This is a genomic window from uncultured Mobiluncus sp. (genome assembly GCF_963511525.1).
Taxonomy (GTDB): domain Bacteria; phylum Actinomycetota; class Actinomycetes; order Actinomycetales; family Actinomycetaceae; genus Mobiluncus.
Window position 1 is genome coordinate 1 of the sequence record NZ_CAUPIY010000005.1, and the last position, 57671, is coordinate 57671.

The following is a 57671-nucleotide window of genomic DNA, read 5'->3' on the forward strand; positions in this document are numbered from 1 at the left end:
AAACTATATGAGGCACCACATCACCTACGCGCTCAAAATACATAAGGTACGCCGTTAATTTGCTGTCACCGCCCGGTTTATATATACTGTTTAGGCACTTCGGGGCATTGGCGCAGTTGGTAGCGCGCTTCCATGGCATGGAAGAGGTCAGGGGTTCGAATCCCCTATGCTCCACAACTTGTTTTTAGTATTATTTCAACGAAAAATCCCCGTTTTTTGGGTGGTTTCTGCGGGGTTCTGACCTGCTGGTGACCTTAATATTGTCCCGGTTTTGGTCTTGTTACCGACGTGGTTAACTGTCGCGGAACGGGTGTCCTCTTTACATGTCAGACGTATTTACGCCGGTTTTAAATCTGTGCCGAGCATGACGGATAATCTTTGTCCTGAACTGGGATGATGTCTCTGCACGCGATGTTTTTTAGGGCTGTATCCTGCCGATGCATTTTAAAAAATGGGTTCTGCACGACGGTCAAAATTTTTTTGTTGTTACTCTGTAAATGTAAGGCAGTTCCGGAACTCACTTACACAAAAAACACTGATATGAACAAAGAAAGTAGGCGTGTTGTGTCTTACTCTGATGTGTATCCGGACATTTGCGTGTTCACGGTTAATGAAACTGCGAGGCGTTTGGGTTTAAGTCGACGTAGCGTTTACCGGCTTATTGCTGATGGGCGGTTGAAAGCTGTACGCCTGGATGGCATCGGGTCGGGTGTGCGGGTCACTCCGGACAGTCTTAGTGCTTATTTGAGCAAAGCTATCCATTGAGCCACTGTTTATCCATATCCCCGCATATTTAAGGTTCCCAGTCTCCCGACCATTCTAGAAGGTGCGGGTTGATGCCTGGTCTTGGGCTTTGGTGGGGGCTGGTATTCCCCGGGCTGGCGGGTTGTTCGGGAATGGAAAGTTGCATTGTTCTGCTCTTTCTGTTAGCGGAACACGCGATGTACTGCCTCTGTTGCGGGAATGCTGCGGGTTTCCGCTGGCGGGGGGGTGTGGTTGCGGCGGCTGGGGGCTGTTTGGCCTGGGGTGTGGTTCTTCGAGTAAAGGAACGGTAGTCGGTGTGGGAAAGCTTTTGGGTGTGGCGGTCTGCCGTGCCCGTAGGGCTAAGGCAGACCGCCTGTTGGGTAAGGCTTTGACGTTCTGGATTAATGTTTCTTTCACAATGAGAGGCCGCATTATATCGGGCATCTTGCATCCCAGCACCCCGTCTAATAACTCTTTCCTTTCCAGGGGTAAATCGAACGATATTTACCACCAATGGAGCAGTCAAGAGGGCTGCTCCCCTAAACAGTAAGGAAAAGAACAATGGCTACGATTCCATTTGAAACAAATACGCCGCTCGTTGTAATGAGCGGCCCACGCCCTGCCTTTGTGTATGAGGGCGGGGTACGCACGGAGAAAAGGCTGCTGGATGCCTTGGGGCGCCCGCAGGCTAGGTTCTCTGGTGTCTCCATGATTGGCGAGGAGCCAACGGAAGTCACGGTGGAGCTTCCCGAAGAGGTCTCTGAACCGGCTGTTGTCGGCGGGACTGTCGTCCTCACTTCGTCTAAGCCTATGAAGGCTGAGCTGTCCGGCGGGGATTACGGCTCAGTCCGAGTGAAAATCATTGGCTGCGACCGGCTGGTTCCGGGCCCGTCTGCTGTGAAGGTATTCGAGCAGATAAAGGCAACTGCCCAATCGACACCTTCGCAGAAATAGTAGGCGTCCGCCTCACCAGTGGGGGCGGCCGTAACTAAATGTTCCGGTCGCCCCCGCCACCTCAAGTAATAACGGGGAGGCATCCCCTCAACATGCACAAGACAATCAATGAAACGAAAGGATTGAACAGAAATGTTTAAATCTTCTTATCTAAATCACATAGCATCCCGGGTTCTGTCTAAGACCTGGGTCACCTGTCTGTGGCTGCCAGTGTTGCTGCTTGCATGGGTTTTTGTGGAGCCTGCGTTCAGCTGGGCTGGCATCAAAGTCGTAGGTGTTGCGGCCGGGGTCTTTTTCCTGGCAGGTCTGGTTATTCCTCAGTTATGGTATGCGGTGCCGGTTCTAGGTGACATCTGGCGTGCCTATCAGAAACGTGCTGTACGCCGGGGCAGGGAGGCTCTTGCCGCGTGCGAGCTGGTGTCTAAGAGCGACGCGGAGTATTGCAAAGCGAGGCTTGCCGCTAACTTGTGGGAGTTCATTTGCCCTTGGGCTGCTGGGGGCGATGACGCAATGGTACTGGTGCTGATACGCAAGCATCTTGCCCGGTTTGGTGCCAGGGATTTCGAGCTGCTGGAGCACGACGACAGGACAGGGCGTTGGGTCATCCGGTTTTTGAAGCAGCCTGATATGGAGGCACCTATCAGGCAGAATTATATGCTCGCGGATTTCCCTAAGTTCAGCTTGGATGACTGTGGCATTGACTATGGTATTGACGATTTCGGGTACAAGCACCGGCTCAGTCTGCGTAACCAGCCGGGGATGCTGGCTGGTGGAATGCCAAGTTCCGGGAAAACCAGCGGTGCCCAGGTGATAGTCGGGTCGCTGCTTGCCTCTCCTAATGCGGAAGTGCACATTATCGACGGCAAAGGCGGGGCGGACTGGTCTTGGGCGAAACACTCAGCGAAAACATTCATCAGCGGCACCGGAAGTCTGAACCAGGTCATCAAGCTGCTCGAAGACCTGGTTCAGGAAATGGAACACCGGCAGGAAACCATGCTGGAATGCTACGGCGTGCCTGCTTTTTGGGACACGATACCCGACCCGACCTGCCCGGTGCTGTGCCTGGTGATTGACGAATGCCAAACGTTGTTCGACACGCGTGGGGCATCGAAAGAGGATAAAGGCAACCTGGAGCGTATTACTGCACTCGTCGCGGATTTAGTGAAGCGGGGACGCTCCTCAGGGGTATTCCTCATGCTCATGACCCAGAAACCCACCGCCGACGCTATCCCTACGGCTATCCGTGACAACATCGGTATCAGGGCTTGTTTCCGTGTGGCGACCCGCGAGGCGGAACAAGCGGTACTCGGGTATCCGGCAGAAAACACTCTGTCCCTGGCATACACCATCCCCTCGGATAACCCCGGCCAGGCAGTAGTGCTGGAAGACGACGGACTCAGGCACAACGTGAAGTTCTACTACGTCCCGCAGTACGTCCTGACCCGTTTCGCTGAACAGGCGGAACAAGCAGCAGAGGAAGTAGTGGCACTGTGACCTCGGAACAGAACGCTGTTTGCGAATCGAACGCCGACCGGGTGCGGGTTCTTGCTGGTGGCGGCACCGGCAAGACCCACACCATGGTCAACTTCGCCAGGCTGAATCCAGATAAATGCCTGATGATTGCTTACACCAACGCCAACGTGGGGGTGTTCCAACAGCGGATTAGCAGCCCCCTCGTGGAAGTATGTACCGCCGATTCTCTTGCTTTAGGAATCCTGCGGGAGCATCCTGATTTACAAATCCCCAGGATTGACCGTCCCCAAGCCGTGGACAGACTGGCGGGTGAATGCCTGGCCGGAGCTTTTATCCCCAACACTCCGGGGAACCGTAAAATCCTTATCTCAGCCATGGATTATATGCTCGCCAGGCTTTACTCTTTGGAAGGTTTTACTTCATCCTCTTCTAGCCTCCCAGCAGCAAATCTGGCAGAGCTAGTGGAAACACTGTTCAGTAAGCTCGCGAAGAACCGCTTAGCCACCTTCAACATTTGGGAATACCTCGCCGTGTATCTCCTGGAAAGCGACCCAGTATTTCTTGCTCGGCAATCCAAGCGTTGGGCGACCATCATCGTAGACGAAGCCCAAGACATCACGCCCCTGCTTGCCCGCCTCATTAAGCTACTGTCCGGAAGCTCCCGGCTGGTCATAGTCGGTGACCCGTGCCAAGAAATCTTCTGCTACTCCGGGGCAGGAATCCCCTGGTTCACCGACCCGGGATGGGAAGAATACCACCTCACCACCAGCTTCCGTTCCGCACCCGAAATCCTAGAAGTGGTGAATCGGACAAGGACTGATGGTCTTACTATAACCCCTGCCAACCCAGGTGTATCCGGCACAGTGGAACGATGGGACTATCAACCAGGCAAGAGAGATTGGGACGACTTTTTCGCTTCTGAAATCTCTTCTACCTTGGAGGCCGGAACGGTCGCTGTGCTTGCCGATACTCACGCAGAACTCGATAATGTAGCAGAAATCCTCGAAGACCACGAGATTCCATACCTGCACAACAATCCCAACGAGTCAGACGCCACCCCGGCATCCCGTAGGTCGAAAGAGGGGACGGTGACGCTTTCCACAATCCATTCCGCCAAAGGCATGGAATGGGATTCGGTGCATGTGGCAGGTATGGGTTCCCTGGTTCACCCAACAGTTTTAGCTGGCCGCCAAGAACGCAACATGCAGCATGTCGCCGTTTCCCGCCCTCGAACACATTTGTCCATGTATTTCCAGGAAGGAGCCACCCGAAATGTATAACAACGAGGCAACCAAGGCGGCGAAACTGTTCAAAGAATCCCGCCAGTTCTGCTCTTGCCCCCACATCTATAAGGGACAGTTCTATAACTGCAACAGCCGCTTCTCTGATATCTGCCCCCATTGTGCCTTGCTGTATCGGAAAGATTGGCTGATAATCTGCAAGTCCGGCTGTGTGCCATGGGACGACATTCCCCAGGAAACCATTAAGAAGTACACGTTCTATTTCCTAACTCTTACTGCCCCCTCGTTCGGTGAAATCCACTTTGTTCCCAACACGGATAGCGGCTCTAAGGTGTGTGCCTGCGGCAAGACCCATACCGAAGAAGACCTGCATTTGAAAGGTGTTCCAGTAGACCCGAGCACCTATGATTACGAAGGACAGGTGGCATGGAATTATGCTGCCGCCCAGCTATGGAGAAATACCTACCGGGCATTGAGAAACAGCTTCGAGACTCTCGATTTTTTCCGGGTATGGGAATGGCAAAGTCGTGGTGCTCTCCACGTACATGTAATCCTGCGTATAGAAGCCAGCGAAGGCGTAATGCCCAGCAAAATAAAAGACATCGCCCACAACCAGCACACCGGGGAATTCGGCTGGGGCGACCAGATAGACTGCCAGCCTCTACCAGACGACAACGAACGCGAAGACCGCACCAAATACCTGATTAAAGCCGTGTCATACAGTGCGAAAACCTGGGGAAGGTTCATCAAATCCAGGAAAGGAGACAACAGCCTAATCAGCAAGCATTACCGCCGTCTGGACAAAGCTGCGAGGAAAATGGAATGCCCCAAATGCGTGAAAGGTGAAACCTGCACGGCTGCCTGCCACAACAACTTTGGCTCTATCGTGCGGATAATCTCGAACTCACGTAAAAGCAAGAACACCCCCGGATGGTCACTGAACGGCACAAACAGGAAATTCTTGAGACAACGCCGCCACGACTATTACGTCTCTAACTACGACTGGCAGGAAACTCAGATTGGTATGGCACGAGCCAAGAAAGCACGCCACAAACTCGCCAACATCAATTCCAGCCCGCAAGACATCGCAGCCAGGTTCGCCAACATCACCGCCCGATACTACAAACCCGGCACAACCCGTCCCGGCACAAGGAACCATCGCTCCAAGCCCTCCCTGGCAGGACTCCCCGCCCCGTTCTAACCGCACCGGGTCGCCCAACATGCAGCCGTATTCCATCCATGCCTCGGCGACCGGTGACAATAGCGGGGTGAACGCCACCCCAATTACGGCCACAGTAAGCGGTTTGCCTCAAGGCGTCACCTATACAGTGACCAGGGATTCCGGCTCCGACCGGCGTGGGGTCACTGTTGCATTCAGCGGCACCGCGAAAAAGCCGGGGGTTTACCCGGTCACCGTGAGCTTCGAGAGGGCTAATACAACCGGCAGGGGAACGGTGAGTAAGTTCAACATCCACGTCTCCGACACCACCGCCCCGGTCATCCAGCCCATTTCAGACAAAACCTTGAAGACGGATTCTAAAATCACTCCCGGCAAGAACCGGGTGAACATTCCGTTCCAAATCACCGACAATTCCGGGGTGTATATCGTCAGTTCAGTAACCGGTCTGCCGAAAGGATTGTCCTGGACGAAATCCGGTATCACCGGGAACATCGACCCGTCCGAAACTGGGAAAACTTTTGACGTGACGGTGAACGCCGAAGACACCATCATTCCGGGGCATCCGACGCATGAAATCAACAAGTCTTCGGAGTCTTTCCGGATTACTGTGGTGGACGGCACGGAGCCGGACATCGGCACCACCGATTTCGCGGGCTTAACAGACCGGCTGGAGCCGCAGCCTGGGCAGGTCAGCCGGGAGGTCAGTTTCGAGCTGGTCACGGGCGACAATTCCGGGATTAATCCGGACGTGTCTTTCTCTCGCCCGCTGCCGGACGGACTGAAATACGACAAGTTCACGAAGATGATTACAGGCAGGCTAGAGCCGCACACGTTCCTGCAAACCCCGTATCGTTTGACCGTCACTGCGAAAGATACGGCGGGCAACGTCCGCAACAAGTTGATGACCGTAACGATTTCGGACGGTACTGAGCCGCAAATCACGTTCACCGACCAGACGGCAAACACGGGGGACAACTTCTCTTACACGTTCCCGAATGTTTCGGACAATTCCGGCAACAAGCCGAAAGTGACGTTAGAAGGGATTCCTCGCGGCCTGGGATGGAACGACGTGTCCTACACCCTGTCCGGGACTATCCTGCCGGAGCTGGCCAGGAACAACGGCGTCAACAAGATGACGGTTGTTTCTAGCGACCTGGCGGGCAACTCGACTAACCCGAAAGTGTTCACCCTGAAAGTCATCGACACGACCCCGCCCGAGATTCCCGAAATCATCAAAGACGAACACGGCAACCCTCTGGTTGTCGACGGGCTGCATGTGTTGAATGACGACACCACCACCACGGAGGACGTGTATACCAGGCAGATTGTCGCCACAGACAATTCCGAGTCCGACTTGAAGTATGACATCAGCGGGCTGCCTTTAGGGATAGGGTACGACGAGGACACCGGGCTGATTTCCGGCATGACGAAGAAGCCAGGAATTTACCCGATAGACGTGAAAGTGACCGACCCGTCAGGCAACACTTCTGTCGGTGCCAGGTACCACCTGACTGTTTTGGACAAGACCCCGCCGTCCATGGTCGGTGACCCGCAGTTAACAGGGGAAACCTCCGTTAAGAACGAGGTGGAGCTGCAATTCAGCGACAACGACGGCTTCCCGCCCTCTCTGGAACTGGGGCAGATGCCGCAAAACAACGCAACCCAAAACATCGCCACTGAGGTAGTTCAGGACCCCGCCACGGGGCTCACCACTCTGAAAGTGACGGTCATAGCCCGCACCCCGGGAGTACGGGAGTTCCCGGTCACAGTCACCGACCGTGCAGGCAACGCCTACACGGACAAGGTTGTGATAAGCATAGTAGACACCACTCCGCCGACTATCTCTGGCGGCCCCTTCAGATGCGAGACCGGCAAGCCTTGCAACAAGAAAATCAATGTCAGCGACAACTCCGGCGGTAAAACCACGGTGAATGTGGATAATCCGGGGCAACTGCCGCCCGGTGTGACTATTGACGCGGACGGCAACATCACCGGCTCCACCGACAAGCCCGGGGAATACCGGGTTGACGTGACGGCTAAGGACGAGTCCGGCAATGAGACGAAAGCCGTCGTGGTGATTATCGTGACGGACTCCACCCCGCCGACCGTCACGATAGACGGCAAAGATACCAGGGACAGTAATGCCGAATACACTTTAGAAGTTGGAACCCCGATAAACCCGATTAGGTTGGAGACCAGCGACAACTCCGGCGAGGCCACACGCCTGGAGTTCGGGCCGCTGCCTGATGGGCTGCAATTCGCCCCCGACCGTAAAGGCGGAACCATTTCGGGCACTCCGACCAAGACCGGGGACTATACGACTCACGCCACCCTGACAGACCCGTCGGGCAACATTACTAGGTTCACTATCCTGTTCCACATCATCGACACCACCGCCCCGAAAGTGACCGGCGGGGAAGGCTCCAAGATAGTCAACGGGCACATCCAGTGGACTGTGGAAGCCGGAACCGATATAGAACTGAAAATTAATGTGAAAGACAACAATCCCGGTGTGAAGCCCCTGGTTTCTTTGGCTTCCGGGAAGCTGCCCGATAATACGGAGCTCAGCCAGGACGGCGTGTTGAAAGGAAAGCCGCGTGACATCGGAGTCTACAACTCTATTTGGCGTGTAGCCGACCCGGCAGGCAATAAGACCGACATACAGGTCAGGGTGAACGTTGTAGACACCACTCCGCCGATGATAGTCATGCCGAAGACGCTCTCCCTGCCCGCCTGCGAAACAATGGTGAACCTTACTTATCCGATACAGATTCTGGACTCGGCACGCAACGGAGCCGTGGAAGTCACTAATACGACGGGTGCCCCCGACGGGCTGAAATACTCTCATGCCGACTTCATCAAAGACCGCCAATTCTTCGGAATCCTAGGCAAGAAAGCGAAACCGGGAACCGTCTACCATCCGGAGTTCACGGCACGCGACAAAGCCGGGAACCTGGCTACTGAGACCGGAACCATCAAAATAGTGGCCTGCACCCCGGAAGAAATCGAGAAAGCCCTGAAGAATGCCCCGCAAGTCCCAGACGGGCTGCGGGACGGCTACCCTAATGCCGACATCTCCGGAGGCAATAACGTCGGCGGCAACATCGGGCCGCGTGCCTCCGCCGGAACGCTCGCGAAAACCGGCGTCGCCCTCGGCTCCCTCGCACTGGTAGGTGCCATGGCCGGGCTCGGCGTGCTAGTCGCACGCAAGTCAAAGAAACAGATGAAGTGACGTTGTTCCCCCGCTCTTGACGGTTCAGGTTGGGGGCGGGGGCGAACGTTCGACCGTTGTCGATAACTTCCTAATAAGTTTTGAGAGGTTATCGACAACGTGACGTGATATTCTTGTATGTGGGAGCACCTGCTCCGCTGTAACGAAACAGGCGCTTATAGACAGGGCTTCTATTAGGAGCCGAAAATATATTCAATAATGTCTTGGGTCATCTCCTTCAGCTGCTCGAATAGCTAAGGAAAGTGACCCAGACTTTTATCAAGTCATCTTGTCTCCGTCTTTTCTTCGACTTTGATATTTCTGCCTATCTCGACGCCACATAGACAATGCGGATGGGGCGGGCGGATTCCGGCGGCTTTTAGGGAGTTTTTATTAACAACTAACCGAAGCCCCATACTACGCCAACAATAAACGCAACGATATTAGTGCCTGTGAGCAAAAATATACGTCGCAAACAGGAGGGTAAACTCCCGTATTACATCGTCGCTAGCCAAATACGAAAACTATTCACCGAGTATCTAGGGCTGGCGTAAACAATGCTTAAGGGTAACCGAATCCGGCTGTATCCAACGGAAGAACAGGCACAAACGTTTTTCCGTTATGCCGGTGCATCTAGATTTGCCTACAACGAGTGTGTTGCCTATTGCAAAGCACAATATCAGTCAGGACGTACCGACCTAGTAAAACAACCGGAACTACGCCAGCATTTGCGGGATTTGCGAGACAACACGCCAAGTTACGAGTGGTTGCGAGAGATTCCCGAAGCCGTTGTGAAACAAGCAACAAAAACTTTTGATAAGGCTAGAGCCAAGGCTTTTAAGAAACAAGCCAGGTTCCCGCGTTTCCACAAGAAGCAGCCCTCAAAAGCAAGTTTCTATCAAAGAACAGAGAGATTTCACACCACCAAAAACGGGGTGAAGATTACCGGAATCAAAGAGCCTGTTTATGTAAAGTTTCGGAAAATCCCAGACCATGTGCTGAATACCCATGTTGTTTGGGACGGTAAATACTGGTATTTGTCTTACACTTACGAAACCGGAACTGAACCAACTAAACCCCGTAAACACGGAGACACTCTTGGTATAGACCTTGGAATCAAGAATTTTGCTGTTGTTTCTGACGGCACAGTATTTTCAAACATCAACTACTCTAAGGAGGTGAAAAAGCTAGAGAAACGCAAACGCCACTTACAACGCCGCTTGTCTAAGAAGTTAGAATCGAACAAGCAAGGGACGAAGTTTGTCCGCACGTCTAACTCAAACAAGCTACAGCGTAAAGTTGCACTAATAGACAGGAAATTAACCAATATACGTTCGACTTACATTAATGAAGTTATCAAGGACATACTTTCCGCAAGACCCAAACGGATTGTGATTGAGGATTTGAATGTAAGAGGAATGCTGCGAAACAAGTATTTGGCTAAGTCTATCGCTAGTCAGAAGTTTGCAGAATTCACGACCAAACTTGCTCAGAAGTGCGAAGAAACAGGTATTGAACTGGTGAGGGCAGACCGTTGGTATCCCTCGTCAAAAACCTGTTCCGGCTGCGGGTTCAAGAAACAAAACTTGTCTCTCGCCGAACGTGTTTATGTCTGTGAGCATTGTGGTTTAACGGTTGACCGTGATTTGAATGCGGCACTTAATCTTGCGAACTACCCGTCCGTTGCGGGGAAGTTATGCCCTGGGAGAATCAAACCAACCTTAGTAGCTTGAGTTTACTCAGACGAAAAGGGATTCGATGAATAGGGAATCAGATGACAGCTCAATAGGTTTTGGGAGGTTATCGACAACGGTCGGGAATAATCCGCAGTGGGCCGGACATACCGACGATGCAGATTTGGTCTAACGGTATCGCGTGCTCAGGAACCAAAATTTCTCCTTACCATGTATTAACAGCAGCACAGTATCTTAAATTCTTAATATAAGCGAACATTGCTTACAAGAATAATCTAAGATTCCAGCCGGTGAACGGCATTCTGGAAATCTATGCGGATGAAATCCACGCCGGGACTTTATTCGTCAGATGAAACGCAACATCGAAAAATTTGACGGAACCACGCTCCCAGAGCCCAAGAATCCTGTGGTCGCCGGGGTGAACGAAACCCCGAACGTTCCGGCAGACGACAGCGGCGGGCGGGGCGGGGATGCGGCTGGCGATAAGGAAAACAGCGAAATCATGAGACGGCAAATCCCCGGTCACTTTTTACGGTGACCGGGGTTGCTTTCCCCGTAAAACCGCAGGAAGGGGCGGTGGTATAGACAGCTCCTTTATTTTTCGTGGAACCAATCGTAGAATTTTTATCAGGAGGTCGGAAAAGCCGACCGGGCAAGGAAAGGAGACGAAAATGAAGCACGGACGCAAGCGAATTGTCGGCTTTTTCGTAGGATTAACTTTAGCAGCAATGGGGGTGCCTACTGTAGCTTTTAGCGTCGGAAACAATCCGCAGTGGGGGCAAGACATATCGATGGTGCAAATAAACTTCAATGGGGTGTCATGTTCCGGTACTAAAATCTCTCCTTACCATGTGTTAACAGCAGCACATTGCTATTATGTAGGTAATCCTAATGTAGGTGTCGTGATTACATCAGATTCCGGAATGCGTATATGGGATTCTAATTCGACCAAGTTGTATCACAATGGCCGGAACATAGCTTCTTGGTCAGTCTTCCCGGACGGAAGAGACCTTGCTTTAATCACCACAAAGACACCTTTGTCTGGGGCCATTGCTAATGTCGTGAATGTAGACACTATTAAAGACCAATTATCATCTATGCAAATTAAGGCGTGCGGGGAACGTTTAATCGACAGCAATGGAAACGCAGTCGATGGCGGAAAAGACAATGCCTCCTGTGCTGTATTTGGTGGAGCAACTACAATTAATTCTAATTCTGTTTACTCCGAGTCTGTATGGACTACGGCTGGTAATCCTGTAGAACATGGAGATTCGGGTGGCGGAATTTTCGCAAATGGCAACTTGTTTGCTGTGCTCGCTCATAATCCTACTGAAACCAGCAGCAAGAGCAATTCAGTAAAATATTCCGTTCTCGGTGCCCTCATTGACTCCGCCGTTTACTCTTGGCTGCAAGCACATGGGGTGCCGTTGAGCAACCAGCAACCCCAGCAGCCCAAGCCCCAGGGCATCCAGGTAGGCAAGTCGCGTATTGGTGGTATCACTCGTGTTTCTACTTCCACAATGCTGCTAGATAACGCCGCGAACAAGTCCGAGGTGGTGTTGGCTACGGGTCGCAACTTCCCGGATGGTCTGGTGGCGGGTGCCCTGGCCGGAGCCTCCAAATCCGGCGTGGTCCTGACTATGGGAACCACTGCTATTGAGCCGGAGACTCTAAGCAAGTTGAAGTCCGTGGGAACCAGCAAGGTCACTATTGTCGGCGGAACCGGTGCCGTCAGCCAAGGTGTGGAGGATTCTCTGAAATCGGCGGGAATCCAGGTTGTGCGTATTGCGGGAACCGACAGGTACGATACGGCTTTCAAGGTGTACGACTACATGAAGAACACCGGGAAACTAAAGACCAGCAGCGTGTTCGTCGCCACTGGCAAAAACTTTCCTGACGCCCTGGCGGCTTCCGCAGTAGCGGCGAAAATCGGTGCGGCGGTTATCCTGGCGGACACCCCGGAGCAGGTGAATCGCGTGGCGGGAACCTATCCGTACGCAGTAGGAGCACAAACCAAGGCTCTTATGTCGGAGACTGTCTCCATGTCAGGATGGTTCGACGGCAAAGACCGGTATGACACCGCGAACAAGCTGGTGAATTGGTCGCGATGGAAGGGCGGCGACACCGTGATGGTGGCTATCGGCACGAACTATCCCGATGCATTGGCTGCTGGCGGTTTGTCCGCTTCCACCGGACAGTTGCTGGTTTTGGCGAATCCCAACTCCAATACATTGAAGGTTCCGGCTGGTACTAAAAATCTGGTGTTCATTGGCGGGGAAGCCGCTAACCCCGACAAGTACGCGGTCATTAACTGATAAGTGAATACGGTGAACCCCGGTTGCTTCCCATAGCGACCGGGGTTTTTGCTTGCCCTGTCGGTTGGGTGCCCCGAAAAACTCGCATCGAACGATATTAGGAGTACAAAGGCTCGGTTGTTTTCCCGGTTTTGGAAGCGAGGAGATAGAAATGGGAACCATCAGAAATAAACTTTTGGCGGTTATTGCTGCGGGGGCGTTGTCGGTGACTGCTCTGGCTTCGATAACGCCGTTCACCGAAAATCCAACAGACCTGCCCCAGGCGAATGCCTCTGGCAGCTTGAAGTCCACTACGGAAGGCGGTGGGAAAGGAGCTCCGCCCTCGTGGTATGGGAAACTGGCTGGTAAATGGAACGAGTGGAAAGCCCAAGGCAGTGCCTATCTGGAATTCAGCGACCAGCCAGATAGCGATATATTCAATAAGGTTGTGCCTGACCCGGGCAATTCAAAACCACCGGAAGACGTTCCTAAGGCTCCGCCCTCCGGCACCGGCAATATGGTTCCCGCCAATCAGCCTGCCGGTGGCACGCCTACCCCGGGTTTGTGCAAATGCACCGAGTGGAGTTACACGACCAACTCTAAGGGCGAGCGAGTGCGTGACAAGTGCCTGGAAGCATACCGCTCCGTTGACGTCCACCGCCGTTTGACCGTGGGGTACTTTGCCCCAGGACAGGTGCAGAACTGGGGGTCTTTGTGCGAGCTGCCTGGCCCGTGGATGCTGGACAACGAGGAGAAAGGCATCCGCAAGGAGCTGAAAGGCAACTCCATTATTGAAGCGTTTTTGGCGTACAAATACGGGCGGATGGACGACCGTGACCTGCATCAATATTTTACTGAGAGGTACCCCAAGGATTTCCCGAACCGCAATTTTAAGCCGGAAGTTGACGTGCAACTGATTTCGGTTGCTGGTGCGGGCATGACTCAAACCCCGGCCGGGCGTGAAGCCTGCGACTACTACGCTCCGGGAGTGAACGAGCCGTTCGAGAACTACATTAAGGAAACCGAGAGCTCTCTCAACAATTGGGATGGCGGGGCCTACGCGGCTGCCGACTTGGGAGGCGGCGATGGTGCGTCCTCGAAGTACATCGCGGTGAAGCGTGGTGGAGACTTGTGGGGTCAGATGGACGCCTGGTGGAAGTCCCACCCCAACTACGTGATGGCATCCCCCGGTTGTATCTACAAGTTTTCCATTAAGGCTTCCGCGACCGACGCGGGTGCGGCTGGTCGCTGCGTGACCGCAGTCCAGGCGTGGAGCGACCAGATTGACGGGCCAAAGACCTCGAACAATCAGACCCGCGACATGCTGTTGAAGAAGACTGAGTTCGGCGACCGGTCTATCGACTTGACGCCGGGGAAGAACCGCATCCACTGGGCTAAGAACAATGACCCTGACCCGGATACTTCTCAGGTGATGACTGATTTCGGGGTGCCTTACGACAAGACCGACGAATACAAGAACTCTGAGTTTTATAAAAACGCCGCGAAAGGTATCGGCACCGGTTTCCAGGGAGAAAGCGAGCCGAAGCTGAATTATAAGACGGGAGTTTTAGGAAACAGTGCTGATTTGGTGTGGGCGTGCGACAACTCCTACTTCCAGTTCGGTAACGAAGGGCAGATGAAGGCTGCTGGGGGCGACTTTAAAGACGGACTGCATAAGCCCGGCGACGACCTCGGAACCACCCCTATCGGCACCGGGAAATACGTGCAGGACAGCGACGGGAAGCCCGTGTTCCACCAGGACACGGAGACCGGCGACATGGAGGGTGCCTTAAAGAACATGGTGGATTCCGGGTTCCTTGAAAAGGCAGACCGGGACATGATTCTGAAAGGGGCGAGGGCACAGCAGTTCGGCTCCGACACCTTGTCTAAACAAGGCGGGCTGCCGCAGGCTGACGAGAACGGCAACGACGGAACCTCGTACGTATGGAGCACTTCTTCGGGCAACGAAAACACCCGTATCGGCAACAAGAACTACAGAAACTGGGTGTGGAAAGCGACCACGAAAGGCATGATTGACGGGGCTGACCTTGACAAGATAGAACCGGAAGACCTAAAGAAAAACCGGGAAATCTTCGAGAAACCCCTCGTGAACCCCTTGAAAGGCTACGCGGAAAACGTGACGAAAGCAGACACGTTCTTTAAAGGTCTGGACGGGATAGACTCGGTTTCTGCCGGGCAGTCTTCTAACTTCGGCAAGGGCGGCAAGTCGGACAACACGATTACTTTCGGGCGTTCTCTCCAATACGGCATTACTACGCATCGTGCCGCCGCGAACGGGGTGCCTAAGAAGGGCGGGGTGGATGTGCAATCCCAGTTCATCCCGTTCCCCCCGGGGGCGTTCGGACGTTGGAAAGGCTACGTGTGGTCTGAGGTCATTAATCCGATAATGACCATCGATTCTGACGGCACCGCCATCGTAAACAATAACCTGAACGGTGAGGAAGCGAAAGAGCAGTACTACCAGACCATGGACCTAATGAACACCTGCAACTTCGACGATTCTAAGTTCTACTACGATTCGGGACGTAAAGGCGTCGGGGCGGAAATACCGGAAAAGGAAATAGTTAACCCGCGTACCGGCTTACCTTACGCCTACAACATGTCCGACTGTCTCGCGGTGCCTGGCGTAGGTATCTCCGGCACAGCCGTCAGATGCGAATCCAACCTTTCTAACCTGAAAAACTCGACCGATGAGAAGTCCGCGTTAATACCGTCCAGGCCGACCATGTTCGGCAACGCCAACGGGTTCGTCTCCGACTGGGGGCAGACCGTCGGGGGCGTGAAGTCCGTGAAGTTAACAGCTACTGATGAGAAAGGCAACTCGAAAACCAGGTTCGTGGACTCCTCCGGACGTATCACCATGAAACGCGACGGCACCCCGGTCACGTTAACGATAGCGAAACCAGTAGTGGTCGCGTCCAACCCGAAACAGTTCTTGCCGAAAGCGACTTATGAGGTGTACAACAAGGACACCGGGAAAACCAGGACGGAAACCAGGGCGGCACAGGGGGTGTATGGAGCGGTTAAGAGTACGCCATCCAACGTTCGTATCATCGAAACCGATGTGTATATGAAGAATGGTGGAACCCCGTTCGCTGACTCCCGTGGAGCACAGGACGCCATCAAGGACAACAAGATTACGGAAAAGGTAGACCCGTATGAGTTTGCTGGAACCGCGATGCTTATTGACGGCGATGGTAAGAGTGTGGACTTCAAGTCCGGCACTTACAATAAACCGAAAGCTGAAGACCAAAAGTTCAAGGTACGTACTAATATGGACTTGATGGACTTCCGTGTGGCTAAGCGTGAAGGCGACAAGTCTGTGCCCGAAAAGGAGGCTTTCGAGCCGCGTCTGCTGCCCGGCACCTATATCGACGTTCCGAGTGCGGGAGCCGGTGGCGGACTGGTAGACCCGACGTCTATCAACCGCGATGCGTCCAAGGCACTGTTTGACAAGATGGGCAAAAACGACCGCAACAAGTGGTGGAAGTACACCCTGCCGGGCAACTCAACCCAGTTTGATGTTGCCGCGTTCTGGAGGAGCCAGGAAGGCAAATACCAGCAGTTGCGTGCGGGCGTGAAGTCCTAAGCGGCAGATTTCTTAGCCTTGTCCCGCCTAACTTTTTTCTTCTTGGCCTCTCGTTTTTTCGTTTCGGCTTCTTGGGTTTCGTGCATGGATTTCGTGAGTTGCAGTAATCGTTCCTCTTCTGCGTGTTGATAGACCATTGCTGCTTTTGAAGTGGATTGCCCCATGAATGCCTGTATCTCTCTAACAGTTGCACCTTGTTGGGCAATCTTCGTGGAAGCGTGGTGACGAAGACCATGTATTTGCAGTTCCGGTCGTCCCGCTGCCTTTGCGGCTCTTTTGTACCATCTGTTAAACGTAGGGTGTGGCAGGAAGTCCCCATTTTTTGTTGCAAAAAGCAGCGAATCCGGGGATTCCAGTTTTTCTACGTGCTCAGCGATTTCTTCTGCCAACGCACCGGTAACTGGCACTTCCCGCACTCCTGCCGCCGATTTCGGTTTTTTAATGATTCGCCCTTTATTAGCGATTTTCACTACTGCCTTGTTCACGTCCAAGTAAACTGCTTCAATCTTTCCAGGCGTTCCATTCTTTGTCTCTGTCCGGCGAATTTCTACGTCTTTCTTGGTGATGGAAGTAAGCTCACCCCAGCGGAGGTTAGCCCAGGCAGCTATCTTTACCGGAAGCACGTATTGGGGTCTGTGCTCCTGTAGGTAGCCTAGAATCTCGTCCAGCTCTGCGTCAGTAGGCATCTGCCGGTCGTTACCGGTTCTGGCCTGGCTACCGCCTTTCACCTGGCAAGGGTTTTTAGTAAGCAACCCCTCATCCACCGCAGTCTGCATAATTGATTTCAATAGAGAATATGCCCTCGCTGTGGTTGTCTTCTTCCCCGAAGCAATACCGCGACTCCACCACAACTGCACCTCCGCCTGGGTAATGTCACTGACCCGCACCTGGTGGAACTCTTTCATACTAGCCCGAATCAAGCTCAAGTATTTATCCTTAGTAGAATCGCTAAGCAACCCCCCATGCGAATTCTCCCGTGTCTCGACCCAGTTGTTCGCGTATGTCTTGAAGTTAACCGAACCCCGGATTTGTTCCTTAATCTGTTGGCTTGGCGGAGTCCAAATCCCGCGAGCTATTAAGGTTCTCTGGTCAGAAAGCCAATCTAATGCTTGCCCCTGGGTGATGAACGTAGACGAGTAGCGTTTGCTGCCGTAGAAATACCGAGCACGATATTTGCCTGTTCTTTGCCCCTGTCGAGGGGGTATCATATCTATACTGCCCCACATGGGTTTGGTCTGATTTCTAGCCAATTTAACCTCCTAAAACTATGACCTGCTAGTGACCTTTTATACGTCCTATAGTGACACAATATGGCAAAATAATCAACGGAAAAACAGTTTTGTTATAACAAGAGAATAGCCTTATATACGTTCGCAAAGTACGATTTTTGCGAGGTCAAAGCATCAATCAGAAATGTGTCAAAATTATGAGCATAGGGGTTCGAATCCCCTATGCTCCACGTGACGAAATCGCGGAAACCTTTGGTTTTCGCGATTTTGGCATTTAGGGACCCTATAGGGGATTCGAACCCGAGAGGGCTGGCACCACCCGAAAACGCGACAGCGTTTTCAGGTGCCAGCGCGAGGAATCGAAGATTCCGAGCGTAACACGATTTTCGCAGAAAATCGTGGAATCCCCTATGCTCCACGTGACGAAATCGCGGAAACCTTTGGTTTTCGCGATTTTGGCATTTAGGGACCCTATAGGGGATTCGAACCCGAGAGGGCTGGCACCACCCGAAAACGCGACAGCGTTTTCAGGTGCCAGCGCGAGGAATCGAAGATTCCGAGCGTAACACGGTTTTCGCAGAAAATCGTGGAATCCCCTATGCTCCACCACAAACCCAAAATCGCAGCTCGCGCCCTTTTGCGTGTCAGAAAATCAAGCAAAAACCACCCACTTCACCCGTCCGCCCAACCTTGACTGTGTTTGCCATAACCTTTTGGTGGAGCTGCCGGGTCGCAATCAGGCTAGATGCGGTCAGCGTAATAGGATTGCGCGCCTTGCCGACTCATGCCGAGCAGTCCACCGATGGCTTGCCAAGTGATGCCCTCGCTGCGGGCTTTGCGTACCGCATCAATCAAGTCACGCTCCGCCGCTTCTTTCCGATCCCGGGCCGTCTGGATGAGCCGTAACACCTCTCCCTCGTGAATGGCGTGAGCATTACGGGTGATATCTGCCGGATCCGCCTCGGTAAATCTAGCCGCATATTGTTCATCAGTGAGTTGTGTTTCAGTTTTCATCTCTTATCACCCTTTCATTGGAAAAACTTTGGTCTCGCACTCATCGCGTGAAACACGACGCCATCACGGTTAGTAAGGACTTCCAGGATGTTCCCCGCCTCGGTCGGCCCCAAGTACAGGGTCACTTCATCATCAAGGTCGAGGATTCGCCATGCGTTACGGATTGCGTGAGCAATTTCCGCGCGGTCATATCCGTGTTTAAACGCACTTTCCTTGAACTCCACATGTCAATTATACTTGACACAATACTACGCGTCAAGAAAACTTGCGGGAATTCTATGCCATGCGGGGCAGACCGTTGAACCGGTATCACGACAACTGTGACTGCGTTCCAGTACCGGTGGTTGGCATATGGGGGAAAGTATCTCGAGTGCTTTGACACCTATCTTCCAAAGGTTTACGGGCGAGCAGGATTTGAAAAAATCGCGGCTGTTCCGTTTGATCCGAACTTTGCCCCTGAGGGATGGAGTTATGAGGACATGGCGGAATACAATGGAGGTAAGCCGGATGCCGTGTTCATAATACCGATAGGGAGTGGAAAAAAGTTTAGGAGGTTTGATGCCTGGGACAGCGCTGAATCCTATGCAACCAATTGAACCCCCAGACTGGTTATTAGACAGTTCTATTGCTAAAAAGCAATGGGAGAAGATGAATTCCGAAGAACGTGATTGGGTGGCAGCAAATGCTGACGAAATTCGGGGCGAATACAGCGAAACGATGCCAACGACAATCTTAGGTCTGCTCTACGCTGGGGCTTGATAGAGGCTATACTCGGGGGGTCAGCCCGCCAGGCTACGCAGTAGGAGATTTTTTCACTACGGGAAACCGGAAGCGGGCCGGGTCGCTGAGGCCGGATTGAAGCCCTCGCTGCGGGTTTTGCGTACCGCATCAATCAAGTCACGCTCCGCCGCTTATTTCCGATCCCGGGCCGTCTGGATGAGCCGTAACACCTCCCCCTCGTGGATGGCGTGAGTATTACGGGTGATATCTGCCGGATCCGACTCGGTCAATCGAGCCGCATAACGGTCATACCCGTGTTTGAAAGCACTTTCCTTGAACTTTACACGTCAAATATATTTGGCAAAAAGTGTGCGTCAAAAAACTTGTATCCGTGATAGCTCACGATTCAGGCCAGATCCCCGCTTCACATTGTTAGAAATTGGGGATTAAATCGGGGTTGGTGGTCTATATAACCAGCAACCCCGATTTAATCCCCAATTTGCAACGCCACCCGGAGTGAGCAGCGTCGCCCGGAAGCGTCCCGGGTTTCACCGAACCTCGTGAAAGAACACAACCTTGGAAATGTCGCTCATTTGCTCAGCGCGAAATACCCTTAAACCAGGCCAGTTATAAGGAAACCTACATTATTACCACGTTTCGCGCCGTGTTACGTGAGGTCCCCCAACACCCTTGGGAATAGTAGAAAACACCACGAGTATCGCCGTGGCGAATTCAGGCGGGGCTAAGCCAGTAGAGTAGAGCATTCCCACGGTAAAGTAGAGGTGAGTACTTTCTGCAGATTGGAGGGCTGCACATGGATGAAGGCGAAGCGGAAATACGTTTGGTTCTCCAGCGCCGGCGCGACCAAATTATAGGAATCTATCCTCCATTAAGGAGCTACTAATGACCGAGATTCTGGATAATCTTTCTGAGAAAACCAAGATTGGGCTGCGAGCGCAGCGTTATCTCGAAAACTTCGAGCGGATGGATGTGGCGACGGGCTATTTCAACCTGCGTGGCTGGCGGGTGTTTGCGAACCTGGTGCAGGACAAAATGCAGAAAAACCAAACTTTCCCGGTGGCCCGTATCTTGATTGGCATGGTGCAGCGTTCCGAGCATGACGAGATTCTTGATGTCCTGCAAAGCGAAGCCGATGGGATGCCAAATCTTGAAGCGGATCGTGAAGTGGCGCAGAAGCGTCGCGAAGTCCTTGTCCGTATCTTGCGGGCCCAGTTGGAAAAGGGCCTACCAACCTCCCAGGACCGCGCCACTTTGAAACAGCTCTACAGCCAGATCCAGCAGGGCGCGGTGGAAATCAAGGTATTTTGCCGCAAACCTCTACATGGCAAGACGTATATCTTTCATCGTGATGATGTGGCGAATCCGATTGCGGGTTTTGTGGGTTCGTCGAACCTAACGTATCCGGGTTTGATGTCGAACTTGGAGTTGAACACGGACGTTACGGATAGCGACGGCGCGGCGAAACTTGCCAAATGGTTCGAAGACCGGTGGATGGACAAGTGGTCGCTGCCGGTCAAGGACGAATTGCTGGAGGTGCTGGACGAATCTTGGGCTGCGCCCGAACCGCGCTCGCCGTATGACGTGTACTTGAAGGTCTGTCACGACCTTTCCAAGGACGTACGGGAAGGCAACCAGTATGCGATTACCCGTAAACTTGAGAGCCAGTTGTTGGATTACCAGGCCACAGCGGTGAAAACCCTGACGCGTCGGGTGATGACCCAGGGTGGCACCCTGTTGGGTGACGTGGTGGGGTTGGGTAAGACACTTACGGCGATTGCGGTGGCTTGTGCGCTGAACGAGGAATATGGCTATCAGCCTTTGGTGGTTTGCCCGAAGAATCTGCAAAAAATGTGGGCCGAGCATTTGAAGGCGTACGACCTGTATGGAACTGTCGTGCCGTATTCCATGAGCCACACCTTGGCGGATTTGCGTCGTTATCACTTTGTCATCGTTGATGAATCGCACACGCTGCGTAACCAAAACACCTCAACATACCGTGACATTAGGGATTATATTACCCGTAACGAATCCAAGGCATTGTTGCTGACAGCAACCCCTTTTAACATCGATTTTCAAGACGTGGCAAATCAGTTGGGTTTGTTCATCGATGAAAATGATGACTTGGGGATTCAACCGGTGGTGGCCCTTTCTCAAAACAAGATTTCGGACCGCAACGAGTTTGGGCTTTCCACGTTGGCTGCTTTCCGTAAGTCGGACGAGCCGGAGGATTGGAAACGCCTGATGGGTGAGCACCTGATTCGCCGGACCCGCACTTTCGTAAAAAACAACTATGCAAAGACCGATGCTAAGGGCGATTATCTGGAGTTCCCGGATGGCTCGAAGTCGTACTTCCCCAAGCGTGTCCCGAAACCCGTGGACCTTGAGTTTGACGAAAACGACCCGGCCCGGCTGATGATTGATGACGAAACCTTGGACGCTATTGCGAGCCTGCAACTGCCACGTTACAACCTTTATGCTTACGTTTCCCCCGAGCAACGCGAGAAAGCAGATGATGACGAAAAACGCATCATGGATAACTGGGAACGCGGTCGAGGCATGGTGGCTGGGTTCGTGCGGACAAGCTTCTATAAGCGCCTGTCTTCGTGCGGACATTCTTTCATTCTCTCGCTCAAACGTCACCTAGAACGCAACGAGCTCTATGTTTACGCCCTGGACAACAACCTACCCTTGCCAATAGGGGCGATTGACCCCTCCACAATGGAAGAAAACACGGACTTCGGCGAGGAAGCCCTGGACACGGCACTGGAGGATGAAGAAACTGAAGCCTTTGATGCCGAGAAGAAGTACTGGGCGATTCGTAACAAGGACAGCGCTGCCCTGCAATGGTTGCCCGCCCCGTTTCTGGATGACCCGCTGCGTGAGGACCTGGAACGCGACAATGCGGTGATTCGTTCCATGCTGGCCCGTTACGGCACATGGACCATGGAAAAAGATTCCAAGCTGCGCGGTTTGGTGCGCCTTACGACCCAGACACATCCCAACGACAAGGTGCTTATCTTTACCGAGTACAAAGACACCGCTAAATACCTTGGTCGCGCACTAAAACACATGGGTGTGGACGGGGTGGAAATCGCTACCGGGGACACCCCGAATCCGACTGCGGTAGCGGAAAGATTTTCACCAAAATCTAACGCGCTACTGATTGCAGCGAGACAATACCTAGAGCAGACCACTGCAGATGCAGCGGAGAGCGGTGACAGTTTGAATGAAATCCGGGTTTTGGTTTCTACAGACGTCCTTTCAGAGGGGCAAAATCTGCAGGATGCGCATATCATCGTGAACTATGACCTGCCTTGGGCTATTATCCGCCTGATTCAACGCGCAGGACGTGTTGACCGTATCGGTCAAGAATCTGACAAAATCCTGGTCTATACGATTTCCCACGGCTCGGTGGAAACCCAGTTGAACTTGCGGGAGCGGGTCAAGCGGCGTTTGAAGCAAAACGCGCTCACGTTTGGTTCGGATGAAATGTTTTTCAGCGAAGAAGACACAGCGGTCATCCGTGACCTTTACAACGGGAAAATGGATGACTTGGACAGTGAGGAAGACACGGACGCGGCATCGGTGGCTTACGAAATCTGGATGCAAGCCACCAAGGACAACCCAGAGTTGGCAGAGCGGATTGCGAACCTGCCGGACTTGATTGATGCGACCCGCCGCGCCAAGGACGAGGAAACTGAAAAGGTAACGGCTCATGTGCAAACCGAATCCGGGCGGGATTCTTTCGCATGGATTGAGGCCGCGAATGGGGCGATTCGGGTGCTGACGGGGCACGAAGCCTTGCGCGTGTTCAAGGTTGAGCCCTCCGAGCCTGGATTGGAGCGTCTGGAACATCACGACGACTTGACGAAAGTGCTGATGCACTCGGATATGTTGCGTAACGCTAACGACCAGCAGGGCCGTCTGCGCGGGGAACGCAAATGGATTTGGCAACGTTTCTCGAACACTTTGGACCTTTCCAAGGACACAGTGTTGAACGACGCCATCGAATCGGTCTATCAAGCACCACTCACCACAATGGCGATAACTCGGTTGCGTTCAGCGAAAAGCCACCGGGTTGGTGATGAGGAAATCCTCACGATTATCCGCGCCCTGCACCTGCGTAGTGAACTGGTTTTGGACACGCGCGAGGACGACCGAGTTCACATTGTTTCTCAGATAGGGGTACGCAAGTGAGCGATAACCTGCAAGCACTGGTTGATGCCCGGGACTTTGACTCCCTGTTTATCGAAGAACTGGGATGGTCACGTCCTAAACGACCCGAGATCCTCGAGGTGGACGGGGTTAAGCTGACCAAGACAGCAACCCACAAGGGCCTCGACGTGTGGGTATGCCAGGAGCTGCCCAGCCGCACCTTACAGCTGCTTATCAACCAAAAAATCTCAAAACAGAGTGCTGAACGCCTGCTCATTTTTGCTGACGATACGGCCCAGGATTGGCGCTGGCCACGCCACACCAGCCTGTCATCGGTCAGCATGAAACTGATGACCTACCGCTACGAACTGGGCAACACCAACCAGTTCCACGGGCTGCTGAAGCGTCTTGAGGCACTGACAATCGTAATCGGTGAGGATCCAAGCTTGCTTGAACTCATTGCCCGTCTGCGCGAGATCTTCGACAACGAAGCCGAGACCGCTTCCGAGGAAGCCGCACGGTTGATGAAAACCCTCTATGACGATTTTGCGGAAACAGTCATGGCGGACAAAGAAATCAGCCACCTTCTGGCTCGGTTGCTGTTCCTTTGGTTCGGCGATGACACCGGTATGTGGAAGAAGAACGCCTTCCAGAACTGGCTTATCAAATACACGACCGCCACCAACCTGAACGAGAAAATCCAGGAACTGTTTGGGGTCGTGAATTCCAAAGAAACCGACAAATACTACTGGAACCTGGCTGGTTACGGCGACGCGGAGTCCGAGTACAACGGCTTTCGTTACATCAACGGCGGTCTATTCGAGGAAACCATCGAAATCCCGCCGCTAAATGACGACACCCGCAAACATATCCTGGATGCGTGCGATTACAACTGGTCCATCATCAGCCCCGCCGTGTTTGGCTCCATGTTTCAAACCGTCAAAGACGCAGCCCAACGCCGCGCCATGGGGGAACATTACACGACCGAGGAAAACATCCTGAAAGCCCTGCGCCCCCTGTTCCTGGACGAACTGCACGAACGTTTCGAAAAGGTCTACGACAACAAGGGTCAGTTGACCAGACTACGCAACGACATCGCCAAGATTCATGTCATGGAAACTTTCATGTCACAACGGATACAAACGCGCGCCAACTACGATTTAGCCGCTTGACTGGTTCACTTCCAGCGAGCGAGGGTCATGGGCCGATCTTCCGGGAAACGAAGAGCTTGCGGTAATGGGGATCCCCGTCTTTACGCGGGTAATAGTGCCAGCCAATTCCTGCCCAAAACTCGTCAGCGCCTTCGGAGAAAGCGATCAAGGGGTAACCTGCGTAGTGGCTGATCAGATGCCTTGCAAACTCAGCCCCATAGTGCTGTCGGCGAAGGTCATGGCGGATTTCAAAGAACCAGATCTCTTTGGTTGGCACCGTCGAGTCAACTCCGATATAGCTATCGGAGAGCGGCCAATCTGTCACCTCAGCGCGCCCGACTTCCACACTATCGGCAAGAAACTGGATGTACTCTTTGCCACCCAGGGTGTCGTCGCCGACTCGTCCAGCCCTGTCGTGCCACCAGCGGTCATCGAATCCCTCGACCACCTGGAACGGCGTCACGTAGTCCTCAACTTGCTGAAGAATTTTCAATTGTAAGCAATCCACCACTCCAAGACTACGCGAGCGCCCACCAGGTTCTGGCAGGCGCTTAGATGTGGATACTGGGTTACTGCTTGATGGCGACTACTTGGGTGCTGCCGTCGCGAAATTGAAAGGTGACGTTGCCGTCGACGTCGACGGTGCCTTTATCGAGCAAAGCTACGCAGAGGTATGGGCTGAAGACCAAGCGTTCAAGATCAAGGTTGGCGGTCTCCTGCATGTAATAGTGGTAGGCGGCCAGTCGGTTGTTTTTGTTCTGGATCTCGGCGACCACGGCAGCGTGATCAGCTAACAGCGCCTGGTGCTGTTCGTGGCTAGCGTTGAACGCCTTCTCGTAGGTTTGCTGGTCTTGAGCGACTCGTGCGTTGTGGGCGATCATCGATTGGAGCTTTTTGGCCACCTCGTTGATCTGAGCGAGAAGCCCGGCGGCCTCAACCTCCAGGTCACTCGTGTCGAGGGCGTCGAGAACGGCTTGGTTGACACCTGTGTCGGTCGATGAGCCGAATCGAAGGCGAATGGCCTTAAGGAACATGTCCTTGAGTCGTTGATCGCTGATGTGCCCGGTGGCGCATTTTTCCTGGCCTGCGTATTTGTGGCCGCACCGCCAGATGACCTTTTCGTACTTACTGCCCGCGTGCCAGGTTTTCGAGCCGAAGAAGTGCCCGCACTGGCTGCACTCCAAGGTCGATGAGAAGGGCCGGGTGCGATGCTGGGTTCGCTGATCTCTAGCCCCTTTAGCTATTTCGGCTTGGACGAAGTCCCACACTGCCGGGCTGATGATCGCCTCATGGCTGGCGGTGACGTAGTACTGGGGTACTTCGCCTTGGTTGATGACTTGACGTTTCGTCAGGTAGTCAGCGATGTACGACTTCTGCAGGAGGGCGTCACCCTTGTATTTCTCGTTGGTGAGAATCGCTCGTATGGATTGGTAATACCAGGTCTTGTTGCCTGCGGCGGTGAAGGTCTCTGGTTCGTCGGTGAGGGTGCGGGCGATCGTGCCGATGGACATGCCACCTAAGTACATGTTGTAGATACGGCGCACGAGTTTGGCTTGTTCGGTGTTGATGACGAGGCTGCCGTCTTCGCCTTTGTCGTAGCCGAGGAACCGAGAGTATGGGACGGTGACCTTGCCGTCGGCGAAGCGTTTGCGGTGTCCCCAGGTGACGTTTTCTGAGATGGAGCGGGCTTCTTCTTGCGCCAGCGAGCTCATGATGGTGATGAGGAGCTCGCCTTTGGCGTCGAAGGTCCAGATGCCTTCTTTCTCGAAGAAGACCTCCACGCCTTTGTCTTTGAGGGCTCGAACGGTGGTGAGCGAGTCGACGGTGTTGCGGGCGAACCGGGACACACTCTTGGTGATGATCAGGTCGATCTTGCCGTCGAGCGCGTCGGTGACCATCTGCTGGAATCCAGCGCGGTGTTTGGTTGAGGTGCCTGTGATGCCTTCGTCGGTATAGACCTTCACGAACTGCCAGCCCGCGTGATCGCTAATGTAGCGGGTGTAGTAGTCGACCTGGGCTTCGTAGGACGTCACCTGATCGTCGTGGTCGGTGGACACGCGGGCATACCCGGCGACCCTGCGCAGGGTTGTCTGTCCAAGTGGAGCACCAGTGTGGAGCGCTCGGGTGGCGGGGATTGCTGTGACGGTGCGGGCCATTTAGCGTTCGCCTCGCTCGGCGCGCAGGCGCTCAGCCTCTGCCTTGGCCACGGCCCGGTACTTCGCCAATGCTTCTGGTGGTGTTGGTGCTTGCCGTGGGTTGTTCAACCCGAGCCTTTTGGCTTCTGCCCAGCGGGCACGCAAGAGTTCACCCCAGGCGGCTTTTCTTGCTGGGGTCCACGAGCTCTTCTTCAGGTTTGGTCGCCACGTGTGCGAGCTGCTGGTGCCATCGGTGTAATGAAACGTGTAATGGTCTTTTCCCTGCACTTCGATGTGGTCGATACGCTCGTTGAACACCTCTTGGTCGAAGGTATCGATACCCAGGACTCGCGCGATGAAGCCTTTGAGTGCCGTGTCAGAGATCTCGCAGGTGCCGCATCCGGTTTTGCGGCCTTTCTTGCGTTCGGTGCAGATCCAGTGCTCGGTGGAGATCGAGTTTTGGGTTTTCGGATTGCGTACGTTGCGCACAAACGAGCAATCGCAGGACACGCATTTGATCTTCGACGTCAACGCCACAGTTTCGATGGACCAATTCGCGCGGGCACCGAGCTCGCGACGTCGAGCGATCTCGGTTTGTACAGCGGTGAAGGTGTCGCGGTCGATGATCGCGGGGATCGCGTTTTCCACCAGGTATTGCGGCAACTGGCCGGTGTTGCGCACTGCTCGTCCAGGCCTACCCTCCGGAGTGGACCATCGCCCTAACAAGAGGTCGCCGGTGTAGTGCGGGTTCTTCAGGATGTGACGGACCCATTCCCCGGGCAATTTGTTATCAGCCAGGTGCGGAACCCTACCGTCAGCGATGAGCTGTGCGGCCATCTTTTCGCACGAGGTCTTCTTCATGTACTGGGCGAAGATCCAACGCACCACGGCTGCTTCTTCTTCGATGATCTGCACGTCGGTGCCGTCAGCGGAGTCGGTGTAACCGTATAGGTGGAAGCCGTTCGCTTTGCCTTCTTCGAAGCCTTTCCAAATGCGCCACTTCACGTTTTGGCTGATTTGCTCTGATTCTGCCTGCGCGAAAGACGCCAGCAGGGTGAGCATGAGTTCTCCGTCAGCGCTGGTTGAGGAGATGTTCTCTTTTTCGAAGCGCACCTCCACCCCGAGGTCTTTGAGTTCGCGAACGGTTTCGAGCAGGTCGACGGTGTTGCGAGCGAAGCGCGAGATCGACTTGGTGAGGATCAGGTCGATCGCTCCTTTCCGGGCAAGGGCCAGCATTTCTTGGAACTGGGGTCGATGCGTGGTGGTTCCAGAGATTCCAGAATCGGCGAACACTCCGGCGAACGTCCAGCCAGGAGTGTCGTGAATGAGTTGCTGGTAGTAGGAAACTTGGGTGGACAAACTCAGCGGTGTGCGCTCGGTTTCCATGCTGATGCGGGCATACGCTGCCACTTTCACAAGCGGAGAAGCACTGATCGGTGGCGGGGTGATTTGCTCCATTCTCTTCAAGGTATTTCTCCTAGTCAGACAGGGTTTCAGGTTGTATCCATACATCACTCAAACCCTCGAGATAGTCAACGAAACTGGCTCTTTGTAGGGCGGCCAAGGGCGCATCTGGGGCGTCGAGACGCTGGCACACGGTGATGGCTTCGCGTGGGGTGAGGATGCCGCGTTCGAGAAGCTGCTTGACCTGCGTGAGTTGGTGATGAGCCGTCAGCTCGGCTGCCATGTTCATCGTTTGCCGCCACGGGTGTTGAAACGGTGCTGGATGTAGCACGGGTGGCAGCAGTACTTGCGTTTCACCTGGCTCGTGCGAGCCACAGTGACCTGTCGGTGGCAGTTCGCGCAGACCAGTTCTTCGGTGACCACCCTGCGGTGGGTGGCCCACCAGGCTCGTCGACACGCGGTGGTGCAGAACTTCGACCCTTGCCGGAGCTCGATTGGCTTGCAGCAGTGCAAGCACCACACTCCAACTGGGTCCGTGACCTGCTCAACAGCAGGGTCGACGGTGATGCCGTGTCGCAGACAATAGGTCTTGACGCTGTTGGCGTTGAGATCCAGGTGCGCGGCGATACGAGAGTAGGCAACTCCTGCAGCGCGCATCATCTGGATGTGATGGCGATCAGTCTGGTTCAGAGCCATGAGCAGGCCCTCCTGGGAACGAGGCGAAAGGTGGTCGCCCATACGCCGGTTGCACCAGACGAAACCGGACAGCAGAAAGCAAAGCCTCCCGGCCGCGTTCGCGCCCGTGGCTGGGTTCGCGCCCCTATTCGGAAAAGGCGGTTATTCTTTGCTCAATTCACAATGTGGAGCGATCGACGTGTGAACCGTGACAGAGCAAGGGCGGGTGAGGATGACTGACGACGACGGTGAACTCCCGGTATTTCTCGACGACCAGTCGTACCGAACCTGTTCAGAATGCACCTCAGTCTGTGTCCCTGACCCGTTTACTGCAGGCGAAGGTCAAGGCATCAAGGTCGCGTTCATCTGCCCGAGCTGTGGAGTGCAGTCCGTCATCGACCCGTTCGAAGACCTGCGGTAAACACCAGCTCCGCAAACGCACAAAAGGCCCCGCCACCACCTCGATGAAGGTGATGACGGGGCCAGAGAGTGCTCTCGCGTGGGTTAGCCGATGCCGAGCTTCTCGTTGACGCGCTTCTGCACGGCCGCGTAGTTGGCTCCGAGTCGGCGCTTGCGTTCCTCACCGTTGCCATAGTCTCCACGGATCACCGCATCAGCCAGAGCGTCGATGTTGACGGAGGGCTTGGCGGGGCTTCGTCCGGCGAGCTTTTCGTTCACGCGCTTCTGTACCGCAGCGTAGTTGCCGCCGAGTCGGCGCTTGCGTTCCTCGCCGTTGCCGTAGTCTCCACGGATGACCGCATCAGCCAGAGCGTCGATGTTGGCGGAGGGCTTGGGTGCGGGCGGTGTGGGCTTTGCCGGTGGTGTCGGGGCGGGCTTGGTGCCGCTCATGCGGTCGTACCAGTACTGGGCGCGTGCCATGTAGGCCGCATGCTGGCTTCCTGCAAGGGAGGCCGGGCATTCGGTGGCAGAGAAATGCTTGTGGCCGAACACGTTCTTGCCCCACACGGGTCGGCCGAGCTTGTAGTAGTGGCAGATGGCCGCGACGAGGTGGGCACCGTTGTCAAGGCAGGCCTCGGAGATACGCCAGGGCTTGGAGGAGATGTCGGCGTGCTCGATACCGATGGAGGTGGTGTTGGCATCCCAGTTGCCTGCATGCCAGGCGGTGTCGCGATCCCACACGAGCTGGCCGATGCGACCGTTGGAGTCGACCTGGTAATGGGCGGATGCTTGGCGGGTCTGCCACACGTCCCAGATGGACTTGATGGTGAGGTTGCCTGCGTTGTGGTGGATGATGACCTTGTTGATCTTCCGTCCGCTTCGTCCGGCGCTGTAGTGCTTGTTCATCAGCCGGTTTTCGTCGGCTTCGAGGGTGGCCCAGTTCTTCATCAGAGGTTCTCCTTTTCTGCTGAGGTGGTGGTTTGGTTGGGGTGGTGTTCGAGGTCGGGTTTGCCGGTCACGTCACGGGTGACCAGGTCCAGGGCGCGGCGGATGTGGGCTGGTACGGGCAGCCCGAGCCGGGTGGCGTTTTCGATCAGGGAGATGCCTTCGTTGGACAGGTAGAACACGACGGTGGCGGTGCGTAGTGCTCCGGGTGTTCCGATGACGTGCACGTCGAGCAGGTGGGCAAGTCCGATCAGGGTAAAGATGAGGATCTTGCGGGAGATGCCCCGGAATCCGATGGCTGAGGAGACGCGGCGTTCGGCGATCGCGGCGAGTACGCCGGTGATGTAGTCGAATACGATGAAGGCGATGAGCGCGTACACCAGGCCGTCGAGGCCTCCGAGGAACGCGCCGATGACGGCCCCGACCCCGGCCAGGCCGGTTTGGATCGTGGCCCAGATAGCTTTGAGCGACATAGAAAGTGGGTTCCTTCCCGTTTGTGGGCACACGACAAAGGCCCGTACCCAGGTGGTCGGGGTACGGACTTTCGGGGTAAGCCAGATGTGGTTTACAGGTTGGGGCTAGTGAGGACGTCCAAGACTGTGTCGGTTAGGTCGAGGCTGCCGGTCGACGGACCGACTTCCTCGACGTGTTCGGGGCTGTTTTCGGTTGGTGGGACAGGCACCGGGTCGGGCTGGGCTGGTTCGATCGGGTGAATCACCACTTCCTCACCATCAACTGCTTCGGCTGAGGTTTTCTCACTCATCGGTGTCATCGACCTCCGCCGTCCTCACTGCGTCATGTTGGGCTGCTTCTACAGCGTCGAACAGAACGTTGTATGCCTCCGCCTGCTCACCGGCTAAGGGCTCGTCGTAGTCGGCTAGCAGCTGTGCGATATCGGTGAGGTGGGTGGCGTAAGTGGGGCCATCCACCTCAGCCACTGAGTCCAACAGCTGCTCGCGCAGTGTCAGGAATTCGGCGAGGTCGGTGCCACCGGCGAGTTGAAAGGTGCCGTCTTCGCTGATGACGGGCTTGCCTTCCTCGTCGAGGATGGCGTGGGTGGTGACGAGGTCATATTCGTCCTGGCCGAACCGCAACTGCGCGTTCTTGACCAACTCGAGCAGTTTGGAGCGCGCCCGCGATTGAGCAGGCTTGAGAGACATCGTTTCGAGAAGATCGTGGATGGGTCCGAGGTGACGGTTAGCGATCAGTACACGCATGCGTGAAGGTTCTTTCTAGACGAGGGTGGTGGACATGGCCGACAAGCCGGTGTTGTTGTAGTTGGTCCAGGTGATGTTCGACCCGGAGCCGGAGATGGAGACGATCCAGCCGTAGTTCAGGCGGCGGATGATTTCGTTGACCCTTGTCATCAGGTCTTTGAGCCGGTCGAAGGCCCGCGACATGTTGTAGAACGTGCCGTTCGTGGTGATAAGCAGGTCGTAGGTGTGGAAGCCGATCCGTGCCAGCCCGCTGGACCCCGACAAAGTGGCGTAGGTGCCTTTCCCGCTGAAGGCTACGTCTTGAAACATGACGTAGCGGGTGTCAGAGGTGTAGACCTTGTTCCCGTTGATCCGCAGGTCAGCGCCCAGGTGGATCCCTGCCCGCCCATAGAACTTGCCCTTCGGATCCAACGTCAGACACGTGAAATAGTCGCCGGTGGAGGTCGTCTGATACGTCCAAGCGACGTAGTCCCCCCGGTAGGCCAACTGGTTGACGATGCCTTGGATATCGGTGGCATCCTTTTTCGCCCGGCGGGCCATTTCACCGATGTAACGCGTCCCGTACCAAAACCGCAGACCGGACGACGTGATCGTCCCCTCCAACGAGGATCCGGAGTACCACGAGATTTGTGTTGGCGTAATCCGGATCGAACTCGTCCAGCCCGCCAGTCCTACTTGGATCGCGTTAGTCGCGAGCTTGTCAGCAGTGATCGACTTGGCGCCAATCCGGGCAGCGTTCAAGGTCCCGGTGGTGATTTTCCCGGCATCCAACGCCGCGATCTTTGCGGAGGTGATTGCGGCCTCAGCAATCATCGCGGTTTTGATGAAGCCGTTAGCGATGGTGAGTTTGTCGCTGGTGATCGATCCGGCCGCGATCCTCCCCGCAGACAGGGTGCCGGTGGTGATCTTCGACGCTGACAATGAGCCGATTTTCGCGTCCGTGATCGCCGCGTTAGCGATCATCGCCGTCTTAATGAACCCATCAGCGATCGTGAGCTTGTCACTGGTGATCGATCCGGCCGCGATCCTCCCCGCAGACAGGGTGCCGGTAGTGATCTTGGCTGCCGACAGGTTGGCGATCTTCGCATCGGTGATCGCCGCGTTAGCGATCATTGCGGTGGTGATCGTGGCGTTATCGATGCTGGTTCGGCCGGTGATGTGTATGCGTTTACCGTCAATCAGGATGGTTTCGGGTGAGATGTTGATCTGGGAGATGATCTCGCCTGAGCGCACGCGCAGGTTCAGGTCGCTGGCCATCATTGAAAGCGACGAGGCGAGGCTGTTATCCGCGTTCGCCAGCTCGGTGAACCGGGCCTCGCTGCTGGTTTGAACCTGCCGTGCCGTCTCGTAGGCCGTATCGGCACGGTGCCGGGCTTGGGAAACTGAACTCTCAAGCCCGGCAACCTTCACGCCAGCCTCACCTGCTACCGCCTCAGCCTGCCGTGCTGTGGCTTCGGCCTGGCTGGCCGCCTCGCGCGCCTGGCCGATCTCGGCTTCGGCTACGGTGAGGCGAGCACCGACAGCGGCAGCGGCAGCTTGGGCATCGTCAGCAGCGGTTTTCGCGGCCTCCACCTCAGCGCGAGCCTCAGCAAGCTCAGCACTGACCTGAGCATGGTTGAGGTCCGTGGCAACGGCAACCCATCCGGGCTCGCCGGTGTCGGTGACCTGGTAGATCCAGATCTCGATGCTCTCGCCATTGTCCCTAAACCACGTATCCCCCAGGCGGGCGGCAGCGGGCTGCGTAGGGCCGTAATGGTTGGTGGATTTCCCGTCCGCTGATGCCAGCGCCACGCCAGCAAGATCAGCAGCCATCTGGGCGGCCGTCTGCGCGGTGGTGATCTGGCGGGTGATCGAGGTGAACTTCCCTGCAACCGACCCCAACTCCACCGAAATATATGTCTGTCGGAGCGGGTCGTACTCGTAGCCGACAACCCGCGCTGACAGGGACACGCCCAGGTCGGCGTGCTGCACCGTCACCGTGTCTCCCAGCAGGACGGTCTCCAGCTCAGCAAGGTCGGCGTACTCGGTCGTCGAGGCGAGGTCAACGAAGGAGACGGTGTAGCTCGCGGCAGGGGTATCGATGTGGTTGGTGGCGTACTCGGCCCGGGCGGCTTGACGCAGAATGGCGTGTGCCTGCGGCAGGGGTACTTCGTCCTCGCGGGGGTTCTCGGCGTCGGCGATCGCTTTGATGTCCGGGTAGCGCATCACCTTGATATGCGGGATCGCGTAGTGATCCACGTGTGGTGAGTCGACGTAGAGCTCGGGCAGGGTGATCCCGTCAAATCCGACCGGCACGATCCGGGTGACCACGCTCGTCAGATCGATGGTCGAGGTGTAGCCGGTGAGGTTCTTGCGATCGCGGATCACGACCCCACGATCTGCGCCGCGTGTGGCGGCGTGGTGGATGTGCCAGTTATCGCGCGTGAGCTCTCCGGCCCACCGGGAGGCGAACGTGTTATCCGAGCCCTGGTTCATGATCGCGGCGGCCAGGTTCATCCGCACCACACGCGCAGACGCCCTAGTCGCCGTATCGGAGCTGGTCGCGGTGAACCGGTGCTTCGTGGTCGCAGACCTAAGGAACTGGTCGAGAGCCGCCTTCGGGGTCTTATTGACCACGAAGGTGTCGGCGATGAAGTTGCCTGCCAGGTCGTAGAACAGGTGGAAGGCAGTGACCTCCAACAGCCCGTCCAGGCTCGTGGTGACCTCGTGGATACGAAACCCTTGCCGGATGGTGGTACCGGGAACAGGGGCTGCGATGATCGCCTCGACTGCGAGCTTCGAGGCCAGCGGCCCGTCGGCTGGGTAGGTGACGGTCAGCTGGTAGGCCCCGCCAAGCTCCTCAATGACACGGGCGTCGATGAGTTCAGGGTCGAGGACGCCCTCGCCGGTGGCGGTGAACGTGGTGGCAGTCGGGGCATGAACGGTGAGCATCGGTGGGGTTCCTTTCACAGACGTGCGCCCGCAGCCAAGAGCAAAACGGCTACGGGCGCACTGGAAGCAAAGAGATGGGCCAGGTTAGGGGTTTCGCCAGTTCCCGGTGATCTCGACTCTGGAGATGCCACTACTGAGACTGACCCGGTTGACCCCTGGGGTGAGGATCGGGAACGTGCCGGTCAGGGCGTCGGTTTGTACCCGGCCTGCGACGTGTGCGACAAGGCGGGCCGAGTCCAGGGTGATCTGCCCTGCCGGTGACTGTACGCGGTAGGTAGTTCCGTTGATCGTCAGCGTCAACGCCCCGGTGCCCTTGATCGTGATGATCGGTGCCGCATCCACCAGACCGGGGTTGGTGATCTGTCCGGAGGCGGTGAGCGTGTGGGTGGTCAGCCCAGAATCGAGGTAGCTAAACGGCTCGCACACCAGGTGCGCCTCGAAAAAGCCCCACGAGGACATGTCCGCGCGCAGTGGGCTAATGGAGGCGTGTTTGACCTTGTGGAACGCCCCGGGCTGGTGGGACAGGTGAATGGTCGCCGCCCGCTCCAGCGCCAGTGCGGCCTTGTGGTAGGCGGCCAGGCCGCCTGTGATCGCCAGCGGCAACGTGATCGACGTGTCATGCCAGCCGCCCAGGCGGGTCAGCGTCCCGGCTCTGCCCGCCACCTCAATATCGTCGGTGACCCGCTCGGCGACCGGCAGGTCGACCGGGCCTGTGAGCCGCAGGCCCAGCGACGTCGAGGACACTGACTTGTCGAGAGTGAAACCGTGCATTAGACACCTCCTCCAGTGGCGAGCACCGTGTGGTGGGAGTTGATACGAGCCAGCTGGCGGTTGATGCCGGGGGCGAGTTTGCCCACCAGCGTGCCGTCGTTGAGCACGACCTTGATGTCCATGGCCTCCAGCAGTGCCCGGGCGGTCTGGTCGACGATGCCCGCCACCTCTCCTGCGCGCCCTGCCTCTTGGCCGACAGCGCTGTGGCTGGTGGTTGCAGGCGGTGGTTGCAGGTGGGTTGGGGCCAGATCGACCGGGTCCAGGCTGGTGGTGATGGGAACGTCGATACCGCTGGTGAGCTCACCCATGGCCGCCAGGGTGTCAGCGGCAACATCTTGAGCTGCGTCGATGGCGCGGTCGCCGGTGTCTTCGATACCTCCGGCCAGGCCTCGGGTGAGCATGTCACCGACCCACGCCATTTCCTTGGACGGCGAGTTGATGCCGAAGAAGCCGGTGATGCCGTCCCAAATGTCAGAACACCAGCTTGTAACCCTGTCCCAGAGCCAGCCTGCCAGCGACTGGATGCCGTTCCACAAGCCGCGCACCAGGTCCGCGCCAGCAGAGGCCATCTGGCCGACCCCTTGACCGACCGCGCCAACGATTCCGGTGATGATCTGCGGGATCGCCGCCACGATGGTCGAGATGATCTGCGGCAGGTTCGTGATCAACGCGGTCAGCAGCTCAACGCCTGCCATGACCAGTTGCGGGATCGCCCCACCGATCGCCGAGACGATCGCTGCGATGATCTGCGGCAGCGCGGCCACGATCGTGCTGATGATCTGCGGCAGCGCCCCAATGAGCGCGGTGAGCAGTTTGACGCCAGCCTCGATGAGCTGCGGCAGGGCCGACAGCAGCGTGGTGATGATGCCGGTGATGATCTGTGGCAGCACCGTCACGATCGCGGTGATGATCTCCGGGAGCGCGTCGACCAGGGAGGTCAACAACGCAATACCGGTCTCGATGATCTGCGGGATCGCCCCGACCAGGAACTCCACGATCGAGGTGATGATCTGCGGCAGTGCCTCAATGAGCACCGGGATCGCTTCCAGCAGACCCTGGGCGAGCCCGAGGATGAGCTGCAACGCCGCCTCTAGGATCATCGGCAGGCTATCGACCAGGCCTTGGACCAGGGCGACGATCATCTCCACGGCCGCCGGGATGAGCTCCGGGAGTGCCTCACCGATCCCGGTGACCAAGGTGGTGATGATCTGCAGGGCTGCTTCCAACAGTGACGGCAGCGCCTCGATGATCGCCTCCACTAGTGCGACGATGAGCATCACCGCTGTCTCGGCAACCGACGGCAACACCTCGATGATGCCTTCGAGCAGCGCGGTCAGGATCGACATGCCGGTCTCGACGACCATTGGCAGCTGCTCGGCGATGAACCCGAGTGCTTCTTGCAGGATCTCGCCGAGCTTGTCGATCAATGCCGGGGCTCCGCCTTGTTCGAAGGCTGCCGTGAGCTCATCGATCCATCCGTTGACCATCGGCATGACCGTGCCAGCCAGCGCGTCGGTCAGACCTTGGGCGAGCAGGCCTTTGAGGTTGTCGATGCCGTCGCGCATGGTCGACAGCTGGCCGGTGAAGGTTTTCGACTGGGCTTCCATCGCCCCGTGGAAACGGCCGCCTTCCTCGGTTGCCGAAGCGAACGCGTCAGCGACCATGTCCGCGCTGATCGCGCCCTTGGCCATCTCCTCTTTCAGCTCGCCGATGGACTTACCCGTCTTGCGGGAGATCTCCTCCAGCGGGTTGAACCCGGCGTTGATCATCTGGTTGAGGTCCTGGCCGGTCAGCTTGCCCGTCGAGGACATCTGGGCGAACGCCAAGGTCAGTGACTCCATCTTCTGCGCGTCACCTTGGGAGATGTCACCGATATGCATCAGGTGCTTCTTCGCATCCTCCAGGCTGATGCCGAAGGCCAGCAGGGTTTGCATGCTGCCTGCGAGATCGCCCATGCCGAACGGGGTCTTCGCGGCCTGGGTTTTCAGGTCGTTGACCAGCTGTTGGGCTTTGGCCTGATCGCCGAGCATCGTGGTGAAGCTGGTGGTGTACTGCTCCATGCGGGCGTTGTACTCCACCCCGTCCTTCAAAGCATCGGCCATACCCCGGCCGATACTCGCGATCGCCTTGCCGATGCCCTTGACACCAGCGACGATCGCCTCGGCGGCCAGGTTCGCTTTGAGCACGTCACCGAAGACGCGGGTCTTATCCCCGGTGTCGTCCATCTCGTCGCCGAGATCATCGACCGCGTCCTCCAAGCGTCCGGCGTCCTTGGCAGCGTCCTTCGCATCATCGCCTGCCCCGTCGGCCTCGTCCCCGAACTCGCCGAGCGCATCGTTGTTGGCCTTGAGCTCTTTTTCCAGCTCGTTGAGCTCGGCACCGGCGTTGTTGAGCTGGATCTGCCAGTTCTTCGTGCGCGAATCGTTCTCCCCGAACGACGCGGCCGAGTTCTCGAGTGCGGCCTTGAGTGTCTCGATCTTGGACTTTTGGTTCTCGATCTCTTTGGTCAGCACCTGGTTGCGGGAGGCCAGTGCCTGGGTGGACTTGTCGTTCTTGTCGAACTGGGAGGCCACCAGTTTCATCTCCGAGCCCAGCACCCGCATTTCACGGTTGATGTCGGTGATGGCCCGCTTGAACTCGCGTTCACCTTCCAGACCGATCTTGAGACCAAACGATGAGTCAGCCATGAGGATTCACCTGCCTGTCAGTGGGGTTAGATGCCGGTCGGGATGATGTCGTCGATGAACCACACCCGTGCTGGTTTCGCTCGTCCTGTCTCGATCCGCCAGCAGTCCACCAGGTCAAGGAGCTCACCAAAGACCATCAGGCCCACCTCGTCTTGTCTCAGGCCGAGGTGGGCTAAACCGATGTAGGTCAGGCGGGTGAACACTGCCCGGTCGGATTCGACTATCCGTCCGCTGCCGGGCTCGCTTTTGGGGCTGGCTCGGTGAGGATGTCGCGGCGGGTGCCTCGCTGCAGTGCCTCAGCGATCGCACCCCGGTAGTCGGCGATATCGGCAGGAACCGTCAGCAGCTCCACCTCGTCCTCCGTCAACTGCGGGCGCGGGTTGTCGCGGTGGGTGAGGTTGTGGATCTGCACTGACTGGTTGGCCAGCAGTGTGATCAGCCAGATCACCTCGGTCAGTGTCTGACCGAGGTCCTCGGAGGTCTCCAACGCGGTGCCGAGGTTGTCCAGCCCGCCGTAGCGCTCAGCAATCAGCCGGGTGGCCTTGGTGGTGAGCACCAGCTCGTACTCGCTCCCACCAATCGTCACGGTCGCACTGCGAGCGGTGTCACGCGATGGTGTGTCAGTCATGGGGGTGCTCCTTTACTTGCCGGGGCTGGTGGCGGCGGGCTCGTAGACGGACTGGTACCAGCCGGTGATGATCTCGGCCTTGACCTTGGGGTCGCCTTCGGTGGCTTCGGCTTTCCACGGGTGACGGCCCTTCGCGTCTGGCTTGTTGCGACGCAGGATGGTGCCCTCGATGCTCGGGGTGGAGAACGTGATCGAGTCGGCCTTGGTGGCAAGCGTGGTGCTTGGTAGGGCGAACTTGACGCGGTAGAGCCAGAAGTACTGGAAGGTGCCGTTGGAGCGTGCGGCACGGAACCCGATCGCTACCGGTGTGCCGCCGTCTTCCGAGGACGAGATGAGTACCCCGTTGGCATCCAGGGTTGCGCCGGTCAGTGCCGCTGCGGCTTCTGCTCCCAGGTCGTCCACGCCGAGGGTGAGCGTGCCGGATTTGAATTCCTTGACGATCTCGCTGGGCCCGTCGTCGGCATAGAGGATTGCCTCGGCGACTTCGACGGACAACTCCGCTGAGATCGCTTTGGCCAGTGGCTTCGGGCTGGCGTAGGTTTCCTCGCCGGTGGTGGGGTTTTCGGTGATCGTGGCGTAGTAGAGCTTGTCAAGACCAATCGTGGCCATGGGGATTGCGTCCTTTCGTTAAAACGGGTGGTGGCAGCTGGTATCGAAGCTGTAGTGGTGGTAGCCGGTGTCGTCCTCGAAGCCGATGTAGCGTCTGGCCGTGACCACCAGCCCCGCGTCGACGAGAGCACGGGTGAGCGTGTCCCGCCAGGTGAGGTAGTTACCTGCTGTGAACAGGGAGAGGCGGACTTCTTCGATTTCGACGTGTGGGGTGTTGTCGGCGAACACTTCCAGCGTGTCGGCGATCGGGGTGGCAACTAGATAGGTGTCCGGTGCGGGCGAGGCGCTAAACAGGCTCACCGCGATGGGCAGATCAAGCTGGTCAGCGATCGTGGTGAGGGTTTCCAGCAGCGGGATGGTCATGGTGTGATCCCGTCGAGTTTGGCTGCCAGCACGGTTTTCATCGCCTCCACCGCACCCCGCCTGGTCTGGGAGCGTGTCGGTGCCAGAAACGGGCGTGCGGGCTGGTTGCTCCTGCCGTGCTCTAACACGTTGGCGATGAGCGCGTTCGACCTGCCGTCGCGGCGGTTTTCAGCGAAACCGACTTTGACGTTGTGGGCACCTTTGCTGTTGACCTTCACGCTGGTAACACCCAGGGCTCCGATGAGCTGGCCGGTTGAGCGGGACGGCATCGTGGTCGCCCGCCCGATCGCGGATGCGAGGTTGGCTCTCATGCGTGGTTCGACCACGTTCGCGCCAGCGCTCAAGACTTCGTCGGCTGCAGTGTCCAGCAGGCGTGAGGTGGCCTCGAGTGCGTCGATGTACTTATTGGGCAGTCGGATCTGGACGCGCGCCATGATGGGCTCCTTCCGGTTGCAGACGGTGGGCAAGGATCTCGATGTAGCCGCCGATGGGCTCGACGGTGTCGATGACGTAGCGGCCATCGCAAGCGGCGATCTGCATGACCTCCGAGACGGTGAGCCCGGGGATGGTGCGGATGCGGAATAAGACGGTGGCCTGCGTGTAGGCGGCACGGTTGACCCACGCTGAGCTGGCGTGCCTCATCTCCCTGTAGGTGCGCACCGAGGCGACCACCTGCTCGGCGCTAGCGGTGAACCCCGCAGCGTCCCTGCGGGCTACGGGGGTGATGAGGTCGATGGTTTCTCGCATACTGCCGATACCAGCCATGGGTTAGACCTTCCATTCGCGCTCGAGGCGCAGCAGCGTGTTCACCGCGCCCCACATGGCTTTGGCGGCATCGGGTTTGTCGGACCAGAACCCTGCCGTGGACCCGTCACGCGACTCGTAGAAGTGACTGGCGAGCATCACGATCGCCTGCCGGGTCGAACCGGGCATCTCGTGGGCCTCGTAGTAGTCCTCGGGTAGGTGCTGGTAGGCGGTGGCATAGGAGGTGGCAGCGGCCACCAGGTGGGCGATGAGCTCGTCGTCGGCGTCGTGGGCGAGGATGAGGTTGGCTTTGACCTGGTCGATGAGCTGGTGGTTCATGGCTGCCACCTCCTATTCGTTGCGTGCGGGGAGTTTTAGGCTCCGGCCTTCTGGGTGAGGATCTTGACGGCCTCGGGCAGGACGAGCTTGCCGTCCAGGCGCTGGGAGGCGAGGAAACCGACCTGGCCGGAGGTGGCGAACAGTTCGTTCAGGCGCTTGAACGAGCGTCCCTGCCGGTCAGCGATCCAGTAGTAGGACAGGTCACCGAACGCCACGGTCTTCGCGCCCGCCTTGATCTCGGGTGCGAACGTGGAGGTGTGCACGGGCTTGCCCAGGATCATGTCCGGGGCACCAGCGGTCAGTGCTGGCTGCCACAGGTACTGGCCCTGGTTGTCCTTGAGCTTGCGCACGGTCTTGACGGTGGCGTCGTTCATCAGCCACACTGCCCGGGCCCGATACGGTGCGCGCAGGCTGTAGTGCAGGTCGATGAGCTCATCGGCGGTGATGTCTGCGGCCTTCGCGGTGGTCACATCCGAGATGCCACCACCGGTGGGATCGAAGATGCCGGTCGGCTTGCCCTTGCCGTCACCGACGAGGAAGGCCTCCTCTTCGGCGGCACCGATGCGGCGGGCGAACTCGGCGGCGAGGTAGGCCTCGACGTCGAAGACCGAATCGCCGAGCAGTTCCTCGCTGATCTTGAGGAACGTGCCGAGCTTGAACGCCGAGAGCGTGATCTGGGAGAAGGTCTCGTCGGATTCGGTGTAGGGCTTGCCCTCATCGAGCCACCCGGCGCTGCCGTGGGTGGATACGACCGGGATCTTGCGGTCCCCGCTGGTGGTCTGGATGACGTTGGCAAGGCCTCGCATGATGTTCTGGTCGGCCAGCGACTGCATGAGGGTGTGCTCGAACTCGTCCGGCACGAGGTAGCCGCCTTCGGAATCGACCCCCTCGGACAGGGCGTTGCGCACCTCCATTGGGGAGGCGTTCAGGCGCATCGCATCCCAGAACGCGCGCTTGTAGGAGGCGGTGGCGCGGCCGGTCTTCGGTTCGGTCTCCTCGCCGGTCTGGCCGGGCATCGAGGTCAGCGGCGCATTCGTGGCCCGGGCAAGATCAGCGTCCAGGCGCTGGGCGCGCTCGGCGCGGGCGATCTCGTTGGTGAGCTTGTCGATATCGGCTTCCATGCGGGCGTAGGTCTGGTCGTCCTCGGCGGACAGGCAGCCGGTGGTGGTGTCGCGTCGCTCGTCGAGGAAGGCCTTGGCCTTCTCCCAGGTCTCGGCGCGGCGGGTACGCAGGTCAGAAATCGTCATCGTGGACATGGGAAAGGTTCTCCTTGCTTGTTAGTGGGTGTGGTTGATCAGTGCGGCGTACAGGTCCACCACTTTTCGCCCCGCAGGCCGCGTGGGCTCTGGGGCTGGTGGCGTGTCGGTCAGGTGTGCGACAAGGCGCTGTTCGGCGGGCTTGCGGGCAAAACACACCCCGCTGGCGGTATCGGCGAGCGGGGCAGGGTTTCGTGTCGTCGGCGGCCACGGTGCCTGCTTGTTCGGCTCCTCGCCGTCGTCTGGGTCGGGTGGGGTGCGGGGGCCGGTGAGGTAGTCGTCGGCAAACCCCATGCTGATGGCGGCTCGTGCGTCCATCCAGGTTTCTTGATCCATCAGCCGTGCGAGCTTGGCTCGGCTCATCCCGGTTTTCAGCTCGTAGGCGTTGATGATGGACTCTTTGACCGCTGCGAGCATGTCGATGGCCCGGCCCAGCTCGTCGGCGTCGCCGACGGCGAGGGTGGCCGGGTTGTGGATCATGAGCATCGAGACCGGGCTCATCGCCACGACCTCACCTGCCATGGCGATCACGCTGGCGGCACTGGCGGCGATCCCGTCAATATGGACGCGGACGTGGCCTGGGTAGTCGATGAGCATGTTGTAGATCTGGGCTGCCGCGACGACGTCTCCGCCGGGGCTGTTGATCCACACCGTGACATCTCCTGAACCTGCCGCCAGCTCGGAGGCGAACAGGGCCGGGGTGATGTCGTCGTCAAACCATGACTCCTCAGCGATCACCCCGTTGATACGCAAAACCCGGCTGGTATCGCTACCTGCCGGGTCAGATGTTTCGGGAGCGGGTGGCTCCCAGTTCCAGAACCGTCTCACCGGCTCCTCCTTTCAACTCTGTGTTCTGTTGGTGGCCCGCCAGGAGGCAAACCGCCTTCTGACGGCTCCAACCCCGCTGGTTCCTCCTGCCCCGTGGTGGCGTAGGCCCCGGCCATGGATAGAGGCAGCATGTTGCCGTTGACCAGGTACACGTCGCCACCATCAGCAGGGTTGATGCGGTCGAGGTTTTCGAGGGCGCGGATGTCGTTGGCGCTCATCCACCCGTTCTGCCTGGCCACGGCGTAGCCGTTCATGCGCGAGACGTAGTCTCCGCGCAGCAGGCCCTCGAGGTTGAACTTCACGAACACGCTCGGCTTCTCGCGTGGGCTAAGCAGCGTCTTGGTCAGGGCTTGTTCCCAGCGGATGACCCACGGGTCGAGCGTGTATTTCACGAACTCCAAGGACTGCTGCTCAATGTTGGAGAAGCTCGATTTTTCGAGGTCGCCGACCATGTGCGGTGGGATGCGGAAGATCCGGGCGATCTCGTTGATCTGGAACTTCCGGGTCTCCAAGAACTGCGCCTGCTCCGGGCTAACGGAGATGGGCGTGTACTTCATGCCCTCTTCGAGCACTGCGACCTTGTTGGCGTTGCGGGCCCCACCAAAGGTTTGCTGCCAGGACTCGCGCACCCGAGACGGGTCTTTGATCGTGCCCGGATGCTCCAACACCCCGCCAGGGGCGGCCCCGTTGGCGAAGAACGACGCCCCGTAGTCTTCGGTGGCCATGGCCATGCCGATCGCGTTTTTCGCCATCGCAATCGGGCTATAGCCCACCAGCCCATCAAACCCGAGCCCGGGGATGTGCAGCACGTCAGCAGGTGAAAGCCGGATGCGTGACCACTCACCGGCGGGTTCGTCGCTGGTGGTTTGGTACTCGTAGTAGAGCCTGCCTGCATCGTCCCTGCCTACGCTCATCCGGTTGGGCATGAGCGGATACAGGCCGATGACCTCGTCGAGGCCGTTGCGGATGACCTGTGCGTAGGCGTTGCCCCACAGTAGCAGATGCGTCATGAGGGTCTCGCGGAAGACGAAGCTGGTCATCTCCGGGTTGGGCTCATCGTGCAGCAGCCGGTAGAGCGTGTGGTCGGTGGCTTTGACCTTCGACCCGTCTTTCTCGGTGCGGTAGACGTGCAGGGGCAGGCCCGCGATTGCTTCTGCCAGGATCCGCACGCACGAATACACCGCAGTCATCTGCATCGCTGAGCGTTCGGTGACCGTGCGTCCGGAGCTGGTGGGACCGAACAGGAAGCTGTAGCTCGAAGACAGCTGGTGGTTCGACACCTGCCGGGCATTGGTGCCGCGTAGCCAGTCGAAAAGTCCCACAGGGGCCTCCTTTTGCGTTGTCGTGAGCGTTAGAGGACGAGCAACCCGCGCGAGTCGTACACCGACGCGCCCGTCTGAGCGCTGCCGCCTCGGATCGCGCGGTCAAGGGCCATGATGGTGGCGACGACCCCGTCGATCTTCTCGGTGGACTTCTGCTTGTCGGGTTTGATGTTTCCTGCCGGGTCGGTGCGTACGTGGATGTTGTCGACCATCCAGGCCAGCACCGGGTGCCCTCCGTGAGCCAAGCGTCCTTCAAGTGCGAGCTTCATCAGCTCCTTGCTCGGTGGGCTCATGTCTTTGAAGCCCTGCCCGAACGGCACGACGGTGAAACCGGCATCGTCGAGGTTTTGGCTCATCTGGACTGCGCCCCACCGGTCGAAGGCGATCTCGCGGATATCGAACCTCTCGCCGAGCTGCTCGATGAGGTGCTCGATGTGGGCGTAGTGGACCACGTTGCCCTCCGTGGTCTCCAGAAAGCCTTGGGCGTGCCACAGGTCGTAGGGCACGTGATCACGCGCCACCCTCAGCGAAAGGTTGTCCTCCGGTATCCAGAACCACGGGGCGATCCGGTACTGCTCGTCATCCCCGTAGGGCGGGAAGACGAGCACGAACGCGGTGATATCCGTCGTGGAGGCCAAGTCCAGCCCGCCGTAGCAGGGCCTGCCCTCCAGCTCGTCTAGGTCTACCGGGTCCGCGCAGGCGTCCCAGATGTGCATGGGCATCCACCGCACGGACTGTTTCACCCACTGGTTAAGCCGCAGCTGGCGAAACGAGTTCTCCTCGGCGGGGTTTTGGCGCGCCGAGTTGCACGCGGCGCGTACCTTATCCACCGGCACCGTGACCCCAAGCGAGGGGTTGGCCTTGTGCCAGACCTTTTCATCCGTCCAGTCATCATCCAGGTCTGCGCCGTAGATCACCGGGTAGAAGGTGGGGTTGTGTTTCTTGCCCGCCAGAATGTCGCGTGCTTTTTGGTGCTGCTCGTAGCAGATGCTGTGGGTGTCGGTGCCTGCGGTGGTGATGAGGAAGTACAGCGGCTGGGTGCGCGCATCACCCGAGCCCTTGGTCATCACGTCGAACAGGGCCCGGTTGGGTTGGGTGTGCAGCTCGTCGAATACGACACCGGAGATGTTGAACCCGTGCTTGGAGTACGCCTCAGCCGAGAGCACCTGGTAGAAGCTGTTGGTCGGCTTGTAGATGATCCGCTTCTGACTGCTGAGGATTTTCACCCGCTTCGATAGGGCTGGTGATTGGCGGATCATGTCGGCGGCGACCTCGAAGACGATGCTGGCTTGCTGCCGGTCGGCCGCGCACCCGTAGACCTCGGCGGCTTGCTCCCCGTCCCCGCAGGTCAGCAGCAGCGCGATCGCGGCGGCCAGCTCGGACTTGCCCTGCTTCTTGGGGATTTCCACATAGGCGGTGGTGAACTGGCGGTAGCCGTCGGGCTTGATGGTGCCGAACAGGTCGCGCACGATCTGTTCTTGCCAACCCAGCAGTGTGAAGGGTTTTCCTGCCCAGCGGCCTTTGGTGTGGCGCAGCGCCTGAATGAACGCCACGGCGAAGTCGGCTTTGCGTTGGTTGTAGGTGGAGCCGTCTGCCATGAACCGGGTTGGTTGATACGTGCTCGTCATCGTGGCGGCAGCTCCTTCCTCGGGGCATAAGAAAAGCCCCAACCGTGTGGGGCGAAACAGTTCGTGCAGGGCCCGGCCCGTCTGCGTGGTCAGGGCGGCGCGAGGGGTTAGCAGTAGGTGGCGCGGAAGTCGGCGACCACCTGGTCGGTGTCGAAGCCGCCGTATCGCCAATCGGACAGGCCGCGCTGCCCGGCCAGGGCGATGATCTGGTCGGCTTTGGTGTAGTGCCAGCCGATGCGGCTGAGCGTGTGGACCGGGATCTTCTCGGCCCCGACCTCCTCGGCGAGCTCGTCGAGGACGCTGAAGGGGATCTCGGCGGCGGCCTGGATCTCACCGTGCGGGGCGGCGTCGGCGGGGATCTCCAGGTGGTTGGTGACCAGCTCTCTGGTGGCGTCCATCGGGTGTCCTCCTTGGCCTTGGTGGGGTGTGGGTTAGATCTGGGTCAGGGCCCAGGCGATGGCGTGCCCGGCGTCTGCGAAAAGGTGGTCGGCCTCGGCGATGAGCTCCAGGGCGCATTCGCTGCGGCCGCGTGCGTTCGGGCCGAAGCCGTCGATCGGAGCTTCGGTGAGGCGGTAGACCTGGGCGCTGTTGCCGTAGCCGTCTTTCTTGGTCCAGGTCGCGAAGGTGGCCAGCGTGTAGTCGCCGTGTGCGAGGATCGCCCCGTAGGAGTCGACGCGCATCTGCAGGGCTTCGGTGGTGAGCTTCTCGGTGGTGTTCATGGCTGTTGTCCTTTCCTGAGGGGCTGTTCTTTTGTCATGTACATACAGCCATAGGTGCGGGCGCTTATCCAGTCGTATTTGCCCAGATCAGGCACTATTTTTTGGGATCTACAGCACTTAAGAAAACCGTGGAGAAACAAGGCTTGTGACGAGAGGAAACCCCGCTCGTGGCAGGGTTTGCGGGTGCCAAAAGGTCAGGCGTTGCGGGTGATGCTGTAGTTCACCAGGTCGCGGGCGTTCAGGGGTGCCAGTTCGCTGACCATGGCAATGGCGCGTCGGTAGCCGTCGGTGACCTTCTCGATCTCTTCCGGGTCGAGGGAGCCGTATGAGGTGGTTTGGATCGTCCACTGGCCGGTCTGCCAATCCCGGTACAAGGGCGGGGTGTACGGCAGGCGGGCTGCGGGGCGGATCTCGATCGCGAGGTCGTCTGTGGTGTCGATGGTGACGATGGTGTAGCCGAGCCGGTTCGCGTCCTTGACCAGGTGCTGGGTGGTGTCCTCTTCGATGCTCATCTGTGGCTGGGGGTTCATGGCTGTGTCCTTCCCTGAGGTGGTGTGCTTTCGGTATGTACATACAGCCATACGTTGTGCCGCATATCCAGTCACTATTTGCCCTGATGAGCCGCTATTTTTCGGGCTTTTCAGTGGGTAGGGTTTCCCAGGAGTCCTCGCCCGGGATGAGCCCCAGGTTCGATCCGGTGTCCCAGTCGACGTGGACGGTGCCGAGGTCGTCGACGAACGCCACGGTGCCAAGCACACCGGGGCGCAGCGTCGTGTACGGGTCGCTGGTGGCGATCAGGCGCACCCGCTGGCCAGGAGTCATGGTCAATCCTCCTTCCTGCTCGTCGGGGTGCGCCAGGCGGCGTCCCCTTCCAGGCCTGCCAGCAAGATGCGGCGTGCCTGCTTGTATTCGGGGCCGATGAAGCCCAGGGAAAGCAGGAAGCAGCGCATCGTGTACTTGTCATTGCCCGGTGCAGGCGGCGTGGAGCGGATCCGGGTTGCCTCCTGGGCGCGCTGGCAGAGCCTGGCCACAAGCGGGATCACCGCCTCGCGTGCCGTCTCCGGCGTAATCGACTCACACCACGGGAACGAGACGGTCTCGTCATCGTTGAACTCGATGGGTGTGGCCGGGATGCCCAGGGCCTTGGCGATCAGTGGCCCTTTGGCCGCTAGGAGCGCTTCGAGGTTGGCGCGAGTGCGCTCACTCCACCCGGTGGTGGGCATCGTGACCGTCAACGCCACCTCGCCCGGGTCGGCGGTTTCAAAGCCCGCCTTGTGTGCGGACTCGAGCACGGCCTGCGCCTCGATACCATCTGGCAGGTAGAGGGTCCAGTCCCGATCCAGCGTGGCGTCTGCGATCTGGTAGGCAAACGAGGGCGTGCCCAGATAGGTGGCCTCGGTGCCAAGGTGATCGGCGAGAAGCTGGGCGAGCTTTTTCCTGCCCGTTTTGTGCGGGGTGAAGGCGAGGATGCTCATGCCACGACCTCCTTCTCGAACCAGGCGGCCACCATGCTGAGGAAACGCGTCGGGTCGTATTCGATCACGCGCACCACCAGCTGGTAGCCGCGAGCTCTGGCAACCCGCAGGGTTTCCTCGGGGTCGTAGACGTTGACTCCGGCTGCGATGAGCTCGCTGATTTCGATGTGTAATTCACTCATGACCAGTCCTTTTCGCTCGGTTCCCCCAGGTCTAGGGGTGCTTGGTCATGTACATACAGCCATACGTTTTTCCGCTTATCCAGTCGTTTTTGCCCTCATCAACGGCTCAGTTTCACGCCCCTGTTTTCCCTGCATATTGCGGGGTTTTATTCGCGGTCGCGGTCGACCTGTTTGACCAGATCCAGGTAGGCGTACTGGGTGCCGTCGCGCTGGCAGGTGATCCCGGCCGCATCCCCGGTCGCCTCGGCGTAGCGGCGCAGGATCACCGAGGCGTACTTCTCGTCCAACTCCATGAGGTAGGCGATGCGGTCGGTCTGCTCGGCGGCCATCAGGGTCGAACCGCTGCCAGCGAAGGTGTCGAGGATGATCGCGTTGGCCTGGGTGGAGTTGCGGATCGGATAGGCCAGCAGGTCCAGCGGCTTGCTCGTCGGGTGGTCGGAGTTCTTTCGCGGCTTGGCGAAGTTCCAGATCGTGGTCTGTTTCCGGTCAGCGAACCACTTGTGCTTGGCTCCCTGCTTCCACCCGTAGAGGACCGGTTCGTGCTGCCACTGGTACGGCGAGCGTCCCAGCACGAGGGAGTCTTTGACCCAGATGCAGCAGCCGGAGAGCTTGAACCCGGCATCGATGAACGCTTTGCGGAAGTTCAGCCCTTCGGTGTCGGCGTGGAACACATAAGCAGACCCACCCTTGTCGAGAACGCCCGCCATGTTGGTGAACGCGGTGAGCAGGAACTCGTAGAAGGAGTCGGCCTTCATCGCGTCGTTTTTGATCGTGAGCCCGTCGGAGGACTCGAAGGCGACGTTGTAGGGCGGGTCGGTAAGCACCAGGTTCGCGCTCTTGCCGTCCATGAGCATCGCGACATCGTCTGCGTCGGTGGCATCCCCGCAGACCAGCCGGTGCCTGCCGATGGTCCAGATGTCCCCGCGCTGGACGAAGGAGGCGGCCTCGAGAGCGGCGGTGAGATCAAACCCGTCGTCGTCTACCTCGTCCTCGTCAAGGCTGCCGATGAGCTGGGCGATTTCGTCATCGTCGAAGCCGGTGAGCTCAGCATCAAAGTCGGCCGCGTCAAGGTCCGCGATGAGCAGGGCCAGCTTGGACTCGTCCCAGTCGCCGCTGATCTTGTTCAGTGCGACGTTCAGGGCCTTCTCGCGGGTCTCGTCCAATTCGACAACCACGCAGTCGATGCTCGTGTGGCCAAGATCCGCCAGTACTTTCAGGCGCTGGTGGCCACCGACGACGTGGCCGGTGGTGTGGTTGTAGATCACCGGCTCGACATAACCGAACTCAGTCAGCGACCGCTTGAGTTTCTCGTAGTCCGCATCCCCGGGCTTCAGGTCCTTACGCGGGTTGTAGTCGGCGGGCTTGAGCTCACTGATGGGTAGCTGCTTGATGAGCACGGCGGATCACCTCTTCTCTGAGCTTGTCGGTAAACGGCAGCGTCCATTCCCACTCGCTCAGACCATGGCCCATGTGCCCATAGGTGGCAAGCTTCGCGTAGATCGGAGAACGCAGGTGCAGGTGTTCGATCATCGCGGCCGGTCGCAGCGGGAAGACCGCCTGGGCGGCGTCGGTGAGCAGCCAATCCGGGTGCTGACCGGTGCCGAAGGTGTCGATGCGGAACGCGACCGGGTCAGCCTTACCGATCGCATAGGAGATAGCGACGTGGCATTCTTCGGCCAGGCGCGCATCCACCACGGTTTTCGCGATGAGCCGCGCCATGTACGCGCCCGTTCGGTCGACCTTGGAGGGGTCCTTACCCGAGAACGCGCCACCGCCGTGCGGGCCGAGCCCACCGTAGGTGTCGACCATGAGCTTGCGTCCGGTCAGCCCGGTGTCAGCGGTGGGCCCACCGGTGACAAACCGACCGGACGGGTTGACCAACACGCGCTCAGCCGTGGCACCGGGCAGGTGCGCCTCGATGGCCGGGGCGACGACCAGCGTGCGCACCTCCCGTTCAAGCGCCTCGGGGTCTTTGTCTGCATTGTGCTGGATTGAGACGATCACGGTGTCGATGCCGACCGGAGTGCCCAGCTCGTCGTAGACCACACTGACTTGGGATTTGCCGTCGGGGCCGATCCCACGGATCGTGCCGTCGGTGCGGGCTGTATCGAGGCGGCGGCAGATCTCGTGGGCGAGCACGAGCGGCAGCGGCAGGCGCTGGGGCGTCTCGCTCGTGGCGTACCCGTAGACGGTGCCCTGGTCACCCGCCCCCAGGCTCGCATACGCCGACTCATCACCTGCAAGCGCCTCGATGGAGGTTGTAACACCTGCGCCGATGTCGGCGGATTGGCGGCGCACCCACACGTAGATGACAAACCGGTTCGAGTTGTACCCGGCCCGGCGCAGCGCCTCCCGCGCGCAGGCGCGCAGCTGCGGCCGGATGGTGGTGGTGATCTCGCCGGTGACGATGATGCGCCTGCCACTCGCCATGACCTCAACGGCCACGCGTGCCGCCGGGTCGCGGGTAAGGATGTCATCGAGGATGTGATCTGCGATCAGGTCGCACAGCTTGTCGGGGTGGCCGATACACACAGATTCAGCACTTCGCACTACAGACACGCGAGGGCTCCTTTCACAAATGCGAACAACAAGAAAGCCCGCCCGGGTGCCGGGCAGGCCAGAAACGAAACAAGCGGGATGAGGGGCCTTAGGAGGAGGCTTTGAGCAGCTGCTCCATGACCTCATCGCCTGGCGTGGTGCCGGAGTAGTCGGTGGTGCAGGTGGCACGCACGATGTCGAAGATCTCGTACCAGTACACGTTGGCCTGCTTGCCGAACGACTGCGACATGGCCACGAACGGGCTGGCGATCGCAGCGCCCGTGGTGGGGTGTTTGCCGAGCAGACCGAACTTGGAGATTGCCTGCTCGCACTGGATGTATCGGGCGAACGCCTGCGCGTACTGCTCAATTAAGCGTTTGGAGACGAACTCGGTGCAGCCGCGTTCATCCAGCCAGTTCCAGGTCTCCCGGTAGACCAGGTCCGCACCGAGCGGTTGGCCGTCGCGCTGCTCGGCCGACAGGTATTCGCTAGGTTCAGGCATCGTCTCGCCTGCGAGCAGCGCACCATCGCCGATGTCGGTGCCGTCCAGGTCGAACACATCGAGCTCGGCCGGTGTGGTGAGCCTGGTGGCAGGTCGACCTGAGGCGAGCTTGTCGTTCAGCGCCTCGGGTTTCGCCCCGGCACGGACTCTGCGTCCGCCTCGGTTGGTGCCGTCTTTGGCCACGACGTAAACCTCCTCTAGGGCGTGTTGCTAAATCCATTGGAGGGTGGCGGAGAGGTAGATTCCGGCCGCGTAGGAGCGGGCGGTCTTGTCGAACCGGGAAGCGAGCCCTCGCCACTGCTTCACTGCGTTGAAGCATCGTTCGATGACGTTGCGCCCTTTGTAGCGTTCCCGCTGCTCGTTGCCGAAGTCGATCGGTCGGCCCGGCCTCTTTTGACGCTTCTCGATCTGGTCAGCGCGCTCGGGGATCGTGGCCTTGATACCGCGCTCGCGCAGCCAGGCACGGTTCTTCTTCGACGGGTACCCCTTGTCCGCGAGCACCCGGTCCGGCCTCATGCGCGCCTGGCCTCGCCCGGGGACGCGGATCTCGTCGAGCACGCAGGTGAACACGCTCGTGTCCGCGACCTGTCCACCGGTCAGCACGAACGCCAGCGGGCGAGCTCACCCATCGCAGACCAGGTGGATCTTCGTCGTCAAACCACCTCGTGACCGGCCGATCGCGTGGTCACACGGCTCCGGCCCGGATCTCTTGTAGTTCGATGGAGCCCCCTGTGCCCCGGGGCAGGGTCGCACCGTGCTGATGCACACGCGCGATCGATGAATCCACCGACACGACCCAGTCGACCTCGCCCGCGAGCGAGGCCCGCCGCTGGACATGGGTGAGCAGGTCCTCCCAGACACCCTCGGTCGCCCATCGGCGGAAGTTCTTGTAGATCGTGTTCCAGTTCCCGAAACGCTCGGGCAGGTCCCTCCATGCTGACCCCGTCCGGAACCGCCACGCGGTCGCCTCAACCACCGTGCGCCGGCCCACCGGCGGGCGGCCCCTCGTGTTCACCGCAGGGAACACGTCCCCGATCAGCTCCCAGACCTCGTCGGTGATGACACCTCTCGACATGACTCCAGCATCACCCACGCACCCCGGAACACCATTTAGCAACACGCCCTAGTGCTTCCTCGCCGTCCTGTGTTCTAATTGGGTATGGCCCGAGCGAAAACGAAAACGGAACTGCTGACAGCAACCACCTCCCAATGGGACGTGCTGCAATCATTGATTGACTCCATGCGGCCAGAGATAGAAAGCGTCGGCTTGTTTTTCGGCGCTGACTTCGACCGTCCTGAACCCCACTGGGGCAGGGACAAGAATCTGCGCGATGTCCTTGCCCATCTCTATGCGTGGCAAAAAATGCTGTTCGACTTCGTTGACGCCAATCAAAACGGGACTGCCCGGCCATTCCTGCCCGCACCTCACACGTGGCGGACCACGCCATCCCTAAACATGGAAATCTGGGAGCACTACCAAGACACGTCACTGGGCGACATACAGGACATGCTGGGCTCGAGCCATTCCCAGATCATCGAGCTCATCGAAAGCTTCACCGATGAGGAGCTGTTCACTAAAAAGTACTTCCCGTGGACAGGAACCACCTCGTTGGGCTCCTACCTGGTCTCAGCAGCACCCAGCCACTACGACTGGGCCATCAAGAAACTGCGCACCCACCAGAAAGCCAACAAGGCAAGCCCGAAAGCCCCAAACCAGACACCGTAAAACGCACCAGCTCAAGACGGCGGGTCAATACCCGGTTTGATTCGTGGATTTTGTGCGCGGTTGGCCCCGCCCGCTGAGGAGCAGCCCAGCTGTGGAGATCCGCTCGCCCCCACCCCCTCGGCAAGCGCGCCACGTCGCCTCGTGCCGGGCGAACGGGGTCGAGGTTGGCACAGGTGAGGGTCGGCAGGGAGGCCGCGACAGGCGGGCACACAGCCCTTTTTAGTAGCTGTAGACCCGAGGGGCTTGCCGCCACCGGTCGCCATCGAGCGCGGACTGGCGCGAGTGGCACGGCTTGCACAGACTGCGCAGGTTCGACTCGTCGTGGGTGCCGCCGTGGTCGAGCGGGATCACGTGGTGGACCTCAGCCACGGGCGTGTACCGGCCACGGGCCAGGCAGTCCTCGCACAACGGGTGGGCTTCGACGTAGGCCGCGCGGATCTTTCGCCACCGGTGGTCGTAGCGTCGGTTGATCTTCGGGTCGCGCTGGTAGGTCCGGTAGCGGGTGTCCTCGGCGCGGGCGTGCTCGGGGCAGAACCGCGTCTCGGTCAGCTCGGGGCAGCCGGGCTGGGAGCACGGGCGCTTGGGTTTGAAAGGCATCCGTCTCACCGCCCCTTGTCGTTCATGGCAACGACCCCCAGACGGACCGTGATGATTCGTCTGGGGGTCGGGACCTACTTTTCAACCACTTACAGCATGCGACAGGCACACCCTGAAAGTCATCCCCTCTTTGCGACACTCATGCGCGCCAATGCTTCAGTCTCTGCCGAACAAGAGACGCGCGAAGCGGGCAAGGGCGCGCTGCTTCTTGGCGAAGGCAGTCTTGCGTTCGACGTAGAAGTGTTCGGCGACTTTGACGGCGGCGTCCTCGGCGGAGAGGTCGTCGAGGAAGAATACCTCGAGGACCAGCCGGTCATCGTCGCTGAGGCTTTCCCAGGCCGGGTTGAACCAATCCATGTAGGCCTGCGCTTTTTGGTTGCGGGCTTTGAGCGCGTCGAGGTTGTCGAGGATCGAGCAGACTCTCGCTTCACCGGCGTGCCGGTTGTTGCCCCGTGGCAGGCCGTCGAATCGGGGTGAGCCGATTGAGGTCAGTGAGGCTTTGAGCTCGTTGGCGTACCCGTCGCCTTGCTGGAGAATGACAGCTTGGGTTGCGTAGTCCTGGAGGACGCCGATGGCGGCTTTGCGGTAGTCGAAGTAGTCCCAGATGGGGTGGTCGTTCATGAGTGTGCCTGCTTTCCCAGAGTGTCGGCGACCGCATTGATCAACGCAGCCTGTGTCATGTCTTTGTTGTCCAGCGCGGCCAGTACCGCCTCATCGAGGGTGTGGTCTGCGGCCAGGTGGGTGATCGTCACCGGCTGGTCTTGTCCCTGGCGGTAGAGCCTTGCGTTGGTCTGTTGGTAGAGCTCCAAGGACCAGGTCAGGGAGAACCAGACCAGGAGGTTGCCGCCTTGCTGGAGGTTGAGCCCGTGTCCGGCTGAAGCCGGGTGGATGAGCGCCAGCGGAATCTCGCGGGCGTTCCACGCTTTGATGTCGGTACTGGTTTTCAGCTCGCGGGCCCCAGGGAAGCGTTCGGTGATGCGCTCACGGTCGTGTTTGAACCAGTAGGCCACGAGCAGCGGCTGGCCGTTGGCCGCCTCCACGAGGTCTTCGAGCGCGTCGAGCTTGCGGTCGTGCACCACCACGGTGTTGCCGTCCTCGTCGTAGATCGCACCGGAGGCCAGCTGTAGCAGCTTGCCTGACAGTGCTGCGGCGTTCGCGGCATCGATGACCTGCCCGTCGAGGTCGAGCACCATCTCATCTCGCAACCGCTCGTAGGCTTTGAGCTCCTTCGGTTCGAGGTCGACGAGCGTCGTGGTGACCGTCAGCTCGGGCAGGCGCAGGTAGTCGGTGGTGCGCATCGACAAGGTGATGTCGCTGATCGCCTCGTAGATCTCGTCCTCGGCACCGGGTGCGGGCTTGTAGGTGAAGATCTGCTGGCCGTTTCGCCGATCGGGTACGAACCAGCGGTTGCGGTAGTGGGTGATGAACCTGCCGAGGCGCTGGCCCTCATCAAGGAGACGGAACTGCGCCCACAGGTCCATCAGCCCGTTGGCTGCTGGCGTGCCGGTCAGTCCCACGATCCGGGTGAGACGTGGCCGCACGGCGGCGAGTGCTTTGAACCGTTGCGCCCGGTGGTTCTTAAACGAGCTCAGCTCGTCGATGACGACCATGTCGAACGGCCAGGCTTTGCCGAGGTGGCGCACCAGCCAGGGCACGTTTTCGCGGTTGATGACGGTCACCATCGCCTCGGCGGCAAGCGCGTCCACCCGCTGGGCTTTCGACCCCACGGCTACGGCAATGGTGAGTCCTGCCAGGTGGTCCCATTTGGTGGCCTCGGCGGGCCAGGTATCGCGGGCGACTCGCAGGGGTGCGACGATGAGGACGCGGCGGGCGTGGAAGGAGTCCAGCAGCAGGTTCCAGATTGCCGTCAAGGTGATCACCGTCTTGCCTAGCCCCATCCCGAGCAGGATCGCGGCCTGCGGGTGGTCTTCGATGAAGGCGGTGGCCAGTTGTTGGTAGTCATGCGGCTCGTAGCGCATCAGCCACCTCCTGGATCGCGTCAATGTTGTCAACGACGACCGCATCAACGCCGTGATCCTTGAGCTGCTGGATGCGACGGCGTTGGATGGGGCGTGGGAGGCATCCGGGTGCTTTGAGTTCGACGAAGATGACGCGTCCGCGATGGATGCAGATGCGGTCTGGAACCCCTGCGGTGCCTGGGCTGGTGAATTTCCAGCACAGGCCACCAATCGCCTCAACGGCTTTTTTCAAGTGTTGTTCGATTGCGTGCTCGTTCATGGTTCATGTCCTTGGTGTTTTGCCGAGGGTGCAACCTGGTGCAGGGTCGTTTTGGACTTTTCTATAGGGCTAGTTTTTATGCCCTATAGGAAACTCACATATGGGTCTGCACCAGGCTGCACCCAGCGCTATTACTGCTGGTCAAACTCGTTTTTCAGTTGGAGGCCAAAAACCCTGATCCCGGATTTCATCTTTTTGCGGACAAAGCCGTGGTGTTCTACGGTGGCGTTGAAATCGACCATGGGACGCGCCCACCCGGAGGTGGACATCGCCCACGCCCGGTAGGTCTGGTACAAGTCCCCGGCCCGTTCCGACAGCCCAGGGTCGAGGTCGCAGTGGGCGTCGAGGAACTGGGCGAACCAGTTGTTCTCTTCCCGATACGCCGCTGATGCCTCCACCACTCGGGCCGGGGCCTTGAGGTGGTAGTTCTCGGCGTGGATGAGGTGCGCGCCCTCCATAACCCAGGCCAGGATCGCCCCGCCTGCCTGCGTATAGAGGTAGTCGGCATAGTTCTTGATGTCGGACGTGCCTTCGATCTTGGCTTCGAAGGGGATGACGATGAGCCTGCGCCAAATACCAGCATCCATCGCCCCCACCCTGGGCAGATGGTTGGTGTAGAGAATCAAGGTGTGCGAGGGGGTGAAGGCAAACGGTGCCTTGTATTTCTTCTCCGCGTAGATCTGGTCGGTGGAGGCGAGCTGTTTGACCACGGAGGTGGACATGCGCACGCCTTCTTCGGACTCGGCGGAGATGATGAGGCGTTTGCCTTTGGCCTCAGCCAGCTCAGGCTTGACGTTGCGCATCCCACCGATCGTGAGCACATCAGCACTCATGTTGCCCGCGTAGGTGCCCAGCACCCGGGCGATCGTGTTCCAGAACGTCGACTTGCCGTTGCGACCATCCCCATAGGCGATAACGAGGGCCTCGACGAAGACCTGCCCGATCGCAGCCAAGCCGACGATGCGCTGCACGTAGGCGATGAGCTCAGCATCGCCTTGGAAGAACACCTCGAGGGCTTCCTGCCACAGGTGCGCCCCGTCGGTGCCCGGGTCGAGGCTGGTCTGCTTGGTCACCAGATCCGCCGGATCATGGTCACGGCGCGATGCGGCTCCGTGGCGCAGATCGTAGGTGCCTGATGGGGTGTTGAGCAGATACGGGTCTGCATCGAGCTGCTCAGGAGTGGTCAGCAGCATGGGGCGGGCTTCTTTCAGGCAGTTGGTGATCCCGCGCGATTCGCGGCGCTTGAGCGCGTAGGCCACATAGGTTTTCGCGTCCTCGAACGCGGCGAACGCCTCCTGTTGGGCGGCGTTGAACATGGCCTGGGCTTTCGCCTTCGACATCGACGCCAACAACATGGCAGCCCCCGTGGCGGCGAGCTGGTCTTTGGCGTCTTCGAGCAGCTCGTGGGCCTCGGCCAGTTGGCGTTCGGTGAGCTCCTGGGCGACGGCTTGGGCTGCGGGTGCGGATTCGTACCAGACACCGTCGTAATAGACGAGCCAGTCGGTGGCCTCCGAGTAGCGCAGCGAATCCGGGTACGCCTTGGCCAGGGCGTGGGCCTGGCCGACGTCGCTGTAATCGGCGGGGCGTACCGAATCCAGGCTCGCCTCAAAATCCGATGGTGGCACATACCCGGGCTGGTTCTCGACCGTCTTGGCGAACCGGGTGGCCGACCGCCAGATCGACTCCACCTCCGCCTCGGGCAGCGGCGGGTTGCAGCGAGCAGCCTTGCGGTCAAACAAGTCGCGTGCCTCATCGGTCGTGCCGAGGCGAATCAGCAGCCTGCCAGCAAACCTCGACAAGGTCGCATTACGCGAACCCTCCTCGATCGCCTTGGTGCCCTCATCCCACTGGGCGAACACGTCCTCCTCCACCGTGTCGGCAAGCCAGGTGTCGATGGTGCGCTCACCCTCGACCACGGTGATATTCGGATTAGTGTGGCCGTAGATGAAACGGCCAGCGTCGATCGCGTTAGGGTCGAAGAACTCGAACCGGGCGGCGAGCTGCTTCTTGAGCGCCGCGTAGGCCTCAGCATCAGTTACGGGGTCTATCGGGAAGTAGACGTGGAAGCGGGGTCTTGCCGACTGGGCTCCTTTCGCCCGCTGGTGGTTGCGGGAGGTGGCGG

Annotated in this window: 54 protein-coding genes, 1 tRNA gene and 2 pseudogenes (1 of these 57 running past the window's edge); 17 read left to right on the top strand and 40 right to left on the bottom strand. The window is 58.5% G+C overall.

What is annotated here, in order from left to right; genetic code table 11:
• Window positions 1-101: 101 nt before the first annotated feature.
• The 12 genes and pseudogenes from RQ935_RS04895 to RQ935_RS04945 all read left to right on the top strand — a co-directional run bounded on the left by RQ935_RS04895 (window position 102) and on the right by RQ935_RS04945 (window position 16401).
• Window positions 102-174: transfer RNA gene (locus RQ935_RS04895), tRNA-Ala, on the top strand.
• Window positions 175-540: 366 nt separating this feature from the next.
• Window positions 541-765, top strand: a complete 225-nt coding sequence (locus RQ935_RS09805; RefSeq protein WP_169773848.1) for a helix-turn-helix domain-containing protein — start codon at window positions 541-543, stop codon at window positions 763-765.
• Window positions 766-1305: 540 nt separating this feature from the next.
• Window positions 1306-1698 carry a hypothetical protein gene (locus tag RQ935_RS04900; protein WP_169773849.1) on the top strand — a complete coding sequence of 131 codons (393 nt, stop codon included), beginning with the start codon at window positions 1306-1308 and terminating at the stop codon, window positions 1696-1698.
• Window positions 1699-1830: 132 nt separating this feature from the next.
• On the top strand, window positions 1831-3192 hold the full coding sequence (locus RQ935_RS04905) for an FtsK/SpoIIIE domain-containing protein (RefSeq protein WP_169773850.1): 1362 nt from the start codon (window positions 1831-1833) through the stop codon (window positions 3190-3192).
• A complete protein-coding gene (locus tag RQ935_RS04910; RefSeq protein ID WP_311497454.1) occupies window positions 3189-4451 on the top strand; it encodes a UvrD-helicase domain-containing protein in 1263 nt (420 codons plus the stop codon). Before RQ935_RS04905 ends, RQ935_RS04910 begins: the two co-directional genes overlap by 4 nt.
• Complete coding sequence (locus tag RQ935_RS04915; RefSeq protein WP_169773852.1) at window positions 4444-5613, top strand: replication initiator; 1170 nt, start codon at window positions 4444-4446, stop codon at window positions 5611-5613. Before RQ935_RS04910 ends, RQ935_RS04915 begins: the two co-directional genes overlap by 8 nt.
• Window positions 5614-5680: 67 nt before the next feature.
• On the top strand, window positions 5681-8824 hold the full coding sequence (locus tag RQ935_RS04920; protein WP_311497455.1) for a putative Ig domain-containing protein: 3144 nt from the start codon (window positions 5681-5683) through the stop codon (window positions 8822-8824).
• Between the two features lie 536 nt (window positions 8825-9360).
• A complete protein-coding gene (locus tag RQ935_RS04925; protein WP_311497456.1) occupies window positions 9361-10536 on the top strand; it encodes a transposase in 1176 nt (391 codons plus the stop codon).
• Between the two features lie 310 nt (window positions 10537-10846).
• Window positions 10847-11035, top strand: coding sequence for a hypothetical protein (locus tag RQ935_RS04930; protein WP_311497457.1), 189 nt, complete (start codon window positions 10847-10849; stop codon window positions 11033-11035).
• A 253-nt stretch (window positions 11036-11288) separates the two neighbouring features.
• Window positions 11289-11810: pseudogene (locus RQ935_RS04935) on the top strand (trypsin-like serine protease); the annotation flags it as partial.
• Window positions 11811-11924: 114 nt separating this feature from the next.
• On the top strand, window positions 11925-12812 hold the full coding sequence (locus RQ935_RS04940; protein ID WP_311497533.1) for a cell wall-binding repeat-containing protein: 888 nt from the start codon (window positions 11925-11927) through the stop codon (window positions 12810-12812).
• Between the two features lie 151 nt (window positions 12813-12963).
• Complete coding sequence (locus RQ935_RS04945; protein ID WP_311497458.1) at window positions 12964-16401, top strand: hypothetical protein; 3438 nt, start codon at window positions 12964-12966, stop codon at window positions 16399-16401.
• On the opposite strand, the gene RQ935_RS04950 is transcribed toward RQ935_RS04945, so the two are convergent.
• The 3 genes from RQ935_RS04950 to RQ935_RS04960 all read right to left on the bottom strand — a co-directional run bounded on the left by RQ935_RS04950 (window position 16398) and on the right by RQ935_RS04960 (window position 18868).
• A complete protein-coding gene (locus tag RQ935_RS04950) occupies window positions 16398-17627 on the bottom strand; it encodes a tyrosine-type recombinase/integrase (protein WP_399532091.1) in 1230 nt (409 codons plus the stop codon). The genes RQ935_RS04945 and RQ935_RS04950 overlap by 4 nt on opposite strands.
• 744 nt (window positions 17628-18371) lie before the next feature.
• Window positions 18372-18644, bottom strand: coding sequence for a hypothetical protein (locus tag RQ935_RS04955; protein WP_311497460.1), 273 nt, complete (start codon window positions 18642-18644; stop codon window positions 18372-18374).
• 14 nt (window positions 18645-18658) lie between these two features.
• Window positions 18659-18868: a hypothetical protein gene (locus tag RQ935_RS04960; protein WP_311497461.1), complete on the bottom strand. Its 210-nt coding sequence runs from the start codon at window positions 18866-18868 to the stop codon at window positions 18659-18661.
• A 96-nt stretch (window positions 18869-18964) separates the two neighbouring features.
• Between RQ935_RS04960 and RQ935_RS04965 the strand changes: the two genes are divergently transcribed.
• The 3 genes from RQ935_RS04965 to RQ935_RS04975 all read left to right on the top strand — a co-directional run bounded on the left by RQ935_RS04965 (window position 18965) and on the right by RQ935_RS04975 (window position 24712).
• On the top strand, window positions 18965-19240 hold the full coding sequence (locus tag RQ935_RS04965; protein ID WP_311497462.1) for a hypothetical protein: 276 nt from the start codon (window positions 18965-18967) through the stop codon (window positions 19238-19240).
• A 1027-nt stretch (window positions 19241-20267) separates the two neighbouring features.
• Window positions 20268-23582, top strand: a complete 3315-nt coding sequence (locus RQ935_RS04970) for a helicase-related protein (protein ID WP_311497463.1) — start codon at window positions 20268-20270, stop codon at window positions 23580-23582.
• On the top strand, window positions 23579-24712 hold the full coding sequence (locus RQ935_RS04975) for a type IIL restriction-modification enzyme MmeI (protein ID WP_311497464.1): 1134 nt from the start codon (window positions 23579-23581) through the stop codon (window positions 24710-24712). Before RQ935_RS04970 ends, RQ935_RS04975 begins: the two co-directional genes overlap by 4 nt.
• Before the next feature lie 25 nt (window positions 24713-24737).
• Here RQ935_RS04975 and RQ935_RS04980 read toward each other — a convergent pair whose 3' ends face one another.
• The 5 genes from RQ935_RS04980 to RQ935_RS05000 form a co-directional block, all read right to left on the bottom strand.
• On the bottom strand, window positions 24738-25199 hold the full coding sequence (locus RQ935_RS04980; protein ID WP_051014163.1) for a hypothetical protein: 462 nt from the start codon (window positions 25197-25199) through the stop codon (window positions 24738-24740).
• 61 nt (window positions 25200-25260) lie between these two features.
• Window positions 25261-26847: a recombinase family protein gene (locus tag RQ935_RS04985; RefSeq protein ID WP_007000828.1), complete on the bottom strand. Its 1587-nt coding sequence runs from the start codon at window positions 26845-26847 to the stop codon at window positions 25261-25263.
• Window positions 26848-28284: a recombinase family protein gene (locus RQ935_RS04990; RefSeq protein ID WP_311497534.1), complete on the bottom strand. Its 1437-nt coding sequence runs from the start codon at window positions 28282-28284 to the stop codon at window positions 26848-26850.
• A 19-nt stretch (window positions 28285-28303) separates the two neighbouring features.
• Complete coding sequence (locus tag RQ935_RS04995) at window positions 28304-28519, bottom strand: hypothetical protein (RefSeq protein WP_005295626.1); 216 nt, start codon at window positions 28517-28519, stop codon at window positions 28304-28306.
• The gene (locus RQ935_RS05000) at window positions 28516-28887 is read right to left on the bottom strand and encodes a hypothetical protein (RefSeq protein WP_311497465.1); all 372 of its coding nucleotides are present in this window, start codon (window positions 28885-28887) and stop codon (window positions 28516-28518) included. Before RQ935_RS05000 ends, RQ935_RS04995 begins: the two co-directional genes overlap by 4 nt.
• A 250-nt stretch (window positions 28888-29137) precedes the next feature.
• Between RQ935_RS05000 and RQ935_RS05005 the strand changes: the two genes are divergently transcribed.
• Window positions 29138-29326 (top strand): hypothetical protein, encoded by a 189-nt coding sequence (locus tag RQ935_RS05005; protein WP_311497466.1) that lies wholly within the window; start codon window positions 29138-29140, stop codon window positions 29324-29326.
• A gap of 83 nt (window positions 29327-29409) precedes the next feature.
• On the opposite strand, the gene RQ935_RS05010 is transcribed toward RQ935_RS05005, so the two are convergent.
• From RQ935_RS05010 to RQ935_RS05140, 27 genes and pseudogenes are all read right to left on the bottom strand, one after another.
• On the bottom strand, window positions 29410-30252 hold the full coding sequence (locus RQ935_RS05010; RefSeq protein WP_311497467.1) for an N-acetylmuramoyl-L-alanine amidase: 843 nt from the start codon (window positions 30250-30252) through the stop codon (window positions 29410-29412).
• A complete protein-coding gene (locus RQ935_RS05015) occupies window positions 30252-30722 on the bottom strand; it encodes a holin family protein (protein ID WP_005295618.1) in 471 nt (156 codons plus the stop codon). The genes RQ935_RS05010 and RQ935_RS05015 overlap by 1 nt, the downstream gene beginning before the upstream one ends.
• A 92-nt stretch (window positions 30723-30814) precedes the next feature.
• Window positions 30815-31012, bottom strand: a complete 198-nt coding sequence (locus RQ935_RS05020; RefSeq protein ID WP_042379003.1) for a hypothetical protein — start codon at window positions 31010-31012, stop codon at window positions 30815-30817.
• Complete coding sequence (locus RQ935_RS05025; RefSeq protein ID WP_013888243.1) at window positions 31005-31466, bottom strand: DUF1617 family protein; 462 nt, start codon at window positions 31464-31466, stop codon at window positions 31005-31007. Before RQ935_RS05025 ends, RQ935_RS05020 begins: the two co-directional genes overlap by 8 nt.
• Window positions 31467-31481: 15 nt before the next feature.
• Window positions 31482-34397 (bottom strand): phage tail spike protein, encoded by a 2916-nt coding sequence (locus RQ935_RS05030; RefSeq protein ID WP_311497468.1) that lies wholly within the window; start codon window positions 34395-34397, stop codon window positions 31482-31484.
• Between the two features lie 84 nt (window positions 34398-34481).
• On the bottom strand, window positions 34482-35168 hold the full coding sequence (locus tag RQ935_RS05035; RefSeq protein WP_311497469.1) for a hypothetical protein: 687 nt from the start codon (window positions 35166-35168) through the stop codon (window positions 34482-34484).
• Window positions 35168-37855 (bottom strand): tape measure protein, encoded by a 2688-nt coding sequence (locus RQ935_RS05040; RefSeq protein ID WP_060797828.1) that lies wholly within the window; start codon window positions 37853-37855, stop codon window positions 35168-35170. Before RQ935_RS05040 ends, RQ935_RS05035 begins: the two co-directional genes overlap by 1 nt.
• A gap of 220 nt (window positions 37856-38075) precedes the next feature.
• Window positions 38076-38483: a hypothetical protein gene (locus RQ935_RS05045; RefSeq protein WP_005295598.1), complete on the bottom strand. Its 408-nt coding sequence runs from the start codon at window positions 38481-38483 to the stop codon at window positions 38076-38078.
• Between the two features lie 12 nt (window positions 38484-38495).
• Window positions 38496-39092, bottom strand: coding sequence for a major tail protein (locus RQ935_RS05050; RefSeq protein ID WP_005295596.1), 597 nt, complete (start codon window positions 39090-39092; stop codon window positions 38496-38498).
• Between the two features lie 18 nt (window positions 39093-39110).
• Window positions 39111-39455: a hypothetical protein gene (locus RQ935_RS05055; protein ID WP_005295589.1), complete on the bottom strand. Its 345-nt coding sequence runs from the start codon at window positions 39453-39455 to the stop codon at window positions 39111-39113.
• Window positions 39452-39889: an HK97-gp10 family putative phage morphogenesis protein gene (locus tag RQ935_RS05060; protein WP_005295586.1), complete on the bottom strand. Its 438-nt coding sequence runs from the start codon at window positions 39887-39889 to the stop codon at window positions 39452-39454. Before RQ935_RS05060 ends, RQ935_RS05055 begins: the two co-directional genes overlap by 4 nt.
• Complete coding sequence (locus RQ935_RS05065) at window positions 39858-40220, bottom strand: head-tail adaptor protein (protein WP_005295585.1); 363 nt, start codon at window positions 40218-40220, stop codon at window positions 39858-39860. The genes RQ935_RS05060 and RQ935_RS05065 overlap by 32 nt, the downstream gene beginning before the upstream one ends.
• A gap of 3 nt (window positions 40221-40223) precedes the next feature.
• On the bottom strand, window positions 40224-40538 hold the full coding sequence (locus RQ935_RS05070; protein WP_005295583.1) for a head-tail connector protein: 315 nt from the start codon (window positions 40536-40538) through the stop codon (window positions 40224-40226).
• Between the two features lie 35 nt (window positions 40539-40573).
• The gene (locus RQ935_RS05075; protein WP_284819861.1) at window positions 40574-41794 is read right to left on the bottom strand and encodes a phage major capsid protein; all 1221 of its coding nucleotides are present in this window, start codon (window positions 41792-41794) and stop codon (window positions 40574-40576) included.
• 21 nt (window positions 41795-41815) lie between these two features.
• Entirely contained in the window at window positions 41816-42622 is an 807-nt protein-coding gene (locus RQ935_RS05080) for a head maturation protease, ClpP-related (RefSeq protein WP_284819860.1), read from the bottom strand.
• Window positions 42619-43944 carry a phage portal protein gene (locus tag RQ935_RS05085; RefSeq protein ID WP_311497470.1) on the bottom strand — a complete coding sequence of 442 codons (1326 nt, stop codon included), beginning with the start codon at window positions 43942-43944 and terminating at the stop codon, window positions 42619-42621. Before RQ935_RS05085 ends, RQ935_RS05080 begins: the two co-directional genes overlap by 4 nt.
• A 29-nt stretch (window positions 43945-43973) precedes the next feature.
• Complete coding sequence (locus RQ935_RS05090) at window positions 43974-45572, bottom strand: terminase TerL endonuclease subunit (protein ID WP_311497471.1); 1599 nt, start codon at window positions 45570-45572, stop codon at window positions 43974-43976.
• 107 nt (window positions 45573-45679) lie between these two features.
• Entirely contained in the window at window positions 45680-45970 is a 291-nt protein-coding gene (locus tag RQ935_RS05095) for a pseudouridine synthase (RefSeq protein ID WP_201806609.1), read from the bottom strand.
• Window positions 45971-46003: 33 nt separating this feature from the next.
• Entirely contained in the window at window positions 46004-46291 is a 288-nt protein-coding gene (locus RQ935_RS05100; RefSeq protein WP_014320308.1) for a hypothetical protein, read from the bottom strand.
• Window positions 46292-46485: 194 nt separating this feature from the next.
• Entirely contained in the window at window positions 46486-46872 is a 387-nt protein-coding gene (locus tag RQ935_RS05105; RefSeq protein WP_231782320.1) for a hypothetical protein, read from the bottom strand.
• A 43-nt stretch (window positions 46873-46915) separates the two neighbouring features.
• Window positions 46916-47113 carry a DUF4314 domain-containing protein gene (locus RQ935_RS05110; protein WP_005295562.1) on the bottom strand — a complete coding sequence of 66 codons (198 nt, stop codon included), beginning with the start codon at window positions 47111-47113 and terminating at the stop codon, window positions 46916-46918.
• 2 nt (window positions 47114-47115) lie between these two features.
• On the bottom strand, window positions 47116-47766 hold the full coding sequence (locus RQ935_RS05115; protein ID WP_311497472.1) for a hypothetical protein: 651 nt from the start codon (window positions 47764-47766) through the stop codon (window positions 47116-47118).
• On the bottom strand, window positions 47763-47948 hold the full coding sequence (locus RQ935_RS05120; protein WP_034375438.1) for a hypothetical protein: 186 nt from the start codon (window positions 47946-47948) through the stop codon (window positions 47763-47765). The genes RQ935_RS05115 and RQ935_RS05120 overlap by 4 nt, the downstream gene beginning before the upstream one ends.
• A 146-nt stretch (window positions 47949-48094) precedes the next feature.
• Window positions 48095-49345 carry a site-specific DNA-methyltransferase gene (locus tag RQ935_RS05125; RefSeq protein ID WP_070454647.1) on the bottom strand — a complete coding sequence of 417 codons (1251 nt, stop codon included), beginning with the start codon at window positions 49343-49345 and terminating at the stop codon, window positions 48095-48097.
• Window positions 49317-50507 carry a methionine adenosyltransferase gene (gene metK, locus RQ935_RS05130; RefSeq protein ID WP_311497473.1) on the bottom strand — a complete coding sequence of 397 codons (1191 nt, stop codon included), beginning with the start codon at window positions 50505-50507 and terminating at the stop codon, window positions 49317-49319. The genes RQ935_RS05125 and metK overlap by 29 nt, the downstream gene beginning before the upstream one ends.
• A gap of 88 nt (window positions 50508-50595) precedes the next feature.
• Window positions 50596-51171: a P27 family phage terminase small subunit gene (locus RQ935_RS05135; RefSeq protein ID WP_005295551.1), complete on the bottom strand. Its 576-nt coding sequence runs from the start codon at window positions 51169-51171 to the stop codon at window positions 50596-50598.
• Between the two features lie 27 nt (window positions 51172-51198).
• Window positions 51199-52063, bottom strand: a pseudogene (locus tag RQ935_RS05140) (IS5 family transposase).
• Window positions 52064-52147: 84 nt separating this feature from the next.
• On the opposite strand from RQ935_RS05140, the gene RQ935_RS05145 reads away from it, so the two are divergent.
• Window positions 52148-52714: a ClbS/DfsB family four-helix bundle protein gene (locus RQ935_RS05145; RefSeq protein WP_005295544.1), complete on the top strand. Its 567-nt coding sequence runs from the start codon at window positions 52148-52150 to the stop codon at window positions 52712-52714.
• 219 nt (window positions 52715-52933) lie between these two features.
• Here RQ935_RS05145 and RQ935_RS05150 read toward each other — a convergent pair whose 3' ends face one another.
• The 5 genes from RQ935_RS05150 to RQ935_RS05170 all read right to left on the bottom strand — a co-directional run.
• Window positions 52934-53311: an HNH endonuclease gene (locus RQ935_RS05150; RefSeq protein WP_014320314.1), complete on the bottom strand. Its 378-nt coding sequence runs from the start codon at window positions 53309-53311 to the stop codon at window positions 52934-52936.
• Between the two features lie 156 nt (window positions 53312-53467).
• A complete protein-coding gene (locus RQ935_RS05155; RefSeq protein WP_042406075.1) occupies window positions 53468-53932 on the bottom strand; it encodes a hypothetical protein in 465 nt (154 codons plus the stop codon).
• Window positions 53929-55290: a DEAD/DEAH box helicase gene (locus tag RQ935_RS05160; protein ID WP_311497474.1), complete on the bottom strand. Its 1362-nt coding sequence runs from the start codon at window positions 55288-55290 to the stop codon at window positions 53929-53931. Before RQ935_RS05160 ends, RQ935_RS05155 begins: the two co-directional genes overlap by 4 nt.
• A complete protein-coding gene (locus RQ935_RS05165) occupies window positions 55271-55549 on the bottom strand; it encodes a VRR-NUC domain-containing protein (protein WP_311497475.1) in 279 nt (92 codons plus the stop codon). Before RQ935_RS05165 ends, RQ935_RS05160 begins: the two co-directional genes overlap by 20 nt.
• Window positions 55550-55680: 131 nt before the next feature.
• Window positions 55681-57671, bottom strand: the 3' portion of a protein-coding gene (locus RQ935_RS05170) for a phage/plasmid primase, P4 family (RefSeq protein WP_311497476.1). It continues 277 nt past the right edge of the window; the window shows 1991 of its 2268 coding nt (coding positions 278-2268); the start codon falls outside the window, past its right edge; the stop codon is at window positions 55681-55683.

Excerpts from the sequence above, each read along its gene's own strand:
- RQ935_RS05120 (WP_034375438.1), bottom strand. The coding sequence starts at position 47,948 with ATGAGTGAATTACACATCGAAATCAGCGAGCTCATCGCAGCCGGAGTC.
- RQ935_RS05035 (WP_311497469.1), bottom strand. The coding sequence starts at position 35,168 with ATGCACGGTTTCACTCTCGACAAGTCAGTGTCCTCGACGTCGCTGGGC.
- RQ935_RS09805 (WP_169773848.1), top strand. The coding sequence starts at position 541 with ATGAACAAAGAAAGTAGGCGTGTTGTGTCTTACTCTGATGTGTATCCG.
- RQ935_RS04955 (WP_311497460.1), bottom strand. The coding sequence starts at position 18,644 with ATGAAAACTGAAACACAACTCACTGATGAACAATATGCGGCTAGATTT.
- RQ935_RS04985 (WP_007000828.1), bottom strand. The coding sequence starts at position 26,847 with ATGGCCCGCACCGTCACAGCAATCCCCGCCACCCGAGCGCTCCACACT.
- RQ935_RS05115 (WP_311497472.1), bottom strand. The coding sequence starts at position 47,766 with ATGAGCATCCTCGCCTTCACCCCGCACAAAACGGGCAGGAAAAAGCTC.
- RQ935_RS04970 (WP_311497463.1), top strand. The coding sequence starts at position 20,268 with ATGACCGAGATTCTGGATAATCTTTCTGAGAAAACCAAGATTGGGCTG.
- RQ935_RS05160 (WP_311497474.1), bottom strand. The coding sequence starts at position 55,290 with ATGCGCTACGAGCCGCATGACTACCAACAACTGGCCACCGCCTTCATC.
- RQ935_RS05025 (WP_013888243.1), bottom strand. The coding sequence starts at position 31,466 with ATGCGTGTACTGATCGCTAACCGTCACCTCGGACCCATCCACGATCTT.
- RQ935_RS04900 (WP_169773849.1), top strand. The coding sequence starts at position 1,306 with ATGGCTACGATTCCATTTGAAACAAATACGCCGCTCGTTGTAATGAGC.
- RQ935_RS04930 (WP_311497457.1), top strand. The coding sequence starts at position 10,847 with ATGAAACGCAACATCGAAAAATTTGACGGAACCACGCTCCCAGAGCCC.
- RQ935_RS05110 (WP_005295562.1), bottom strand. The coding sequence starts at position 47,113 with ATGACTCCTGGCCAGCGGGTGCGCCTGATCGCCACCAGCGACCCGTAC.
- RQ935_RS05045 (WP_005295598.1), bottom strand. The coding sequence starts at position 38,483 with ATGACTGACACACCATCGCGTGACACCGCTCGCAGTGCGACCGTGACG.
- RQ935_RS05010 (WP_311497467.1), bottom strand. The coding sequence starts at position 30,252 with ATGAAGAACTGGGCCACCCTCGAAGCCGACGAAAACCGGCTGATGAAC.
- RQ935_RS05020 (WP_042379003.1), bottom strand. The coding sequence starts at position 31,012 with ATGAGTGAGAAAACCTCAGCCGAAGCAGTTGATGGTGAGGAAGTGGTG.
- RQ935_RS05155 (WP_042406075.1), bottom strand. The coding sequence starts at position 53,932 with ATGAACGACCACCCCATCTGGGACTACTTCGACTACCGCAAAGCCGCC.
- RQ935_RS05165 (WP_311497475.1), bottom strand. The coding sequence starts at position 55,549 with ATGAACGAGCACGCAATCGAACAACACTTGAAAAAAGCCGTTGAGGCG.
- RQ935_RS05000 (WP_311497465.1), bottom strand. The coding sequence starts at position 28,887 with ATGCGCGCTGCAGGAGTTGCCTACTCTCGTATCGCCGCGCACCTGGAT.
- RQ935_RS05005 (WP_311497466.1), top strand. The coding sequence starts at position 29,138 with ATGACTGACGACGACGGTGAACTCCCGGTATTTCTCGACGACCAGTCG.
- RQ935_RS04995 (WP_005295626.1), bottom strand. The coding sequence starts at position 28,519 with ATGAACATGGCAGCCGAGCTGACGGCTCATCACCAACTCACGCAGGTC.
- RQ935_RS05015 (WP_005295618.1), bottom strand. The coding sequence starts at position 30,722 with ATGTCGCTCAAAGCTATCTGGGCCACGATCCAAACCGGCCTGGCCGGG.
- RQ935_RS04990 (WP_311497534.1), bottom strand. The coding sequence starts at position 28,284 with ATGGAGCAAATCACCCCGCCACCGATCAGTGCTTCTCCGCTTGTGAAA.
- RQ935_RS05065 (WP_005295585.1), bottom strand. The coding sequence starts at position 40,220 with ATGGCTGGTATCGGCAGTATGCGAGAAACCATCGACCTCATCACCCCC.
- RQ935_RS05070 (WP_005295583.1), bottom strand. The coding sequence starts at position 40,538 with ATGAACCACCAGCTCATCGACCAGGTCAAAGCCAACCTCATCCTCGCC.
- RQ935_RS05040 (WP_060797828.1), bottom strand. The coding sequence starts at position 37,855 with ATGGCTGACTCATCGTTTGGTCTCAAGATCGGTCTGGAAGGTGAACGC.
- RQ935_RS04925 (WP_311497456.1), top strand. The coding sequence starts at position 9,361 with ATGCTTAAGGGTAACCGAATCCGGCTGTATCCAACGGAAGAACAGGCA.
- RQ935_RS05145 (WP_005295544.1), top strand. The coding sequence starts at position 52,148 with ATGGCCCGAGCGAAAACGAAAACGGAACTGCTGACAGCAACCACCTCC.
- RQ935_RS05100 (WP_014320308.1), bottom strand. The coding sequence starts at position 46,291 with ATGAACACCACCGAGAAGCTCACCACCGAAGCCCTGCAGATGCGCGTC.
- RQ935_RS05090 (WP_311497471.1), bottom strand. The coding sequence starts at position 45,572 with ATGACGAGCACGTATCAACCAACCCGGTTCATGGCAGACGGCTCCACC.
- RQ935_RS04950 (WP_399532091.1), bottom strand. The coding sequence starts at position 17,627 with ATGTGGGGCAGTATAGATATGATACCCCCTCGACAGGGGCAAAGAACA.
- RQ935_RS05095 (WP_201806609.1), bottom strand. The coding sequence starts at position 45,970 with ATGGACGCCACCAGAGAGCTGGTCACCAACCACCTGGAGATCCCCGCC.
- RQ935_RS04915 (WP_169773852.1), top strand. The coding sequence starts at position 4,444 with ATGTATAACAACGAGGCAACCAAGGCGGCGAAACTGTTCAAAGAATCC.
- RQ935_RS05060 (WP_005295586.1), bottom strand. The coding sequence starts at position 39,889 with ATGGCGCGCGTCCAGATCCGACTGCCCAATAAGTACATCGACGCACTC.
- RQ935_RS05075 (WP_284819861.1), bottom strand. The coding sequence starts at position 41,794 with ATGTCCACGATGACGATTTCTGACCTGCGTACCCGCCGCGCCGAGACC.
- RQ935_RS05050 (WP_005295596.1), bottom strand. The coding sequence starts at position 39,092 with ATGGCCACGATTGGTCTTGACAAGCTCTACTACGCCACGATCACCGAA.
- RQ935_RS04945 (WP_311497458.1), top strand. The coding sequence starts at position 12,964 with ATGGGAACCATCAGAAATAAACTTTTGGCGGTTATTGCTGCGGGGGCG.
- RQ935_RS04905 (WP_169773850.1), top strand. The coding sequence starts at position 1,831 with ATGTTTAAATCTTCTTATCTAAATCACATAGCATCCCGGGTTCTGTCT.
- RQ935_RS05030 (WP_311497468.1), bottom strand. The coding sequence starts at position 34,397 with ATGCTCACCGTTCATGCCCCGACTGCCACCACGTTCACCGCCACCGGC.
- RQ935_RS05055 (WP_005295589.1), bottom strand. The coding sequence starts at position 39,455 with ATGACCATCCCGCTGCTGGAAACCCTCACCACGATCGCTGACCAGCTT.
- RQ935_RS05105 (WP_231782320.1), bottom strand. The coding sequence starts at position 46,872 with ATGGCTGTATGTACATACCGAAAGCACACCACCTCAGGGAAGGACACA.
- RQ935_RS05150 (WP_014320314.1), bottom strand. The coding sequence starts at position 53,311 with ATGCCTTTCAAACCCAAGCGCCCGTGCTCCCAGCCCGGCTGCCCCGAG.